Consider the following 57,327-nt stretch of genomic DNA (forward strand, 5'->3'; position numbering starts at 1 on the left):
ACTGGTTGAATTATTGTGTCCATAATCGAGTTTGTGGACACAATCGATTTGTGTCTCAACCTCAAATCATGCTGGCAGGAGTAGTCGAGGTAAAGACGGCGCTGGCTTTACGCTTACTTTAAGTCTGGCTCACAAGGTGTGGCAGCGCACAGTGGCATGCGGCGGGCGCGGTTAAGGTGGTGCCAACAGCTTGCTGCTGATCCAGTCGTTGACATGGCTCAGTCCGGCAGCGTTTAGCCGCTTCTTTTTTTCCGAAGCGAGGACAATCATGATTCGCTTACGGCATCGAGCATGGTTGAGATTATTCACTGTTAAAGGAAACCAGCATGAACGCGATTGAAAAAAATAGCTCCGATATGAACGGTAATGTCCAGGACACCCGCCAGGATTTGCACCACACCATCGATAAGGTAGCTAGCCAGGTCCAGCCCCTGGTCGACAAGGTGGCCACGCATGCCCGCGATGGCGTGGACCAGGTGGGCGAGCGCATCGAGCAGGTCAGCGACAGCATCAGCAAGACTTCCGAGCGCGTGATGGCGCGCGGCAAGCAATTGGGCGCCGCCTGCCAGCGCGCTGGCGAGACGGGGCGCGGCTATGTGCGTGAGCGCCCGGCAATGTCCCTGCTGATTGCGGCAGCGGCCGGTTATGGCCTGTCCAAACTGCTGGGTTCGCGTAAATAAGTTCTGCCCACAGCGGCAAGGTAGTTGTCGTGGGCGCTGTACCCTTCGCCGTCACGGCGGGGCGGGCCAGCGCGTGCGCGCACAAGCGCATAAGCGACTAGCAAGCAGTCAAGCACAGTGATGCTGCGCTCCGGTTTTTTGTGCTTGATCGGTATACCTGATCCCACCAATATTTTAATTGTCCTGTTCGTGCGCTGCATGAGGGCGTTGTAGCGTTGTAGCGTTTTGGCGGGGCAAACTACTGACAGGAGATGACATGGCTAGCAGCAAGAAAACGCCGTCTACGGACGATGCCGGTTCCGTCTTGAAGAGCAAGTCCGGCGCAGCCGACAGCAAGGCGCCAGACAGCCTGGGCGCGCAGCATGACATGGCGCGCGCGCTGCTGCAAAAAACGGCCGCTGGCGAGCAATTGGCTGCCGCCATGGCTGTCAATCCCAAGGAGGATGGTCAGTACGGCGAGGCGGCGCGCACGCCGATCGAAGGCGTGCATGTGGCAGCGGGCAATCCACTGGCCACGGCCAGCACCACGGGTGAAACGATAGCGTCGCCGAAGACCGGCGATGGCCAGCCGGCGCCAGGCGAGAGCGCCGTGTATGCCTCGCTGGACCGCGCCAGGTCCGATGACAGCGGCTGCGTGCTGACGACGAACCAGGGCGTGCCCGTGGGCGACAATCAGAATTCGCTGAAGGCGGGCTTGCGCGGCCCCACCCTGATGGAAGATTTCATCTTGCGTGAAAAGCTCACGCATTTCGACCATGAGCGTATCCCCGAACGGGTCGTGCATGCGCGCGGTTCGGCCGCCCATGGTTACTTTGAATGCTACAAGGAGCAAGGCAAGCATACGCGCGCGGCGCTGTTTGCCAAGGCAGGCAAGCGCACGCCCGTCTTCGTGCGCTTTTCCACCGTCGCTGGCGAACGCGGTTCGACCGACACGGCGCGCGACGTGCGCGGCTTCGCCGTGAAGTTTTATACGGACGAGGGTAACTGGGATTTGGTGGGCAATAACATGCCCGTCTTCTTCATCCAGGATGCGATGAAATTTCCCGACCTGGTCCACGCCGTCAAGCCCGAGCCGCACAATGGCATGCCGCAGGCGGCCAGCGCACACGACACTTTCTGGGACTTCGCCTCGCTATCGCCGGAAATCACGCACATGCTGATGTGGGCCATGTCGGACCGCGCCATTCCGCGCAGCTACCGCATGATGCAGGGCTTCGGCGTGCATACCTTCCGGCTCGTGAATGCCAAGGGCGAGTCCGTCTTCTGCAAATTTCACTGGTCGCCGATGGCCGGCACGCACTCGCTGGTATGGGACGAAGCCGTCAAGATCAGCGGCGCCGATTCCGATTTCCACCGGCGCGACCTGTGGGAAGCCATCGAGTGCGGCGCCTATCCCGAATACGAGCTCGCTTTCCAGATTTTTACGGAAGCGCAGGCCGCAGCGTTTCCCTTCGACGTGCTCGATCCCACCAAGCTGATACCCGAGGAGCTGGTACCGCTGGTCCCTGTCGGAAAAATGGTCTTGAACCGCAACCCCGACAATTTTTTTGCCGAGACGGAGCAGGTGGCTTTTTGCACCGCGCACATCGTGCCCGGCATCGATTTTTCGAATGACCCGCTGCTGCAGGGGCGTATCCACTCCTACATCGACACGCAGATCACGCGCCTGGGCGGCGCCAATTTCCATGAAATTGCCATCAATTCTCCGCTGGCGCCACTGCACAACAACCAGCGCGATGGCATCCATCGCCAGGCTATCAACCGTGGCCGGGTAGCCTATGAGCCCAATTCGCTGGCAGGCGGGTGTCCGTTCCAGGCAGGCGCCAAGGGATTTACCAGCTTTCCCGCGCCGGCCGAAGGTGACAAGGTGCGCGGCAAACCCGAGAAATTCGCCGAGCATTATGGCCAGGCGCGTTTGTTCTGGATTAGCCAGACGCCGGTCGAACAAGAGCATATCGTGCATGCGTTCCGTTTTGAGCTGAGCAAGGTGCAAACGCCGGTGATACGCCAGCGCATCGTCGCCATGCTGCGCAATGTCGACGAGACCTTGGCGCAGCGCCTGGCCGATGCACTGGGCCTGGCGCTGCCGCGCGCCATGCCGCGCGCCTCCGTGCAGCCGCTGCCCGCGTATCGGCCGTCGCCAGCGCTGTCGCTCTTTTTTCGCCCAGGCAAGACGGGCATCCATACCTTGCGCGTGGCCATCCTGGTGGGAGCGGGCAGCGATGGCGCGCAGGTGCGCAATATGTATGCCTCGCTGCTGGCCGACGGCGCGGCACCGCGCCTGGTAGGCAGCCATCTGGGAAAAATCGACACCAGCGTCGGTGCGCCGCTCGATGTGGAAATTTCGCTCGAAACGGGACCGTCCGTGCTGTTCGACGCCGTTGTGCTGCCCGACGGTCAGGGCGCCGTGCAGCAACTGGGCGACGATGCGAATGCGCTCGACTTCCTGCGTCTGCAGTACCGCCACTGCAAGCCGATGCTGGCCATCGGCGCGGGCCAGGGCTTGCTGGACAAGGCGGGCGTGCCGGCGGCGCTGCCCGATGGAACGCCTGATCCTGCCGTCATCGTCGTACCGTCTGGCGAGGTGCTGAAAGCCGTGGCTGCCTTTAAAAAGGCGCTGGCGGCGCACAGGGCGTTTGCGCGCGAGACGGACCCGCCGCGCGTGTAAAGGGTGGCGTCTGCGCAGAGGCAAGAGCAGGACCGCATCGCAGGTCCGGTTGCGCACCCTGTTTGCCTTCCTGCCTGCCTGCGCAACGCCACACATTAATGTAAACAATAAAAACGGCCTGCGGTGATATGCTGCGCGTGAGAACTGTTCATTTGCAACTGTTTGCTTGATGGCAGCAAGCAGCAGTAAAGAACAGCTTCAGCAAACAGGATCGTGATGACTGCATGGACAAGTACACACCTCGCACCTGGGGGCCGGGCGAACGCCCGACCTTGCCCGGGTCACCATCGATGCCCGAACATTCGACGCCCAAGCGTGTCGCGTATTTTATCGTTGGCCTGCTCGTCGCGCTGACAGGGGGATTGGGCAACGGCCTGGTGACGGCCAATTTGCTGAACCTGCAAGGTTCGCTGGCAGCCTATGCCTACCAGATGCAGTGGCTGCCGGCCGCCTACGTGATGACCATTGTTTCCATGAACCTGCTGCTGGTGAAGTTCCGCCAGCAGTTCGGCCTGCGTCTGTTCACCGAAGCGTTTTTGCTGCTGTATGCGCTGGTGACCTTCGCCCACCTGTATGCCAATACCTTGCCGTCGGCGATCGCCGTGCGCGCCGCGCATGGCATGGTGGGCGGCGCGCTCGGTGTGTTGGGCCTGTACTACACCTTGCAGGCGTTTCCCGCGCGGCACCGCTTGAAGGGCCTTGTGCTGGGCCTGGGCTTTGCCCAGCTGGCCTTGCCGCTTGCGCGCATCTTCACTTCCGAACTGCTGCAGATCGGCGAATGGCATGGCCTGTACCTGTTCGAACTGGGACTAGCCCTGCTGGCGCTGGGCTGTGTGCTGGCCCTGAAACTGCCGCCAGGCGACCGCGTGCAGACGTTCGAGCCGCTCGACTTCCTCACCTTCGTCCTGTTTGCGCCCGGCGTGGCCCTGCTGTGCGCCGTGCTGGCGCAGGGGCGCACGGCGTGGTGGATGGCGTCCGAATGGGTGGGCGTGTGCCTCGCTGGCGCCATCGTCTTGATCGCCGCCTCGCTAGCCATCGAGCATAACCGCGCCCGCCCGCTGCTCAACACGCGCTGGCTCAGCACGGGCAAGATCGCCAAGCTGTTTTTGTCGGTGCTGCTGTTTCGCATCGTGCTATCCGAATCGACGGGCGCCGTGGGCTTCCTGCAGGCGCTGGGCCTGAACACGGACCAGATGCAAAACCTGTTCATCGTCGTGCTCTTAGGTAGCGTGGCGGGCCTGCTAGTGAGCGCGCTGACGATCAATCCGGCCACCATGCACCGCTCGCTGATGTTCGCCTTGCTGCTGATCGCCGCCGGGGCGCTGATCGATGCCCATGCCACCAGCCAGACACGCCCCGTCAATATGTACCTGAGCCAGTTCCTGCTGGCCTTTGGCGGCACGTATTTCCTCGGTCCCACCATGGTGGCCGGCATGGGCGCCGTGATCGCCGAACCGCGCAACCTGGTGAGTTTTTCGGTGATGTTCACCATGACGCAAAACCTTGGTGGCTTGCTCGGTTCGGCCATCGTCGGCACCATCCAGACGGCGCGCGAAAAATACCATTCCAGCTATCTGGTCGAGCATCTGAGCATGCTCGATCCGCAGGTGGCTGCGCGCGTGCAGTCGGGAGCATCGGCCTATGCCAGTGTGCTGATGGACCCGAGCTTGCGCAGCGCCCAGGGCGTGGCGCGCCTGGGCGCCATCGCCACGCGCGAAGCCAATGTCCTCGCCTACAACGATGTCTTTTTGATGATTGCCGGCGTCGCCATCGCCACCTTGCTATGGATGCTGCTCAGCCAGTCCTGGAACCGCATCAGCACCGGCGCGCGTCGCCTGGTTGGCCCCGTGCGCGATGCGCAGACGGCCATGGCTATCGTCCCCATTACCAATTCGGAACCGAGCAATGACAGAAAATAATACCCCACCGCCAGCACCGCCAGCACCGCCATCGACACCCTCGGCCACGTCCAGCACCACGTCACAGCAGCCTGACCGGCGCCACCAGTGGCTGTCCGCGCTGGCCTTTGCCGCCGTGGCCCTGGTGGGCGTGTTGATCGTGCTGTATGCGTGGCGTTTGCCGCCGTTCACCAGTCCCATCGTGACGACGGAAAACGCCACCGTGCGGGGGCAGGTGACCATCATTGGCACGCAGTTGTCAGGCTATGTGGTGGAAGTGACGGTGCAAGATTTCATGGATGTGAAGGAGGGGCAACTGCTGGTGCGCATCGACGACCGTATCTACCAGCAGCGCTACGAGCAGGCGCAAGCCCAACTGGCGGCGCAGCAGGCGGCGCTGTCGAACTGGGCGCAGCAGAAGGCCAGCGCGCAGGCGGGTATTGCCGTCAGCGAGGCGGCGCTGGCGAACGCGCAAGCGCAGGCACACAAGGCCAGCGCAGACTTGAACCGGGTGCAGCAACTGGTGGCCGATGGCTCGTTGTCGCAGCGCGAGCATGACCAGTCGCGCGCCACGCAGGCGCAGATGGCAGCCGCGCTGGCGCAGGCCAGGGCAAATCTCGACATCGCCCAGCAAAGCGTGCATTCCGTGGTCTTCAACAAGCTCGCTTTGGCGGCGGCCGTGGCGAACGCGCAAGCGGGCGTCAAGGCAGCGAAGATCGACCTCGATAACACGCGCATCGTGGCGCCGTCCGATGGCCAACTGGGCCAGGTGAGCGTGCGCCAGGGTGCGTACCTGAACTCCGGTGCGCAGCTAATGGCGCTGGTTCCGCGCCAGATGTGGGTCATCGCCAATTTTAAGGAAACGCAGATGAATGGCGTGCAGGAAGGGCAGAGCGCCACATTCCACGTCGACGCGCTCGACGGCGCGGTGCTGACGGGCCAGGTGGAGCGTATCTCGCCGGCCACCGGTTCCGAGTTTTCCGTGCTGCCGGCCGATAACGCGACGGGCAACTACCTGAAGATCGCCCAGCGCATTCCCGTGCGCATCCGTATCGATGCGGGGCAGGCGAATGCGCGCCGGATCGTGCCGGGCATGTCGGTGGTGGTCAGCGTCGATACTTCTGCGGTGCTGAACGATTCGGCCGAGAATCCCGCGCCGGCGCCTGCACCGAAGAAGGCAGCTGCGAAGGCCAAGCCATGAAGCGCCGCCTCTTGCTGGTTGCTTGCGTGCTGGCGCTGGCCGGCTGCACCGCCAGCGCGCCACCGCAGCCCGCGTCGGCCCTGCAACTGCCGTCCGGGTGGCGCGCGCAAGGCGAGGGCGGTGCAGCGTCCTCGCATGGCGCGCAGGTGGAGCGGCTGTGGTGGCAGGCGTTCGGCGACCCCGTCTTAAGTGATCTGGTGGGCGCGGCGCTGGCGCGCAATGGCGACTCGCGCGTGGCGCGCGCCCGCGTGCAGCAATATCGGGCACGCCTGGCGCAGGCCGATGCGAACCGCGCGCCAAGCCTGTCCGTAGACGGCTCGCCCACGCGTACGCGTACCCTCGCTTACAACGGCGTGCCGTATGTGACGAACGTCTTCCAGGCGGAGCTGCAGGCCAGTTATGAAATCGATGTGTGGGGTCGGCTGGCCAGTCTGAGCGATGCAGCCGGCGAGAGTTATCGCGCCGAGCAGGCCAGCGTCGATGCGGCAGCGCTGTCGATCGCCGCCAGCGTGGCCACGGCCTACCTGAATCTGCGCGGACTCGATGCGCAGCTGGCGCTGACCCGATCGACCTTGCAGTTGCGCGAACAATCGCGCGAGCTGGCGCGCAAGCAGTTCGAGGTGGGCTACAGCTCGCGGCTGGAATGGTTGCAGGCGCAATCGGAATACCATGCGGCAGCCGAGCAGGTGCCGCAGTTGCAGCGGCAGATATTTGAACAGGAAAATGCGCTGGCCATCCTGGTCGGAGGCAATCCCGGCCCGATTGCGCGCGGCTTGCCGCTGGCCGAGCTGGTGGCGCCTGGCGTGCCGGCCGGCCTGCCTTCCGAACTGCTGCGCCGGCGGCCTGACATCGCGCGCGCGGAACACATGCTGGCGGCCGCCAATGCCAGCCTGGCCGCCACGCGGGCTCAGTTACTGCCCTCGTTCAAGCTGACGGCGGCGGGCGGCGGGCAAGCCACGACCTTGAGCGATTTCCTGCATGCGCCGACGGCCCTGTGGCGGCTGACGGCGCTGGCAGCCGGCCCCCTGTTCGATGGCGGGCGCGTGCAGGCACAAACGGATGCGGCCGGGGCGCAGCGCGACGAGCTCGCCTATACGTATGAAAACGTGGTGAGGAATGCTTTCGCCGAAACGGACAATAGCCTGGGCGCCATCTACCGTCTCAAGCAGCAAGCCGTGGAAAACGATGCGCGCCGGGCTGCTGCGGCCGACACCTTGCGCATCGCGCATAACCGCTACCGTAATGGCTATGCATCGTACCTGGAAGAACTTGATGCCCAGCGTACCCTGTACAGTGCCGATGTGGGACTGCTGCAGCTAAAGACACGCATCCTCGTCGCCTCGGTCGATCTGTACCGGGCCATGGGCGGCGGCTGGCACGCGGGTGGACAATAGCGCCTGCTTGTCGGGCGCAAGCTGTGGCATTGGCCGGTGTAATATCTGGCCTGGAAAAGCGGCGGTATGGTGCCAGCCGCAGCCATCACGAACGAACGAGGTCGCAGCATGACGATTTTTGGCATAGGCATTCACATCCTGATCGCGGTATTTTTTGCGATCCATGTGGTGCGCAACGGGCAGCAGCTGTACTGGCTGCTCATTTTATTCATGTTTCCGCTGCTGGGCAGCGTGGTGTATTTTTTCGCCATTTACCTGCCCAATTCGCGTCTGCCGCAAGGCGCGCGCAAGGTCGCTACGGTGGCCGTGCAGGTGCTTGATCCGAACCGCGAACTGCGCGAGGCAAAGGCTGCCTTCGAGTACACGCCGACGGCGCAAAACCAGATGCGCCTGGCCAGCGCGCTGCTCGAAGCGGGCAATGCGCAGGAAGCGGCAGCGACGTATGAAGCCTGCCTGCAGGGAGCATTTTCATCGGACCTGGAAATTCGCTTGGGCGCGGCACGCGCCTACCTGGAATGCGCGCGTGGTACCCAAGCCTTGACACATCTGGAATTCATCCGTCGCAGCGACATCCATTTTCGTCCCGAGATGGCGTCCCTGCTGTCAGCGCGTGCGCTGGCGCAAAGCGGACGCCAGCCGGAAGCGAAGGCGCAGTTCGACGACGCGCTGACGCGTTACAACAGCTTTGAGTGCCGCGCCGAGTATGCGATATGGGCGCTGCAGCAGGGCGACAAGGTGCTGGCCGAGCGCCTGTGCGTTGATATCGACAGTGCCATGGCCCGTTGGAGCCGGCATACGCGCGCCATGTATGCGCCGCTGCTGGCGCGCCTGGAGACAGCACGCCGATAGCTGGCTTGCGTGGGGCCAGACCCGGCGTGTCTGACCCGATTACACGCCAGGCACCTTGTTTTTTCCTTCAAGCAGTTTGTATCCCTTGCCATCGAAAACATAGCGTGCGCGGCCGTTCAGGGACGTGGCGATGCGCGGCGGGTCTTGGTCAGGCTTGAGCGTCACGCCAGGCTTGATCTTTTCGGACGCGCCCGTGAAATCGATCAACAAGTCGTCGTAGGCGCCGCCGTTGCGTGCAGGGGCGAAGCGCCACTTGCCGTCGACCATCCAGCACTCGTCCATGTCCGGCCCGCAGGCGCCCATATTGTCCGAGTACAGGTCGATGCCGCCATCGAGCGCGGTGACCCTGCCGTCGCCGATTTCAAACAGGGCCAGTTGTGTGATGGTGTAACCCTGGCCCGTATAGCCGTGGCGTATCGCCAGTCCCGGCTTGTTCGCTCCCAGCATGACCCATTGGACTTCACCGAGTTGTCCCGAGGAGCCCAGGGCGGCGATGTTTTCCAGCCGTTTCACGACTTGCCACTGGCCGTCTTCCGGCTGGCCCTTGGGCGTCAGGAAAAAGACATTCAATAGTCCCGACGAGGCGTGTGCCGATTCTGCCGTGCCTTCGATGTTGGCCGTTTCCGCATTCGCCACCAGGATGGCGCGGCCATCTGGCAGCAGCTTGTGGCTGACGGCACTGACCACATAACTGAGCTTGTCTACATGGTTGTCCGGATCGGACAGGTCGGCCAGCGCATCGTCGCTGTCACTGCGGTAGTCCTTGCCAAAGACGGCGCGCATCATGCCCGCCTCGCGCTCGCTTGCGCGCTTGCGCGCTTGCGGCGTGTTCATCGCTTCCGTCTTGGGCGCGGTGGCGGCCGGCGGCAGCACTTGTTCGGCAGATACTGTAGCGGCAGCAGCGTGGGCATCGTTTGCCACCTCAGCTGCCACGTTCGTGCTGGCCGGGGCGCTCTTGTCCGAGCAGGCGCCGAGCGGTGCGGATAGCATCAGCAGGACGAGTGGGGTACGGTAATTCATAGGCAGGGCAGAGTGCGTTCATGGACAATGGGCGCAGTATGCCAGATAGATGGAAGCGAGGGAGCGCGGTCTGCCCGCCGTTCCCTCGCTTCCTTGCCCTTGGAGGGCGATTTTAAAATCAGCCGCAGGCTTACTCTTTCAGCGCCATTTTGTCATCGCGCCGCAGCGGTACTTTATGGCTGCGCAGTTTTGCCAAGCCGCGCTTGAGCAGGTGCTCGAGGTCGTCGATGTAGGTGAACACGACCGGCACCACCAGCAGACTCAATAGGGTCGAGGTAATCAGGCCGCCAATGACGGTGATGGCCATAGGCGAACGGAAGCTGGGATCGGCGCCCCAGCCCAGTGCCAGCGGCATCATGCCGGCGCCCATGGCAATGGTCGTCATCAGGATAGGGCGGCTGCGCTTGTGGCAGGCGTCGACCAGTGCATCGAAGCGTTTCATGCCGGCTTGGCGCGCCAGGATCGCATAGTCGACCAGCAGGATCGAGTTCTTGGTGACGATTCCCATCAGCATGATCAGGCCGATCATCGACGGCATCGACAGCGCGCTGCCCGTGATCAGCAAGGCCACGAAGGCGCCGCCGATCGATAGCGGCAACGCCGCCAGGATGGTCACCGGCTGCATGAAGTCCTTGAACAGCAGTACCAGCACGCAGTAGATGCACAGCACGCCGATCAGCATGGCCAGGCCGAAGCTGGCAAACAGCGCAGCCATTTCCTGCGCGTCACCGAGTTCGGCGATCTTCACGGAAGGCGGCAGGTTCTTCATCGACGGCAGCGCCCGCGCTTCTTCATTGAGTTCGCCAAGAGTGCGCGAACCGAGTTCCACGTCGAGCGTCACGTTGCGGCTGCGGTTCAGGCGGTCGATTTGCGCCGGGCCGCTTTCCATCGTCACGCTGGCCACACTCGCCAGGCGCACGGGACCATTTTTGCCGGGCACCGTCAGGCGTTCGATGGCGGCCAGGTCGGCGCGCACGCTGTTAGGCAGCTTGACGCGGATCGGCACTTGCCGCTCGGGCAGGTTCATTTTCGTCAGGTCCGTGTCGTAGTCGCCGGCCGTGGCCACGCGCACCGTCTCGCCGATGGCTGCCGCCGTCACGCCCAGGTCGGCCGCCTTGGCGAAATCAGGGCGCACGATGATTTCCGGACGCACCAGCGAAGCGCTGGAATTGACGTTACCGATGCCTTTCAGGCCACGCAGTTCGCGCTCGACTTTTTGCGCCGCCGCCATCAGGGCCACAGGGTCTTCCGAACGCAGCACCAGCTGCATCTTGACGCCCGTGTCGGGTGGTCCCACCGTGAAGCGTGCACCGGGAATCGCATCGAGCTTGTGGCGTAACTGCGTTTCCAGGCCCGCCATCGATTCCTTGCGTTCGGTGCGGTGCACGGTGGTCAGGGTCAGCACGGCGCGGCGCGCCTCGGCCGCCGCGCCGGGGGCAAAGGCGTCACCGCTGGAGCCGCCGCCAATCGAGCTAAAGACGCCCTTGATGCCCGGCGTCTGCATGGCTGCATCGCGCGCCATGGCCGCTGCGGCCTGCGTTTCGGCCAGGGTGGAGCCGGGCGGCAGTTCCAGGTTGATCTGCGTCTGTGCACGGTCGGCGGCTGGCACGAAGCCGGTCGGCAGCAAGGGCACCAGCGCGATGGCGCCGACAAAGAACAGGGCCGCAGCGAGGGCTGTGAGGCCGCGGTGGTTCAGGCACCAGCGCATGACCGTCAGGTAGCGCGTCATCAGCCAGCCATCCTGTTCTTCCTTGTGCGCCAAGGGTTTCAGGATGTAGGCGGCCATCATCGGCGTCAGCAGGCGCGCCACCACCAGGGACGCCAGCACGGCCAGCACGGCCGTCCAGCCGAACTGCTTGAAGAACAGGCCGGGGATGCCGCTCATGAAGGCCGTCGGCAGGAATACGGCCACCAGCGCGAAGGTGGTGGCGATCACCGCCATGCCGATTTCGTCGGCCGCTTCCATGGCCGCTGCCATGGGCGACTTGCCCATGCGCAGGTGGCGCTCGATGTTTTCGATTTCCACGATAGCGTCGTCGACCAGCACGCCCACCACCAGCGCCAGCGACAGCAAGGTAACGGTATTGAGCGTGTAGCCGAACCAGTAGATGCCAAGGAACGCCGGCATCACTGACAGAGGCAGGGCGGCGGCGGCCACCAGGGTGGCGCGCCAGTCGCGCAGGAACCACCACACCACCAGCACGGCCAGCAGCGCACCTTCGTACAGCAGTTCCATCGAGCCGGCGAAATCTTCCTCGACGGGGAAGGCATTGTCGATCGACTGTTGCAGCACGACGTTGGAGTTTTCCTTCTGCAGGTCGCTGATGGCGTCGCGCGCGCCCTTGGCGACGGCCACTTCGCTGGCGCCCTTGGTACGGAATACTTCAAAGGCCACCACGCTCTTGCCATCTTGCTCGGCTAGCGCGCGCGGTTCGGCGATCGTGTCGCGCACGCTCGCTACCTGGTCCAGGCGCACATGGCGCCCGTCCGGCAGCGGCACTTCCACGCGCGACAATTCTTCGGCCGTCCTGACGGTGGCGATGGTACGCACCGATTGCTCGGCGCCGCTGACGTCGCCCCGGCCGCCTGGGGCTTCGCGCTGCACCAGGCGCAGCTGGCGCGAGACGTCGAGGGCCGATACTTTCAATGCGGCCATGCGCGCCTCGTCGAGTTCCACCTGGATCTCGCGGTAGACGCCGCCCACGCGTTTGACGGCGCCCACGCCGGGCACGGTCAGCAGGCGCTTGGCCACGGTGTTGTCGACGAACCAGGACAGGTCGGGCGCGTCGAGCGGGTTGTCCACGCCCGCTTTCGCCGTGGCGATAAAGGTCAGCACCACGCGCCCGGCCGTGGACGCCTTGGTGACGGTGGGGTCGCGCAGTTCGGCCGGCATGTCTGCCTTGATGCGGGCGACGGCGTCGCGCACATCGTTGACGGCTTCGGCGATCGGTTTTTCCAGAATGAATTCGACGGTCACCGTGGCGACGCCATCGAGCACCCTGGTGTAGATGTTCTTCACGCCTTGCAGGGTGGCGACGGCATCTTCGATCTTGCGCGCCACTTCCGTTTCCAGCTGGGCCGGCGCGGCGCCGGGCAGCACCGCGCTGACGGTGACGATGGGCAGTTCGATGTCAGGGAAGTCCTGCACCGGATTGGCCTTGTAGGCCAGCAGACCGGCCAGGGACAGCAGCGCAAACAGCATGATGGCCGGGATCGGATTCTTGATCGAGAAGGATGAAAAATTCATGGCCTCTCCTTATTTTTTTGCCGCTGGGCTGAGCGCAGGACTGGCCGGAGCAGCGGCCGGTTGTTGAACCGGGGTTGGTACATTGCGCACCAGGTCGCCGTCATTGAGGAAGCCGGCGCCGCTGACGACGATGGTGGTATCGGCCGTGATGCCGCCTACGATCTCGATGCGGTCGCTCAGGCGTCGCCCGGCCTGCACCTTGATCTGGCTGACCCGTTGGTCGGAATTGAGGCGGAAGACATAACTGAAACCATCGCGCACGGCAATCGCCTGCTGCGGCACCGTCAGCGCGCCCGAGGTACCGAGTTCAAATTCGCCGCTGGCGTACATGCCGGCCTTGAAGGGAGCGTTGTTGCCGGTACTCGCCGGCAGGTCCACGTACACGAGGGCAGAGCGGGTCTGCGGATCGACCGTGGGAGCGATCATGCGTACCTTGCCCCTCAAAATACTGCCATTGGCGGCCTTCACCTGCGCCACGGTACCCGCTTTCAGATTCAGCAGCTCGGTGGCCGTCACTTCGGCGCGCCATTCGAGGCGCCCCTGGCGGATCATGCGGAACAGCTCCGTGCCGACGCCCACGACGGAGCCGACGGTGGCCGAGCGTGAGGAGATGATGCCGCTGTCGGGCGCCACCACCTGCGTGTATTTCAGGCGCAGCTGCTGCGACGCCAGTTGCGCCTTGGCCGAGGCAATGCGCGCGTTGGCCGTCTGTTCGGCTGTCAGGTACTGGCTGATTTGCTGCGCGCTGATGGCGCCCGTGCTTTGCAGTGAGCGGGCGCGCTCGGCGTTGGCGGCCGCCTCAATCGCATTCGCTTGCGCCTCCTGTAGCGCCGCTTTTGCCTGCGCCACGTCGGCATTGACCGTGTCGTTCGAGAACACCGCCAACACCTGGCCGGCGCGCACGACATCGCCGACATTCATGCGTACGTCTGTCAGGCGCAAGCCGTTCGATTCGCTGCCGATGACGGCTTCCTGCCAGGCTGCCACGTTGCCGTTGGCGTTCAGCTTGATGGGCAGGCTGGTCGTTTGCGGCTTGGCCGTAGTGACGCTGAGGGCTGGTTTTTGCGTCGCGCTTTTATCCTGCGCCTCGCCTGCGGCAGTGGATGATGGGGAATACAGGGTAACGCCGGCGCCCAGCACTACAAAAAGGGTGGCCAGCGCGAGTGCCATCGGTTTCAAGGTTGTTTTTTTCATGTTGTCGTATCCGTCAGGGGGCGTTGTGGGCGATGGCGTTGCTGCTGTTCCAGCCGCCGCCGGCGGCGCGGTACAGCGCTACCCAGGCGGCGCTGCGTTCGCGTTCCAGGTTGAGTGCGGTGTTTTCGGCGGCCAGGCGCGTGCGGCGCGCGTCTTCCAGTTCGATCAGGCTGGCCAGGCCATTTTTGTAGCGGTCCTCGGTGGCGACGAACGATACGCGGTAGCCTTCCAGGGCGGCTTTCGCGTGGCCGCTGCGCTCGTCCGTGCTGGCCAGGTTGACCAGCGCCTCTTCCACTTCGCGCACTGCCTGGCGCACGCCGGCGCGGTATTTCAGCACGGCTTGAGCGTAGCGCGCCGTCGCGGCATCGACTTCGGCGAGGCGCCTGCCACCGTCGAAGATGGGCAGGCTGACGGCCAGCGGGCCGATGCTCCAGGTGCTGGCCGTGATGCTGCTGCCGCCAGCGCGGATATTGCCCTTGCCGATGGCGCCGGCCAGGCTCAGACGGGGATAGCGCTGCGCCTGTGCGCCGCGCACTTCGAAGCTGGCCGCCGCCACTTCGCGTTCGGCGCTGTAGATGTCGGGACGCTGGGCCAGGGTTTGTGCCGGTAGTTGCGCAATCGCCACGGGCGAGGGCGCAACAAAGGGGCTGGCCGCCAGCTTCTGGCGCAGCGTTGGTTCCGGCATGGACGACAAGGCCACCAGCGCCTTGATATTCACATCGCAGGCGGCGCGCTGTTCGATGGCGCGGCTGGCGCCGTCGGCAGCGCTGGCACGGGCCAGGGCGGCGTTGGCGGGCGGCTGGAAGCCGGCGCCGGCGCTCAGTTGCGTCAGTCGTGCCGAGTCGCGGCGCGAAACGGCATCCTGTTCGGACACCGCTTGCAACTGCTGGCAGGTGCGCAAGGCATAGTACTGGTTCGCCACTTCCGCAGCCACCGAGACGCGTGCTTCATGCCAGAGCGCGCGGGCGCTGTCGTAGCGTTCCTGCGCCGCATCGCGCGTGGCGCGCGTGGCCCCAAACACATCGATTTCCCATGACGCCTGCAAGGCCGCCTGCGAGGTGGTGCCGCTGGGCTGGGCCGATTGCTGGCTGGTGCGCAACACGCTGCCTGTGGCGTCGAGTGCGGGCGCCAGCCTGGCGCCGCTGGCGATTCTGTCTGCGCGCGCCTGCACGATGCGCGTGCCGGCGGCGGCGATGGTCGGGCTGGCCTGCTGCGCGTCGGTGATCAATTCCACCAGCAGGCTGTCGCCCTGGCCCTGCCACCAATTGGCCAGGTCCGTCAGCTTGCCATTGTGCGGCAGCGATGCCTGCCACTGCGCGGGTGCGCCCGGTGCCACCGCTGCGGGTGGGGCTTGCAGAGCGCAACCACCTAGCGCCAGCACGATGCCGGCTGCCAGTGTGCGTTGAGCGGTGCCTCGAATAGTCGTCATGGGGGTCCTTCTGCTTGTCATTGAGCGGTGGGGGGAGAGGGAGGAATGGCCAGGCGCTGGCGCTCCACGTTGGCCATGGCCAGCGCGTAGTCGGTCATGCGCGCCAGCCAGATGTCGATGGCCTGTGGCGATTCCAGCAGTTGCGGACGCAAGGTTTGCAGCACCTCAGTGCCCACCATGTGCTGCAGGGCCAGTGAAGCGATGGAAAAAGCCAGGCGATGCATGTCGTCGCTGTTGTCGGGCGCACCCAAGTGGCGCGCCAGCACACGCGTGAGCGCTTCATGCTCGGGGCGGATGTTCTGGTCGATTTCGCGTGCCCACAGACCCGTAGGTTCGAGCATTTCGCGGCACCACAGGCGCATGCAGTCGCGCGCGATTTCTCCCTGCTGCATGGGGGCGAGCAATTGCGCATAAAAGCCTTCGAGGCTTTGGCGCAGGGTGAAATGGGGCTGCTCGTACAGAGCGATATTGTCTTGCGGATTCGAAGATTGCTGGGCGAAGGCGGCGCGGTACAGGCCCGCCTTGTCGCCAAAATAGTAGCTGATGGCGGCCGCGTTCGTGCCAGCTGCCTGTGCCAGTTCGCGCGTAGAGGTCTTGGCGTAGCCCTGTTCGGCAAACAGGCGGATGGCACTGTGCAGCAGTCGCTCGCGCGATTGCTCACCATCGGAGCGAGGCTTGCGCCCGTCGTCGGCATGTGTTGCTGGGGAAGTATTTTTTTCAAGCATGCCAGAGATTTAAACACATATCTCAAGCGTTTGATATAACTAAATCGCTTGATTTAGTTAAGGAGAGAGGACGATGATGGAAAGCGCAGGCAAAAAAAAGCCCGCTGTTGCATGTGCGGGCTAAATCCAATGTTCGGAGAACAAATTGGAGGAGACAGTTCTACTATAGCGCTAAAAATGGTGCGCTGCAATACGGTAGAACTACGGTGTGGATCTATCTAGAATGTCAAAAGATTAAAATTTATGTTGCGGCGCACAGACGCTCAGGCTTTGCTGCGCAGGGCCAGCGTAAAGGTGCTGCCCGAGCCGTAGTCGCTGTTGAAAAATAGGGTCCCGCCGATGGCGTTGGCCAGGTTCTGGCACAGGTACAGACCCAGTCCTGCGCCTTCCACGTGGCGTGTGGAAGTGGAATCGAGCTGCGAGAAGGCCTGGAACAGCTTGACCTGGTCTTCCTCCTTGATGCCGGCGCCACTGTCGGCGATGCTCAGTTCCGTCACCAGCACGCCGTCATCCTCGCGCTGGGACAGGCTGATTCGCACCGTGCCGTGTTCGGTGAACTTGATGGCGTTGTTAAGCAGGTTGATGAGGATTTGCGTCAACGCGCGGCGGTCCGTGTCGATGATGACAGGCGGGCTGCCTGCTGCTCCCAGTATCATTTCCAAGGCCAGGCCTTTTTGCTGGGCCAGCGGGCGCAAGGTGTCGGATACTTCGGCCATCAGCTCCTGGCAGTGCACGGGTTCGATCGACAAGGTCAGCTTGCCAGCTTCGATCTTGGCCACGTCGAGGATGTCGTTGATCAGCGAGAGCAGATGGCGCGCGCTGGCGCGGATGGTGTTGAGCTGCTTGTCCTGGTCGGACGTCAGGGGGCCGGGCAATTTCATCAGCAGCGCGCCGGTGAACCCAATGATGGCGTTCAGGGGCGTACGCAGTTCATGCGACATATTGGCGATGAAGGCCGACTTCATGCGGCTCGCTTCGGCCAGCTCCAGGTTCTTCAGCGCGATTTCGCGGTTGATGGTTTCCAGTTCGGCCGCATGGTGCGCCAGGCGCATGTTCAGCTCGATCACCTGGCGTTCGCGCGCCTGCAGTTCGCCGTTGACCTGTACTGCCTGTTCATACGTGGAAATGAGCAAATCGAGGATTTGCTGGCGTTCTGCATTGATGAAATGCTTCTGCTCGCCCAGGTACAGGGCGATGCCGATTTCCACGTTCTGGTTCTTGCGCAGTTTCTGGTTCATCAGCATGTGGCTGATGCGGTTGAGCAGGTAGTCTTCCGCGTAGGGCTTGCGGATAAAATTGTCGGCGCCACACTCGATGCCGCGGATGATGTCCTTTGGGTCGTTGAGCGAGGTGACGAGGATGACGGGAATGTCACGCAGGGTCGGGTCGGACTTGATGGCGCGGCACAGGTCATAGCCATTCATTTCAGGCATGACAATATCGGACAGCACCAGGTGCGGCTTGCGCTCGCGGATGGCGGCCAGGGCCAGTTGCCCATTCGCCGCCACGCGCACATTGTAGTGCAGCGACTGGATCAGGCGGCGCAAGCGCTCCGCCTGGGTCGGGCTGTCCTCGACGATCAGGATCTCGATTTCGCCAGGCTTGATGTGATTGTTGGAGTCCACAGACCTCTCCTAGAATTTCAGTGTGGTGATGCTAGGCGCGGCGAGCGCGCAGTATCGACATCTTGCGACTATATCGGATTTAAGTTTGTAAAAGTAACTTCCCAGTGACTATTTTGGCCACGGGGAAGGTTGCGGCCATCTGTTAATTCTCGCCCTGGAACTGGCCAGCGCGATAGGTCAGCACGAGCGTATCGCGGTGGCCATGGTCACCGATGGGCTGGATCGGCGTCGATTCGTGGATCACGTTCGCATCGTCGAGCAGCAGCAGTGACCAAGGTTCGGTCAGGGTAAAGCGCTTGCCGTTGGGACCATGGGCTTCGAAGATGCGCGTCTCGCCGCCCTTGACCTGTGCGCGCCCGATCAGCAGCACGGCGACGAAATCGACACCGTCGCGGTGCGCGCCTTCCGGTGTTGGGCGGCCGATGCCATCGGTCGTATCGATGCGGAACTGGTGCGCCTCGATGAACCACGCTTGCTTGCCCTTGACTTGCGAGCAGGCGTCACCGAGCGCACGGATCAGCTGTTGCCAGGCTGCTTGCGCGACGATGGCCGGCTCGATTGGCTCGAACAGGCGGTGCATGCCGCCGTGCAGGGCGTTGTATTCGACTGGCTGCCAGTGCGCGCGATGCGCTGTCTGCGTCAGATGCGCGCCATCTTGCACGAAGCACGAGTGGCGCCGGCGGCGATAGCGGCCGCCATCTTTCAGGTAATTGTCCAGCGCCAGGCTGTCCCAGCTGGGCTCGAGCGCACGCAGTGCGGCCAGCGGGCAGCCTGCCAGCGCCGCCACGTCCTGCGGGCGCAGGACGGCGTAGCCGTTATCGCGCAAGGCGTCCTTGATGCAAGACGGGTCGGTAAAGATCGGTGCGGAAGTGCTCATGGCGGTGCGGGCCGGGTCGCGGCCTGTATCAGTTTATCCAGCCTGGCATTCTACGACTTCGCGGCAACTCTTGTGTTACGTCCAGCAGGAATTATGTTTGTTGAGCTAAAAATTCTTTAGCAGTGTCAGGCGCAGCGAGCGCGATTCCACCGGATGGAAGTGGATATCGTCGACTGGCTGCGCCTCGCCGGGCAGGCGCGAGGCATAGTAGTAATCGATGGCCGAGTCGCGCCGGTTAGCCAGGTTGTAGCCTTCGACTTCCACGCGCAAGGTCTTGTCGATCTGGTAGGCGATGCGCCCATTCAAGCCCACGCTGGCCCTCGAGCGCACGCTGTTATCTTCAATCAGAGGGCGCGGGCCAAAGTAGCGCAGGCGCAAAGAGCCTGACCATGGCCCGCGCGGCGTTAGCGTCATGGCCAGCTGGGCCACGCCTTCGATGGCGCCGGCAATGAAGTCGCCCGCCGGGTCGCTGCCGCGCGAGCGTGCCCGCGCATACGCCAGGTCGAGGTCCAGCGATAGCCAGCTGGCCGCCTTGTAGTAGCTGGAAAACTCGATGCCGTAGCGCCGGCTCGGGCGGCCCGCCTCGGTGGCACCGGCGTCGCCGATGAACAGCAGCTCGGAATCGAAGTCCAGGCGGTACAGCGACAGCGATGTTTGCAGGCCGGCGATGGCGTTGCTGCGCAGGCCCAGTTCCAGGGCGCGCGAGCGCACCAGTGGCGTGACCCTATCTGCCGCCTGGCCCGTCTTCGGGTCGAGCGTAATGGTCGTGCCGCGCGCGTCGTTGCTGTGAAAACCATTGCCTATGTTGATATACGCCTCCGTTTCGCGCCAGGGGCCGACGATCACGCTCAGGCTGGGACTGAACAAATGGTCGCTGGCCTGCCCCGAATTGGCGGCGCGGTCGCTGCGCACGTCGAAGCGGTAGGCATCCGCCCGCAGGCCGGCCACGCTGCGCAGCCAGGGCGACCAGCGCGTGCTGTTTTCGCCATACACGCCCAGGCTCGATTCGACGATGTGGTCTTGTCGCGTGCGCGACACGATTTGCCGCTGGCGCGTGTTGTACAAGCCATTGTGGATGTTGTCGTTCTGTAGCTGCAGACCGATGCTGGTATCGCTGCTGCCCTTGTCCGTGTGGTGGTGCCAGGTGTGGCTGGCCTCCAGGCCGGCCGTCACGCGCCGATCGGGCTGGGCGAACTGGTCGCCGTTATCCGGGTCGTCCATCGCATACGTGAAATTCGAGTACAGGGCCAGGCGGTTGGCGATCACATAGGCACTGACCTTGGACGATATATCGTCCGTCGTCTGGCGCCAGGCGCCCGACAAGCTGTAGCGCTGCGCCTTGCCGCCGTCGCTGCCATCGATGGCGTCGAAGCGACCCAGCGTGCCGTCCTGTACTGCGCGCAGCGCAATCTGGTCGGTGGCATGCCAACTGGCGTCGTAGGCCATGGCCGTGACGTTGAAGCCGTTGTTGGCATAGCCTTGGCTGTAGCGCAGCACGCCATTGCGCTTGCGGTAGCGGTCCGGCTGCGTGAATGGCCCATCGTTGTGCTGCGCTTCGAGCGCATACAGCACGCTGCCGTCGCCCGCGTCAAACGAGTCGGCCAGCAGGGCGCGGCGAAAGCCGTTTTGCCCCATCCCCATGCTGGCGATACCCTGCGTCAGTCGGTTCGCATAAATGATGGACGCCGCGCCGGCCGAGGAGAAATCGCCGTGCGCCGCCGAATACGGCCCCTTTTTGTAATCGAGGCGCATGGCCAGTTCGGGAATCAGGAAGTTCAGGTCCGTCCAGCCCTGTCCATGACCATGGCTGCGCTGGTTGACGGGCATCTCGTCGACGCTGGTGCGCAAGTCCGTGCCGTGATCGAGGTTGAAGCCGCGCAGATAGAACTGGTTGGCCTTGCCTTCGCCACTATGCTGGCTGGCGATCAGCCCCGGCACGGCTTCGAGCAATTCGCCGGGCCGATAACTGCTACGTGCTGCGAGCTGCTGTTGCGTGACGCTGCCGGCGTTGGCTGCATCGGCCACGCCGAGCTGGTTCATGCGTGAACCGTCGACCAGCACGCGCTGGAAGATGTCGTCAGCGTGGGCGGCGGGTGAAAACAGCGCCGTGAGGAGGAGGGAAAGATAGCGTGGCGTCATGGGTCTGTGGGGGCAAGGCTTAGCGGATCGGCAGTTGCGTATTCTGGCTGTCGAAAATCAGCGTCTGGATCTTGCCGCTATCTTGCACATTGAGGGTATTTCTCTGGCTGGGCAGGAAATCGATCAGCAACTGGTTGTGGATGCGCGTGGCGGGCGCCAGGCGCGTGTGCTCGATTTCCTGGAAGATCACCACGTTGTCTGCATTGACCTTCATGCCGACCCAGTTCAGGCGCAATCGCTTGCCGTCCGGCGCCAGCAGATAAAACTGTTTCTCGACATAGCGTCGCAGGGCCGCTTGGCTATCTTCCTGGCCCAGGTCGAACTGGCGCTGGTACAGTTGCGTCAGTAACGCCTCGACGTCGTGGCTCGTATAGGTGTGTACTACTTCGGTGCTGCCGCTGGCCGCGTTATAGCTGATGTCGGCGATACCCATGTGGAAATTGTGCGCGCCTGCTGCCATGCTGGCGCAGGCCAGCAGGCTTGCCGCGAACGTGCGCCAGCGCTTCACGCCTCGTCGCCTTTGTCCGCGCCGCCATGCTTGCCTTTCAGCGGCGTATTGAAATCGCGCATCAGGTTATCCTTGGGCGACTTCTCGCTCTTGAACAGTTCCAGTCGCGATGGCGTGATCTTGCGCGGCCAGGCGTTGTTGCTGGTGTCGATATCGGCCGTTTCCCAGTACGGGTCCTGCACCAGACCCACCATCGGCTCATCGGTGATGACGACCTTGGTGATCTTTTTTGGTGAGTAGCGCCACACTTCGGCCGGCACGCGCTCGACGTACTTTTTACCGCTTTTCAGTTCGATCTCGAGGATCAGCGGCATGACCATGCCGCCCAGGTTCGACAGGTCGACCAGGTACAGGTGCTTGCCCTGTTTCAGCAAGTCCTTTTCCCACGGTTCCAGGCCCGCCAGCGTTTCGGTGTAGGCATTGCGGTCCTTGTTGGTCACCGTAAAATCGTCGTGCTGGTTGTAGAAATCCTTCAGTTCAGGATGCGCGTCGACACGGCGTGGCATACCCTTGTTGGCGCGGCTCGCAACGGATTCGGGTTGCGCATCCTTCTGCGCCTTTTTCCAGGCTTTTTCCGTTTCCGGATTTTTCGAACTCACGCCATATTCGCTGATACCGTCGATGCTGATGTCGACCGGGTCGGTGGTATAAAACCAGCCGCGCCAGAACCAGTCCAGATCCGTGCCGGAAGCATCTTCCATGGTGCGGAAAAAGTCGGCCGGCGTCGGACGCTTGAATTTCCAGCGCTGCGCATACTCCTTGAAGGCGTAGTCGAACAGTTCGCGCCCGAGTATCGTCTCGCGCAGGATGTTCAGGCCAGCGGCCGGCTTGGCGTAGGCGTTGTTGCCTAACTGTAGCAAGGACTCGGAATTGGTCATGATGGGCACCTGGTCGCGGCTACGCATGTAGTCGACGATGTCGCGCGGCTCGCCGCGCGAGGCCGGATAGTTCTCTTCCCAGGCTTGCTGCGCCAGGTATTGCACGAACGTGTTGAGGCCTTCGTCCATCCACGTCCATTGGCGCTCGTCCGAGTTGATGATCATCGGGTAATAGTTGTGGCCCACCTCGTGGATGATGACGCCAATCAATCCATATTTGGTGCGCTTGGAGTAGCTCAGCTCCCCCGTTTTCTTGTCCTTGACGGGGCGTGGGCCGTTGAAGGAGATCATCGGATATTCCATGCCGCCCACGGGGCCATTGACGGAGATGGCCGTCGGGTACGGGTAGTCTATGCTGTACTTGTTGTATTGTTCGATCGTATGCACGATGGCTTGCGTGCTGTACTTTTCCCACAGCGGATTGCCTTCCTTCGGATAGTAGGACATGGCCATCAGCTTGCTGCCGCCCTTGTTGTAGCCCTGCGCATCCCAGATGAACTTGCGGCTCGAGGCCCAGGCGAAGTCGCGCACGTTCGATGCCTTGAAGTGCCAAGTCTTTTGCGCGCGGCTCACCGTTTTTTCGGCCGCTTCGGCCTCTTTTTGCGTGACGATGATGACAGGCTTGTCGCTGTTGCGGGCCTTTTCCAGGCGCTCGCGCTGTGCACCGGACAGTACATCCTGAGGATTTTGCAGCTCGCCCGTGGCGGCGATGATATGGTCGGCAGGAACCGTCAACTGCACGTCGTAGTCGCCGAATTCCAGCGTGAATTCGCCCGAGCCCAGGAACTGCTTGTGCTGCCAGCCGGCCGCGTCGTAATAGGCTGCCATGCGCGGGAACCACTGTGCCACTTCGAACAGGGCGTTCTTGTCGTCGAAGACTTCATAGCCGGCGCGTCCGCCCAGCACTTTCTGTTCATTGATGCGGTAATCCCACTCGATCTGGAAGACGAAGTCCTGGCCCGGCTTGAGCGCTTGCGGCAGGTCGATGCGCAGCATCGTGCGGTTCACTACATATTTCAATGGCTGGCCATCGGCACCCTTCAGGGCGCGGATATTGAAGCCGCCCTGGAAGTCGCCGCGCGCCAGCATGCTGCGCAAGCCGTCGAACTTCATCGTCTCGTCGCCTGCCGTTTTGGCCCACGCCTGGCGCGATGGCGCGGTGCTCATGCGGCGCGCGTCGGAATCGGGTTTGTAAATATTCTGGTCCAGTTGCAGCCACAGGTAGCCGAGGGTATCGGGCGACTGGTTGTGGTAAGTGATGCTGCCACTGCCGACGATTTCGCGCCTGGCTTCGTCCAGCGTGGCGCGCAGCGTGTAGTCGGCGCGTTGTTGCCAATAGGCGTGGCCCGGCGCTCCGGAGGCGGTGCGGTAGGTATTCGGGGTGGGCAGCATATTGTCGAGCTGGCGGAACTTGTCGTCGAATGGCTCGGCGGCGAAAGCCGAGACGCCAAAGCAGAGAGCCAACGAGGCGACGGAGCCGAAAGGTATGCGCATTTTCACCCTGATGTTGTTGTAAGGAAATAGTAGCAACTATTCTATACGCAGGGTGAGGCCATCCTTGTATCGATTTGTAATAAAGGAAGGCAGCTTTCGCGCCAGCTTTTGCCTACCGCTGTCAGCGCGATGCTTTACCTTATTTTGATCGGTAGATTGGCGTCTTTACTCACTTTTCATCAAACTATCGCGCAACTGGTTTAGTTGTTGCTTCATGTCCACAACTTGTTCCAGGCTGCAGTGGCTGGCCGTCAGGATGGCTTCGGGCAGCAGGGCCGCTGCGTGGCGCAACTGGTCGCCCTGCTGCGTGAGGGAAATGATGACCTGGCGCTCGTCGCTGGCTGCCCGCGCACGCGTCAACAGGCCAGCTTGCTCCATGCGTTTGAGTAGAGGCGTCAGGGTGGCCGAGTCGAGGAACAGGCGCTCGCCCACTTCCGACACCGTCAAGCCGTTGCGTTCCCATAGCACCATCATGACCAGGTATTGCGAATAGGTCAGGCCAAGTTTGCGCAGCAGCTTGCGGTACAGCTTGTTCATGGCGAGCGAGGTCGAGTACAGCGCAAAGCATAGCTGGCTGTCCAGGCGCGGCACCTGGTGCAGCGGGTTGGGGGCGGTGGTGGTATCCATGCGCACAGTATATATAGTGCGCTATTTAATTGCAATGTACGGCACCGTACCTGGCGATACGGCGCCGTACCGCGTCTATTTACCTAGCCGGCATATCGCGCGCGCAGCAGATGGAGCATGGCGACGTTCTGTTCCCAGGCGTCGGCCACCGGCTGCTGCGTGTAGGGCAGCGTTTGCAGGTATGGCGCGGGGCCGAATTCCGGCGTAAACGTCATATGTTCGGCGCCGGCCGCACGGCGCATGGCGACGATGGCATCCCACCATGCCAGATGGGCGTCGAGCGCACCCTTTGCTTCCGGCGCGCGGAAGTCGGCCACCTGCGGCCCTTGTGCGTGGCCCACGCGCGCGTGCACATGGCGCACCAGCGGCAGCACCTGCGCCAGGGTCTGTGGCTGGTCTTCCAGCAGCGATTCGCAGGCGCAGCACCAGTGCGACAGGTCGGCCGTCAATGCCAGGTGCGGGTACTGCTGCAGATACGGCAGCAGCAGCATGGGATGGCCGCTGAAGCGGCTGCGGTGGATTTCATGCACGATGGGCACGCCGTGCTTTGCCGCGATGGCAGCGGCTAGGTCGAGCAGTTGCGCGTTCTGCGCCTGGCTGTAATAGTCTTTGCCCGTGTGCGTGTTGACCAGCACGGGGCGCGCCAGGCAGGCGTTTTCCAGCAGTTCGGCCAGGGCGGCGCGGTGCAGGTCGAAATCGCTGTGGAACACGGTTTCCCACTGTGCGGCGATCAGTTTCAGGCCTGCCTTGGCGATACGCTGCGTCCATTCCTCGCGCAGAGCTGCGTCCAGCGGCAGCGACATTTCGATGCCGTCGAAGCCTGCCGTCAGCACCTTGTCGATGAAGACCTCGGGAGGCAGGTCGTTATTGCCCCAGTGGGCGGCGTAGATGTCGATGCGCATCAGACGAAGCCCCGCACGGGGAACGCTGCGTCGCGCTGTATCCAGTTATGTTTTGCGTACTCGGTCTGGCCATCGGTGGCGTGCAAGGTATACGCGTGGCGCGAGACGGGCGAGCGGTTTGGCGCGCTGTAATGGGGCAGCAAGCCATGGAAGCAGACCAGTGCGCCGGCCTTCACTTCCAGTGGCACTGCCGTGCTGTCGTCGGGCCAGGGCATGGCATCGAGTTTTTCCACGCGCACGGCGTCGCCGTTGCGGATGAAGCGCTCGCGCAGGGGGCCGCGGTGGCCGCCCGGTTCCGCCCACAGGCAGCCGTTGTCCAGGGTCGCGTCTTCCAGCGCGAACCAGAAGGTGGTCACGCTGATGGGGGTGGTTTCAAAGTAGGTGGCATCCTGGTGCCAGCGCACTTCGCCGCCGATGCCGGGCTGCTTGAAAATATACATCGATTGCCATACCTGGGCGTCTGCCAGGCCCAGGTCGCGCGCCACTTCGGCCAGTTTCGGATCGGCCGAAAAGGCGCGGAAGACGGGGTCGAGGTCATGCATGGCGTGGCCGATCTTGTTGATCGACAGGGACTTGGCCTGTTTCAGCTGACCGTCCGGACCGAAGGCTTCTTCCTCGAAGAAGCAGCGGATGGTGTTGTCGGAAGCGAGGAAATAGTCGTTGGTGTTCTTCGCCTGGTCGCGCGTGGTGAAGATGGACTGGCTGACGCTGGGATCGAATTCGTTGACAATCTGCTCTGCGCGCGCGCGCAAGGCGGCGATTTCGTGCGCATTCTTGAAGTCGGGCAGGATAATGTAGCCGTCGCGTTGGTATTGTTCTTGTTGTGATGTAGTCAGCATGGCGTCTCCAGGTTCCGCCTGACATAAGCTACTGCGCCCGCGATTTGCGGCTTGCGAGGCTCACTGTGATAGAGCACAGCTCCGCTTCTCAGCCACAACTCACTTCCGCTCGCTACGCTTCTGTCAGGCGTTGTTACAAAAAGAAAGATGCCATTGTAGGTGGTGGAGTGGGGGCAAACAATTGGTAGTCGGTTGACAGATTGTCTCAAAAACGAAGACAATTCTTGGCATGGATCAACTAAAAGCGATGGAAATCTTTGTCGAGGTGGCGCGCCAGCGCAGCTTCACCATGGCCGGGCAGCGCCTGGGCCTGACGCGCGCCATGGTCAGCAAGACCATCATGCAGCTGGAGCAGCGCCTGAATGCGCGCCTGCTGCACCGTTCCACGCGCGAAGTGAGCCTGACGGACGCGGGGCGCGCCTACCTGGCGCCCTGCATGGCTACCGTCAGCCAGGCGCAGGAAGCGGCGCGCATGGTGGCGCACGTGGCGCAGGCGGGTGCCGGGGCGGAGCTCGCCGGGCCGCTGCGCATCCAGGCACCATCGAGTTTCGGCAGCGTCTGGCTAGCCGATGCCGTCGCCCGTTTCAGCCTGCTGCACCCGCAGGTGCAGGCCGAGTTATTTGTCGACGACGCCTTGCTCGACCCGATACGCTACGGTTTTGACTTGACTATCCGCGTCGGCGGCATCCCGGACAGCAGCGTGCTGGCCATGCGCCGGCTGGCGCCGTGTCGCGCCGTGCTGTGCGCCAGTCCCGCCTATCTGGCGCAATGGGGCATGCCGCAGGTGCCGCAAGACTTGTTGCAGCATCAGTGTTTGCATTTCAGCCACCTGACCGATGGCACAAATTGGCAGTTCCAGCGTGGAGCAGGAGCGCAGCGCGAAGAGGTGAGCGTGCGCGTGCAGGCAGGTTTTACGGCGAATAACGGGCTGGTGCTGCACCAGGCGGCGCTGCGCGGCCTGGGCATTGTCTATAGCACCACCTTTCTCGCCTGGCGCAAGCTGCTCGATGGCAGCCTGCTACCCGTACTGTCGGGCTGGGAGCTGCCGTTGAATTACTTGAGCGCCCTGTATCCGGCCAGCCGCCAGCCATCGCCCAAGGTGCGCGCGCTGATCGATTTCCTGGTGGCCCAATACCAGCCCTTGCCGCCGTGGGACCGCGAACTGGAAGCGGCTGGATTTTTCAGCTGAGGCTCAGTTGAAAGCGACGGCTTCCACCGTCCACGCGCCATCGGCGTACACGCGTTCGTCGTCGAGGTAGACGGCCTCGGTGACGGCGAAGATATCGACGTGGTAGCGCGCATCCTTGCGCTTGAACTGGGGCTTGGTGTAGACGCCGTGCTTGGCGCCCAGCGACAAATGGATGCCGCACATGCGTTCGTAGGTGCCGATGTCGTTTACCAGCTGCTCGCGCGAAAAGGCGCGGTTCATGCCGAAGCCCAGTTCGCGTACCCACACTTCGCCCTCATGCGCACGGATGATCTCCAGCATGGCGGTAAATTCCGGCGTGGCCTGCTCGGTGCCCGTCACGCGACCCTTTTCGATGATCAGGGTAATTGGCGTGTCGGGGCGGTTGACCATGAAGTGCGTGTCGCCAAAGACGAAGATGCGCACGCGCCCATTTACCGCTTCCAGGTCTTGCGCTTCCGTAAACACTTCGCCCAGGGGGAACTGGCCGCCAATATTGTTCATGCCGCTGTAGTCGCCGATGTTGAGCTTGGCCGCTTCGAACGGCGAGGCGAACACCAGTTGCTCGCCGCCGCTGTCGAGCATGCCATGGCGGGCGCGGTCGATGCGCGCCTTCAGCGCATGGCCCACGCCGCGATAGTAGGCCGGGTCGTAGGCCAGCGAAGCGATGTAGTGCAGCCCCTGCACGCCGGGCATGCGTGATAAATGCACGTGTTCGATCACTTTCAGGCCCCGCTTGAACAGTTCGATGCGGATGCGGAACGCTTCCAGGCGGAAGCTGGTCGACTGTATCAGCACGACGAGGCTGCCGGCGGGCAGTTCGGCGAACGCGGCCAGCACGGCGTCGGGCGTGACGTCGTCGAAATCGATGAGAGTCGCGTCCGGCAAGGCTAGGTGATACGCTTGCGTCAACACGACATTGAGCCAGCTGCGCTTGTCGCAGACGATCAACGCCGGTTCATCCGGGCGGTGACAGATTGCCATGGCCAGCAGGTCGGCCACGTTTTGCGCGGCCACTTCGGTGGCGGCGGTGCTGATGGCATCGAGCCGGCTGGTGTCATTGTCGGGAAGCGTCATGGTGCGGAGGTGTCCGGCGTAAAGTAAGGGCTGTATTATAAAGTGATTGCGGCAGGCTACACGATTGCCCATCCGGTGTAGGGCCTGTGGCTGCGGTGTTCCTGATTATCTTGTATAGTGCTTTATCGCAATGTATTATTTAATACACAGCTTGAAAGTGAGCAGTCGCAGCGGCAAAGGTACGCCTGTGCCGGCCGCGCTTTCAGTAATGCAGGGACAATAAGCCTACAGACGATGACTAAGAGTGTGAAGTGATGAGTATAATCGGACAAGATATTCCCATGGAGCGGCCCGATACGGATGGGCGCGCTGCCGTGTTCGTTCCCGTCACTGGCGTCAAGGAAGATGTCCTGCTGACCATACGCAAGAGTGCGGCGATCGTTGGCTTTGCCAATCACGACCGCACCGTCACGGTGTATTTTGAAAGCAACCGCTTCGACGACCCGCTGCTGGCCAAGTGGGAGCAAAAGGCGCGCAAGGCTTACGACCGCCTGGTCGAGAACGCGCCCACCGTCTCCAAGCTGACCACCAGCCCCGCCAATTTCGAGCAGATCGGCTACATCAATGGCAAGGGCATTACCATCCGTCGTATGGAAAGCCTGCAACGCTGGCTCGCCTATTCGGACGCGATGGATACTTGCCCGGCAACCGATATCATTGCGCGCACGGTGATTGCAAAAGTTGATCCCGTCAAGGCCTAAGAGCGGCTGACAAAATGCTGAGGGCGTTGCTCGCTGGCGCTGAACATTTGCTCTGTCGTTTTCGGCGACTCGCCGCAAGCGACGACAATATCGGCTCTGTCCCCCTATTGACGGGAGACAGAGCCATTTTTTTGATCGGTATCCTTGCCTTGGAACTCCCTGCGGGTGTGTCGTTGCGGTGCGCGCGTAAGGTAATATTGCGGCAGAACGCAGTGGAATGACTCTAGGAAAAGGTTGTAATGTGCTTCAAACAGTGAATGATGTTTGCATTAACGCCGCTTGCGGTGGCACCTTGCTGCTGCGCGTGGCGTATTGTCCGTTTTGCGGCGCGCGCCAGGTGGCGCAAGTGCCAGTTCTGGAGCAAGCTGCGGCGCCGCCACTGCCGCGCGTGCCGCCGCCGGTACCCGTCGCTGCGCCTGTCCCTGCTGCTACTCCTGCGCCTATCCCTGCACCTGTCCCCGCAGCTATTGCTGCGCCCAAGCCTGCCTTTGTGCCCAAGCCCGCCCCGCCAGCACCGCCTGCTGCGCCAGCCAAGGCGCCGCCCGCGAAACCGGTCGCCCGGGCTTCTGTGCCGCCGCCGCGCCCGCCCGTGCGCTTGCGCACGTGGATCGCTGCTGCCGTGGTGCTGATTGGTATCTGGTTCTTCAACAAGCCCGCCGACCCACCGGCCAGCGTGGCGCAGCAGGTGGAGGCCGCCACTGCGCTGGCGCTGCAGTGCGACCTTGACGGGGCGCGTAGTGCGCTTGCCGTTCTGAAAAGCGCCAAGGCACCGGCCGCGCATATCAAGCGTTTGCAGGCGAGCATCACCAAGTCTGCTGCCGCCTGCGACAGGCAACAGCAGCGGGCGCAGGCATGGCCGGCGTTGCAGGACAGCGTCAAGCAGGCGCTCGGTGCGGGCAAGGCCGATTTGGCCGCCACGCGCCTGGCCGTCTATGTGAAACGTTGGGGCGACGATCCCGACACCTTGGAACTCGATGCCAAGGTGAAAGTGGCGCAAGCGAGCACCCGGCTCGATGCGGCCGACGCTTGCCTTGCCAAGGGCGACCGGATCTGCCTGGAAACTAGCCTGATCGCTGCCGAACGCTACAAGCGGCCGGAACTGGCGGCGCGCACGCAGGCGCTGCGCACGGCGCTGTCGCAACTGCTCGAGCGTTCGCTGCTGGACGCGGTCCCGGTCGCGGTCCCGGTTCCGGCCCCGGCCCCCGCCCAGTAGTGCAAAGCAAGGCGCTTGTCCTGCCGGCTCGGCGCGAAAAGCAGCTTGAAAATGCAAGATACCATTGCTTACAACTACGCCATAAAGGCCTGTTTTTATGTGCGTTAGCGTACGCTAGATAATCTTAGGCAGGTGTATATTGCGCATTGATCTGTGTCTTTTGATAACAATGAAAGGGAATATCATGCAAGCAAGCAAAAAATGGATGAGCGTATGCGCCGCCGCGATGATGGTTGTGTCTCTGGCTGCCTGCCAGAAGCAAAGCGATGTCGCCGCAGGTCCTGCGCAACAAGCTGGCCAGAAGATCGATGCGGCCGCTGCCAAGGCTGAAGCCGACATCAAGGCTGCCGCTAGCAAGGCCGACGCTGCCGTGAGTCAGGCGACTGCCGATACGGGTGCCAAGATGGATCAGATCGCCGCTGACGCCGACAAGAAAATGAGCGAAGCGGCTGATGCCGTGGGCAAGAAAGTGGAAAAAGCCGGCGAAAAGATGCAGGACGCCGCGCACAAGTAATCTGCGTAATCACTGCGCCCGGGCTGGCTGCTGCCGGCCCGGCTCGCGTTCTACCGTCCAGTGATGGCTGGTGCGGCGACGCCGTCGCTGGCGCTAGCCTGCCTGCCATGCGCCGCCGTCGCTGTATCGGCAGCGTCCATGCCGTCGGTACTGCCCAGTACCACGCTCAAATCCACAAAGCCGTCGCGCCACGCGCGCTCCAGGTCTTGCTCCACCGCTTCCAGCGTCGTTTTTTCCACCTGCTGGAAGGCGCGCAAGCCGTAGGCCCGGTTGCGCCCGTGCGCCTTGGCCAGGTATAGCGCCATATCGATCAGGTTGACGCTGCGTTCCCACGTCAGTTGCCGCCCGAGCGGTGCCAGCGGATAGGGGGCAAAGCCGACGGACACGTGTACCGTGATGGCTTGTCCCTGGTAATGGATCACTTGCGCAGCCATGCCGTTGAGGATACGCCGTGCAATATCGTCGAGTCCGTCGCGCGCGACGGCAGGCAGGAAGGCGAGGAATTCCTCGCCGCCCCAGCGCACGATCATGTCTGTTTCGCGCAACACCTCGTGCAAGGTTTCGGCGATCGTCGTCAGCACCATGTCGCCTGCCGCATGGCCGTAGCGGTCATTGATGTGCTTGAAATGGTCCACATCGAGCAGGAACAGCGCACCCACGACATCGGTGCCGCCGTAGCCCTGCTGCGCCTTGCCCGCATGGCTGCGCATGAATTCCTGGAAATGGCGGCGGTTGTACAGGGCCGTCAGCGGGTCACGCGAGCTTTGGCGCTTGAGTTCCTGGTTCTTGACTTTCAGCTGCACATTCGCATGGTGCACTTTGCGGTACAGCAAGCCGACGATGACGGACGCCATGGCCAGCACCAGTGCCAGCAACCACCACACGCGCTGCTGCAGGCGGCGATTGTCGATTTCGGTGCTCTTGAGCTGATTTTCGCGGCTCAGCAGCTCGATCTGGCGCTGCTTCTTCTCCGCTTCATATTTTTCTTGTAATTCATACACGGCCTTTTGCCGCTGCTTCTCGAACAGCTGGTTGGAAATGCCCCGCTCGCGGTGGTACGCCGTGACGGCGCCACGCAGGTCGCCGGCCTTTTCCAGCGCCATGCCGTATTCCAGCAGCACGGCCTGCATGTCTGGCTGATTAGCCGTGCGTTCGTAGTAGGCCAGGCCCGTGGCCACGCTTTGCTTGCCTTCCTGTAAGCGTCCCTGGCCGATCAGCGCCTGGCCGATATTGAGGCGCGCCGTCGCTTCCACTTGTTCATCGTTGACCAGGCGACCCGCGTCGATGGCTTCATTCGCATAACGCAGAGTGCGCGCGTAGTCGCCTTCCTTCAGATAGCTGTCCGACAGATTGACGAGGGTAACGGCCGCCATGGCGCGGGCGCCCAGCTGGCGTTCCAGCGCCAGGGCTGCCAGCAGGGCGCGCTGGCCCCGTTGCGGCTGTTGCGCCGACAGTGCCAGCCCGTATTCCGTGTTCTTCGCCTGCGCCATGCGGCCCGGAGATTCCAGGGTGGCGGAGACGGCCAGCAGCTCGTCGAGCACTTCGAAGCCCTTGTCGTACTCGCGCAGCTGCGTGTATAGCACCGTGAGGGCATTTAGGGCGGCGGCCAGGCTGTAGGGGGAATTGCTCTGGCGCGCCAGGTCGACGGCCGCCTGCAGCTTGGTCAGCGCGAACGGGAAATTGCCTTCCTCGGCCCACGACTGGCCCGCGCTGATGGTCGCTTGCACGCGCACGGGCAGGTCGTCCGTACGGTTGGCGATCTTTTCCGCCTCGAACGCCAGCAGATGCGAGGCGTTGCGTTCGTTCCGGGCAAACGTGATGTACGCCTTGCAAAGTAGGCCTTTCGCCAGCGCCACGTCGTTCTTGTTCTGGCGGGCATAGGCGATCAGCTCCTCGGCCACCTGCATCGCAACCTTGTTTTGCCCCAGTCGCATGTGCACGGTACTGAGTTGGGTAAGGAATTCCGCGCGCACTGGCAGGGGAGCGCTGCGCGCCTGTGTTTCTATCTCTTGCAGGTGCTGCAGGGCGCGCGCAGGAACGAAGCGGCCATCTTCACGCACGGCGGCGATATGCTGCTCAAGGTTGCCGACCTGAGTTTGAGCCGGAGCTTGAGCCGGAGCTTGAGCCTGAGCAGCAGGCGTCAGCAGGCAGGCCAGTGCTAACAGCCAATGCGCCTTGCGCCACGATGCCCCTTTCTGTCTGTCTGCCAAAGCCCCGCCCCCACAATAAGTTGCTTTTTACAACAGATTATAATCTGTTGCAATCAAGAAATATCATGTGGGATACAGAAATTTATAAAAATGCACACTTTAGTTGCAAGTTAACGCGGGGGCAGGGTGGCCGAGGTCCGCGCGCTGCGCTTCAGGCGGAAGATGGCGACGGCCTCAATCAGGTCGGCGTTCTGTTGCCTGATATTGTCCATCTGCGTGAGCGCCTGGCTGACCTTGCCGATCCCCGCGCATTGCTCGTGACTGGCGCTGGTGATCTCGTGCATGATGGCAGCCACCTGCTGCATCGATTCCACCAGCAGCGCCATGCTGCGCCGCACCGTCGCCGTCAGCGTTGCCGTCGAATTTGCTGTTTCTTCCAGGGTACTGACTTGCGCTTCAGTACGCGCCCACAGTTTGGCCTTGCCCAGCGCGATTTTGTCGGTGGCGCTCACCCGCTCCAGGCTGCGCTCGACGTCGCGCTAGGCGAGGGCTAGGCACCTCCTCTTACACCGCCAACTGCTGCAGCAGATACAGGCGCTGGTACAAGCCGCCCTCGATCTGCATCAGTTCCTCGTGCGCTCCCGCTTCCGTGATGCGGCCATGGTTGAGCACGATGATCCGCTCGGCCTCGCGGATGGTCGACAGGCGGTGGGCGATGGCGATGATGGTCACCTTGCCGCGCAATTCATTCAGGGCCAGCTGCACGATTTGCTCCGTCTGGCTATCGATGCGCGACGTGGCTTCATCGAGCAGCAGGATGCGCGGCTGGCCGGCCAGCGCGCGGGCAATCGCGATCAGCTGTTTCTGCCCGGACGACAGGCGCGAGCCGCCTTCGCCCAGCGGCGTGTCGTAGCCGTGTTCCAGCGCGGCGATGAAGTCGTGCGCATGCGCGGCGCGCGCCGCCGTCTCGATCTGCTGCTGCGTGTAGCCGCGGCCCATGTCGATGTTTTCGCGCGCCGAAGCGGCCAGCAGGAAGGGGTCTTGCGGCACCAGGCCGACATCGGCGCGGAAATGCGCGTTGGCTATGCTGTCGATGGCGCTGCCGTTGATGGCGATGCTGCCCTGCGTGACGGGGTAAAAGCGCAGCAGCAAGGACAGCAAAGTCGATTTGCCGCTGCCCGTGTGGCCGACGATGCCAAAAAACGCACCCTGGGGTATGCTCAGCGACAGGTCGTGCAGCACGGGCTGGTTTTGCACGTAGGCGAAGCTCAGGTGGGCGATGTCCACGGCGGGCGTGTCGCCGTCATGTGCGCCGTGGCGCGCCGCCGGGTGTGCGTCACTGTTGGCCTTGCCCGGTGCGTGTTCCAGCGCCTGCGCTTCGTCCAGCAGGGCCGAGACGCGGGCCGTCGCCACCACCGACTGCTGCAACTGGCTAAATTGCATGGTGATCTGGATCAAGGGTTCAATCACGCGCGCGATATAGCTGATGAACGCATACAGCACGCCCACTTCCACGGCGTCCATTTCGCGCTGGCCGAAGCTGAAGATGACGACGGACAGCAGCACGATGTTGAGCATGTCGAGCGCGGGACGCAGCAGCCAGGCGTTGGCGCGCAATTCCTGCATGCGCGCCGTGTAATGGTCCTGGTTGATGCCAGTGAAGCGCGCGCCGAAGCGGCGCTGCGCGTTATTCGCCTGCAGCACGCTCATGCCGCCGATCGATTCGGCGATCTGCCCGTTGATTTCGCTGCGCAGGGCGCGCGCACGCGTGACGGCTGGCGCGCTCCAGCGCTGGTACAGGAAGACGATCACCAGCACGGCCGGCAGCAGGGCCAGCACGATCAGCATCAAACGCCAGTCGAGGAAAGCCATGGCGGCCATGGTGCCGAGCAGGACGATTGAGCTGTCGAGGATGACGAACAGTACCTGCACGTACAGCGATTTGACGGCCTCCGTGTCATTCGTGACGCGGCTGACCAATTGCCCCGTAATGGCGCGGTCGAAGAAGGCCATCGGCAGACGCAGCACGTGCTGGTAGACGCCTTCACGCAGGCGCTGCACCGAACGCATGGCCAGGCCGGACAGGCGCACCAGTTGCAGGTAGCGCAGGCCGGAGGCGATCCAGCCCGTCAGCAGGCAGCCGCCCAGCAGCAGCGACATGCGGGTCCAGTCCAGGTTGCGCGGCAGCAAGTGCTGGTCGATCAGGGCTTTGCCCAGGATGGGGCCCGTCACTTCCAGCGCGGCGGCGAGGATCAGCCAGAATGTGGCCCAATATAAATGGCGCAGGTCGGGCGCGGCGGCGCGGCGCAGCAGGCCGATCGCTTGCGCGGCTTGGCGGCGCACGGACTGCGTGGTGCTGCTGGCTTGGTCGGTCTTAGATGGCATTGAGGCTGGCCTCCAGTTGTTGATAACGCCACTGGCTGGCGTACCAGCCGTCGCGCTGCATCAGCGCGTCGTGCTTGCCCGTTTCCGTGATGTGGCCATCGCGCAGCACCAGGATCAGGTCGGCATTCACGACGGCGCTCAGGCGGTGGCTGGCGATGATAGCGCTGCGTTCGGGACGGCGCCGGCGCAGTTCTTCCAGGTGCTGCAGGATGCGCGTTTCCGTGCCCGTGTCGACGGCTGACAGGGCATCGTCGAGCAGCAGCAAGCCATTGTCGGCCAGCAAGGCCCGGGCAATCGCCACGCGCTGGCGCTGGCCGCCGGACAGGGTGATGCCCTTTTCTCCCACATGCGTCAGATAGCCTTCGGGAAATTGCAGGATGTCATCGTGGATATCGGCCAGCTGCGCCGCCCGTTCCACTTCCCCGCGCGTGGCGTCGGGACGCGCCAGGGCAATATTGTCGGCGATGCTGGCCGAGAACAGGAAGGACTCCTGCGGCACCCAGCTGATGGCCGCGCGCAACGCATGCAAGGCATACGCATCGAGCGGCTGGTCATTCCAGGTAGCCGTGCCTGACTGTGGCGTGACTTGGCGCAGCAGCACGCGCAGCAGGGTCGACTTGCCGCTGCCGGTGGGCCCGACCAGGCCCAGGGTCTGGCCTGGCTGCAATAGCAGCGAGATGCCGGACAGCGCCGGCGTCGTCTGGCCCGCGTAGGCGTAGCCGATGTCCGTCAGTTGCAGCGGGCCGGGCGTCAGCGTGGCGATGCTGCCATGATCGTCGATCGCCAGCGGCGCGTCCAGCATCGGCTGCAGCCGTTGCCAGGCGGCGCGGCCCCGTTCGATCAGCGACAGTACCCAGCCGGCGGCAAACATGGGCCAGATCAGCTGTCCCAGATACATGGAAAAGCTCGTCAGCGCGCCTATGGTCAATTGATCGTGCCACACCAGGTAGCCGCCCAGCCCCAGGGTCAGCGCCGTCGCCGTCGTCAGGGTCAGGCCGACCGCCGGTTCATACGCCGCTTCCCAGCGCTGCGCCGTCAGGCTGGCGTTCGCCGCGTGGCCGGCCAGGGTGGAAAATTGCTTGCTGCTGCGCTCTTCCAGGCCTAGCGCGCGCAAGGTGCGCACGCCCGACAGCGACTCCTGCACATGTTCGTTCAGCGCTGAAAAGCGTGTTAATGAATCGGTGGATGCCGTGTGAATATGGCTGGAGATACGCCAGAAGGCCAGTCCCATCAGCGGGAAGGGCAGCAGGGCGATGCAGGCCAGGCGCCAGTCCACGCCCAGCAGCATGATGCCCAGCACCATCAGCAAGGTCAAGCTGCCGTCGAAGCCTGCCAGCATGGCTTCGCCGGCCGCCATTTCGATGGCGTCGATGTCGTTCGTCGCCAGCGCCATCAGGTCACCCGTGCGCTGGTTCTGGTAAAACGCGGCGCCTTGCTGCGACATGCGCGTGTAGAAGCGCGTGCGCAGCATCACGCCCAGCTGGTAGGCGGCCTTGAACAGGGTAATGCGCCAGCCTACGCGCAGGAAGTAGATGACGACGCCCAAGGCGAGCAGGGTCAGCAGCTCAAGCCACAGTTCGTTCGTCGTCATGCGGTGTGCGGCCAGTGCGTCGATGATGGCGCCCACGCGGCGGGGGATCCAGACGGTCAGTGCGGCGACGCCGGCCAGCATGGCGGCGGCGGCGGCATACGCCGCACTGTGCTGACGCACGAAGCCGGCGATGAGCCTCGATAAACTCATGGTTACCTTTTGTTTTTTGTGATGGGATGTCGCGGGGCGGAAGAACGGGCCCGCAGACTGAAAGTACGCGTAGGATACAACAAGGCGGAAAAGCGCGCTGTGGACGGGCACGCAAGAAAAAACGGGCCGTGGCCCGTTGTAGTGCGCGCTGTGGCGCTGCTGCTGCCGCTTTAAGCTGCGGCCTTGCTTGCGGCCTTGCTTGCGGCCTTACTTGTGGCCTTGCTTGCGGCCGCTGCCTTTGCTGCCACCCAGCATGTCGAGCTGTTTCGATGGCGTGCCCTTGGGCGCAACTTTGGCTGCTGGTTTCACGGTAATCTTGGCCACGCTCTTGCCAGCGGCGCTGGCTGGCTTGGCGGCTGGTTTGCTCGAAGGAAATGGCTTGTCGGCGGGCTTGATCGCTGGCTTGGCCACGACTGCTTGCACGGCGGGCTTGTCGGCCGCTTTCTCGGCAACTTTCTCGGTAACTTTGGCAGGCGCTGCCGCTGGCTTGGCTGCTGGCGTAGCAACAGCGACGAGGGCGGGAGCGGGCGCTACCTTTGCGGCAGGCTTGGCCGCTACGGCAGGTTTGGCGACATCGGCAGGCGTGGCCACTACGGCAGGTTTGGCCACATCGACAGGCTTGGCCACTACGGCAGGCTTGACCACCACGGCAGTTTTGGCCACATCGACAGGCTTGGCTGGCGCAACTTGGGCGGCATGGGCCGGCGCGCTTGTCGCAGGTGCCGGTGCGGCGGCCGGTTCAGTAGTAGGAGCGGCGACGGCCAGCGTCGGCTGGCTCATTGACGTGACGCTAGCAGGGGCGGCGGCATCGAGGCGGGCCTTGGCCGAGGCCAGCAATTGCGCCTGGGTGCTCGAGGCGATGCCGAATAGCTGACGGCTGTACGCCAGCACGCTTTCGATGTTCGGCTGCGCCTGGCTGGTGCTGTAGCGAAAGAAGTCGCGCGGGTCCTGTGTTGCCAGCAGGTGCTGCGCCGTTTCTGCCGTGTGCGACAGGGCAGCCTTGCCTGCGTTCAGGTTCAGGGCGATGATTTTCTCGGCGCTTTCGAAGACTTTGCCGGTCAGGGTGTTAAAAATTTGCAACTGGCTTTCCAGTTGCGATTTGGCGGCGCTGGAAAGGTGTTCAGGAAGCGGAAACATATTTACTCCTTTGTACGGATTAAAATGCTGGCAAAACGCTCTGCAAAATCCCGAAAACCAGAGTGGGCCGCGTTTTGTAAAGTAGTTAGCGTGCTAAATAGCTGATGATGGATTAATTATGATGCAATGCAATATGCATAGTCTAGCGGTGATTCGAGTTAGTTGAAAGTTATTTTATGCAGGCCGCGTGGCGTATGCTTGCCCTATTTGTGGGCCTGCTAGCGTTGGTGGGAAGTTTGCGCATGCGCAAGGTGTTGTCGGCCAATGTATGGCGATGCTTTTGTGAGTGGCCGCCTTCTTGCACTGCAGCATCCCACGAAAAACGCCTGCAATGGCAATGTAGCTCAAGCACCAGGCAGCGTAATCAACTCAAGGAGTGTTCGCATGGACTTAGTCATCCGCAATGCCAGCTTGCCCGATGGGCGCCGCGCCATCGATATCGCCATCGACGACGGCCGCATCGCCGCCGTCGGCCCTGCCTTGCCCGTGCAGGGTGCGCAAGAGATCGACGCCGCAGGTGATCTGGTCACGCCGCCGTTTGTCGATGCGCACTTCCACATGGACGCCACGCTCAGCTATGGCTTGCCGCGCGTGAACGCTTCCGGCACCCTGCTTGAAGGCATCGCCTTGTGGGGCGAACTGAAGCCGCAGCTGACGCAGGATGCACTGGTGGAGCGCGCCCTGCAGTATTGTGACTGGGCCGTGGCGCGCGGCTTGCTTGCCATCCGCTCGCACGTCGATATCTGCGACCCGCGCTTGCTGGCCGTGGAAGCCCTGCTCGACGTCAAGCGGCAAGTGGCGCCGTATCTCGACTTGCAACTGGTGGCCTTTCCTCAGGATGGCATCCTGCGCAGCCCCGGCGCCTTCGATCAATTGAAGCGCGCCATTGCCATGGGCGTCGACGTGGTGGGTGGCATCCCGCATTTTGAGCGCAGCATGGCCGACGGCGCCGAATCGGTGCGCCTGCTGTGCGAATTTGCCTGCGAGCGGGGCCTGATGGTGGACATGCATTGCGACGAGTCGGACGACCCGCTGTCGCGCCACATTGAAACCCTGGCCTTCCACAGCCATCGCTTGGGGATGCAGGGCAGGGTGACGGGTTCGCACCTGACGTCCATGCATTCGATGGACAATTATTACGTCAGCAAACTATTACCGCTGATCCGCGAGGCAGGTGTGGCAGCCATCGCCAACCCTCTCATCAACATCACCCTGCAGGCGCGCCACGATACGTATCCGAAGCGGCGCGGCATGACGCGCGTGCCCGAGATGCTGGCCGCCGGCATCGCTGTCGCCTTCGGCCACGATTGCGTGATGGACCCGTGGTACAGCCTCGGCTCGGGCGATATGCTGGAAGTGGCGCACATGGGGCTGCACGTGGCGCAGATGACGGGCCAGCAAGCCATGCACGAGTGCTTTTTGGCGGTGACGCAAACGCCAGCGCGCATCCTGGGCCTCGATGGCTATGGCATTGCACCTGGCTGCCATGCGGACTTGCTGATCCTCGATTGCAGCTCTACGGTGGAAGCGCTGCGCCTGCGCGCCGCGCGGCGCCTGGTACTACGCCGTGGCAAGGTCGTCAGCGAAGCGCCGCGTGCCAGTGCGCGCCTGCATCTGGAGGGACGCCCTGTGAGCGTGAATTTTCGCCTGGGGCGCTGAAATGGCGATGCGTATGCCACTGGACGACCCGGCGCAAATCCCCGACAATCTGCGCATACTTTAGCTACCGGAGGCGCACCTTGAAAGAAATTGACATCCGTCTTGCCCAGGAATCGGACTTCGAGGCCATGTGGTCGATTTTCCAGACCTTGGTGGCCGGCGGCGACACCTGCGCCTTTCCCGCCGCTACCTCGCGCGAAGACTGCCACGCCTACTGGTTCGGCCCTGGCGTGCAAAGCTATGTCGCCGTGATGGGCAGCGAGCGCCTGCTGGGTATGTACAGGTTGCTAGCGAACCAGCCGGGGCATGGCGCGCACGTGGCCAATGCCTTGTTCATGGTCGATCCGGCCGCGCAGGGTGTGGGGGTGGGCCGCCTGATGGGCGTGCACTGCATGCAAGAAGCGCGCCGTGCCGGCTTCCTGGCGATGCAGTTCAACTTCGTCGTCAGCACCAACCTGGCCGCCGTCACCCTGTGGAAAAAGCTGGGTTTTAGCATCATCGGCACCCTGCCGCTGGCCTACCGCCACGCGCAGCTGGGCTATGTCGACGCCTACGTGATGTATCAGCTGTTGACCGATCCGATGCAGTGGCCAGCATGAGTGGTGCTGTGGGTAAGATTGCTGGCCTGCCCATGCTGCGCGCCCGGCAATATGGTTACTCAGTCAATATTTCCTTGTAATTTGTTGTTTCTATGCTGAAAGTTTTTCTCTAGCGAAAGTGCCGCTTGGTTTTTTACGGCATGCGCTGCATGATTTGCCTATTTGGTGAGAATTAGATGTTTTTGGCAGCAATTTTGTTGCCAGCCTGTTTTTGCCGCCGGGAGAAACACATGCAATTAGCGAATCTGAAAATCTCCGTCCGCCTGGGTCTGTTGGGCGCTTTCTTTTTTATTGCGCTGGTGTTCGTCGGCGTGCGTGGCTGGAGCGCGCTCGACGCGGCCAGCACGCGCAGTGCCGATGCCATGCAGCGCTCAGTGGCCTTGACGGAAGCGGTTGACGCGGCGCGCAGCGCGCAGGTGGAATTCAAGATCCAGGTGCAGGAATGGAAAAACATCCTGCTGCGCGGCGGCGATGCGGCCGCCTTCCAGCGCTACCGCGAAGCGTTTGTCGCCAGCGGCGCGCAAACGCGCAAGGAATTGGCCGGCCTGCAGTCATTGATGACGGCCTTGAAACTCGATACGGCACCCGTGGCGAAAGCCATGCAGGCGCACGATGCGCTGGGCTTGAGCTATCTGGCGGCGCTGAAGCAGTACGACGGCGCGCGCGCCGAAAGTGCCCAGACGGTCGATGCGCTGGTGAAAGGCATGGACCGCGAACCGACGCGCCAGATCGACGCCATCGTCGCTGGCATCGGCAAACAGTCGCACGCCTTGATGGCGCAGATGAAGGAGCAGGACGCCGCCGCGAACCGCAGCGCCAGTATCGTCATGCTGGCCACCGTGCTGCTGATCCTGGTCGTCGGTAGCGCCACGGTGTGGTGGCTGGTGCGCAGCATCACGGTGCCGCTGGGTGCGGCCGTCGGCATCGCCCAGCAAGTGGCGGCCGGCGACTTGCGCGCCGTGGTGGCCGACAGCAGCCGCGATGAAATCGGCGATCTGCTGCGTGCCTTGAAGGCCATGAGTGGTAACCTGGCCGATATCGTGGGACGCGTGCGGGTCGGCACGGATGCCATCGCCACGGCGTCGACCGAAATTGCCAGAGGTAATATGGATCTGTCTTCGCGCACCGAGGAACAGGCCAGTTCCTTGGAAGAAACGGCCGCCTCGATGATCGAGTTGACCACCACCGTGCGGCAGAATAACGACAACGCGGACCAGGCGCGTCAGCTGGCCAGCGGTGCCTCCGACGTGGCGCAGCGCGGCGGCGAGGCCGTGGCGCAAGTGGTGCAGACCATGAACCATATCAATGACTCGTCCAAGCGCATCGTCGACATCATCGCCGTCATCGACGGCATCGCCTTCCAGACGAATATCCTGGCCCTGAATGCGGCCGTGGAAGCGGCGCGTGCGGGTGAGCAGGGACGCGGCTTTGCCGTCGTCGCCTCGGAAGTGCGCAGCCTGGCGCACAGGTCGGCGGCGGCCGCCTTGGAAATCAAGCAGCTGATCGGCGAATCCGTGCGCACGGTGGAAGAGGGCAGTGTGCTGGCCGGCCAGGCAGGACGCACGATGAATGACGTGGTCAGCAGCGTGCAGCGCGTGAACGCTATCATCGGCGAGATCGCCGTGGCGAGCGTGGAGCAGAGCGATGGCATCGAGCAGATCAGCATCGCCATCAGCCAGATGGATGGCGTGACGCAGCAAAATGCGGCGCTGGTGGAGCAGGCCGCGGCCGCCGCAGACGCCTTGCAGCAGCAGGCAGCCAGCCTGGCAGATGCCGTCAGCATCTTCAAACTGCATGCCACTGCCGGTCTCGCTGCGCCGGCCCGCAGGCTGTCGCTGACCTGACGCAGGCTTGTCCCGCACCGCTTGATGCCAGTCAAGCGGTGTCCGATCAGGCAAATATCGCGCCTAAATTCTTATACTATTTCCTTTCAGCATGTATCTGCGCCCGCTCGCATGGCGCGTGTTGCAAAGGAAAAGCATGTCCTTCACTTTCCGCCTGACGGGTGATGCATGACGGCGCTGCTGCTGCTGGCACTGTGCCTATGCCTATGCATGGCTGTGATGCTGAGCGTGCTGCTGGCCTGCCAGTGGCGTGCGGCGCGCGCCTGGGGGCGGCGCCATGCTGCCGCAGTCATGCTGCAGGCGGGGCAGCGCCAGCGCATGGCCGATGCGCTGGCGCTGCTGCACGCGCTGCCCGCGGCCGTCATCGGCACCGACCACGATGGCGTGGTGCAGTACTTGAATCCCCGCGCCTGCGCCATGGGTGGGCTGCTGGGCGACGATGGCCTGGGCCAGCCCGTGACGCAGCTGCTGCCGCTGTTCCATGACGGCAGCCCCATCGATGCGGCGCGTCAGGTGCGCGAGTGCGTGGCGCAGCAGGAAGTGCTGGAAGTGGCGCGCGGCGCCGTGCTGCTGCGCCATCTCGATGGCAAGCGTATCGACGTCCAGTACAGCTGCGCGCCGCTGGCGCAGGGTGGCGCCGTACTGCTGTTGCACGATGTGTCGGCGCGGCGGCGCGCCGAGCAGCAGCTGGAATTCATCGCCCACCACGACGGCTTGACGGGCTTGCCGAACCGCCTGCATTTCCAGATCCGCTTCGAGCACGGCATCGCCTACGCGCGCCGCCACCAGGGCTTGCTGGCCGTGCTGTTCGTCGACATCGACCGCTTCAAATCCATCAACGACAGCCTGGGGCATGACGTCGGGGACCAGGTGCTGACGGAGTTCGCGCGCCGGGTGCAGCAGTGCGTGCGCAAGGTCGACACGGTGGCGCGCCAGGGCGGCGATGAATTCATCATCTTGCTGACGGAGCTGCACACGGCGCATGATGCCGAGCGGGTGGCCGAAAAAATCGTCGCCGCCATCGCCGCTCCCTTCGTCATCGGCGAATACAGCCTGGCGGTGGCGGCCAGCGTGGGCCTGGCCCTGTACCCGGACGATGACGACGACGTCAATGCACTGATCGAAAAGGCCGACCTGGCCATGTACGCTGCCAAGCGCCACGCGCCTGGCACCTGTTTGCGTTACGCCGCGCGCATGCAGGCGCAGTCGTATTCGCGCACCATCCTCGAGACGGCTCTGCGCCATGCACTCGAACGCAAGGAATTCACGCTGTTTTACCAGCCGCGCATGGACCTGAAGACGCGCAGGATCACGGGAGTGAAGGCGCTGCTGCGCTGGAAGCACCCGGAACTGGGACTGATGATGCCGCTCGATTTTTTGCCGGTGCTGGAAGAAAGTGCCTTGATCTTGCCGGTGGGCGCCTGGGTGTTGGCCACTGCGGTGGAACAGGCGGGCAGGTGGATTGCGCAGGGGCAGTTGCTGACAGTGTCCGTCAGCCTGTCGGCGCGCCAGTTCTACCAGCGCGATATTGCGCGCAATTTCGCCGCCGTGCTGGAAGCGGCCGGTGTGCCCGGGCATTGCATCGAACTGGAAATCGCCGCCGGCATTTTGATCGACCGCAACCAGAACTGCGAACTGATATTGCATCAGTTCCGTCAGCTGGGCATGGCGATTGCAATCAGTGATTTCGGCACGGGCGACGCGTCGCTCAATTATCTGAAACGCTTTCCCACGGACGCCGTGAAGATCGAAAAGTGCTTCGTCGACGACCTGGGCAATCCGGGCGGCGACAGCGCCATGGTGCGCGCCATCGTGGCGATGGCACGCACGCTCGGGCTGCGCAGCATCGCCGGCGGGGTGGAAAGCAGCGCGCAGCTGGAACTGCTGGCCGAGATGGGCTGCGACGAGGCGTTTGGTTATGTCCTCGGCCGCGCCATGGCGCCCGAGGATGTCGAGGTGCTGCTCAAGACGCCTAGCCCGGCGTAATGGAGAGCGCCGCCAGCAGCACGGCCGCCAGCACGGCTGCGCCGCCGATCAGGCGCGCCAGGCGCATCGCCAGGTGCGGCGCGTAAGGCAGCAGCCAGATCAGCAGCAAGCCGCAGCCCGTCAGGCTGCCGATCCAGTACACCAAGCCATAGCCGCCGCCGGCGATATGCATGGCCCAGGCCAGGCCGGCGGCCAGCGTCAGCGACCCCGTCCACTGCAAGCGGCGGCGCAGCGGCGCGGGCGGTTCTGCGCCGCGTCCGTGCAGGTCGGCGTAGTGGCGGTCCATCGCCAGGCACAGCGATGACAAGCCCGCATAGCACAGGGCAAAGACCAGGAAATTGGACAGCAGCTCCATCACGCGGCCTCCATCGTCGTTGCCGGCTTGGCGGCGGGGGTGGTTTTGGCCGCCTTCACGGGCAGCGGTTTCAACTTGAACGCCGCATACGCCAGGCCCAGGCCCAGCACCAGCACCACCAGGTCGAAGGCGGCCACCGCCACGGGGCCGCGGCCCAGGAACAGGGTCATGCCCAGGTGCGACTCGGTGGTGAAAACGTTCAGTACGGGCAGGGATGCCAGCAGGAAGGCGCCCACGGCCAGCTGCATGCGCCACATGGCGCGCGAGGGGCGCAGCTGGGCAATGATGGCGGCCATGGCCCATGCGCCAAAGAAGCAGGCGATTTCCTCTTGCGGGCGTTCTTCCATGCCGACCGGCAGCAGGCGGTTAGCCCAGAAGTAGGCACCGAAGGCGATCGGGATACCGGCGATGGCACCGATATTGAGTGCTTCGACCAGGCGCAGGCCGAAGCTGGCGCGCTTGCCGGCGGCCAGCGCCTTGGCCTGCTTCTGGCGCGTCTTGACGGCCCACAGCAGGGCGCCTGTGGCGACCATGGCGCAGCCGGCCAGGCCGGACAGGAAGAACAGCGCGCGCAGCAGCGGTCCGCCGAAGTGGGCGATGTGCAGGCCGACCATGACGCCGTGTGTGGCGGCTGCGCCAGGCAGCGCCTCGCCATTGGTCGACAGTAACTTGCCGGAAACGCCATCGAATTCCATCGACGGCTGCTTCGACGACATGCTGCGTCCGGCTGCGCGCGACAGCGTTACGCTGGCGTTGGCGTCGCCCGGGTGATTCACGGAGATGCGCTCGACCTTGTCGCCCCACTGCAGCTCTGCCTGGCGCACGAGCGGCGCCAGCGATGTCAGCGGCGCGGCCACGCCGGCCGGCTTGCTGTCGCCAGCGCGGCCCGGAAACGCTTCGGCGAAGAAGGCATCCTGGTCGCCCTTGTAGGCGGCCGTGGCGCCGGACGGCATGTACAGGAACATCAACGTCACCAGGCCCGTGTAGGTGATCATGATGTGGTAAGGCAGTGCCAGCACGGCGGTCACATTGTGCGCGTCCAGCCACGAGCGCTGGCCTTTTTTCGGCCGGAAGGTAAACAAATCCTTGAAGATGCGCTTATGCGTGACGATGCCACTGATGATGGAGACGAACATGAACATGGTGCAAAAACCCACGATCCAGCGGCCCCAGATGGCAGACATGTAGTGCAGGTTGAAATGCAGGCGATAGAGGAACTCGCCACCGCGCGTGTCGCGCGGCTTCGATAGCACTTCGCCCGTGGCGGGGTCGGTTTTTTCTCGGTGGAAGTTGCCGCGCCGTCCGCGCGTCTTTTCGCCCGGTTGCGACGGCTTGCTCCAGCCCAGCTGGGTAGCGCGATTGCGCTCGTCGGGCAGGCTGATAAGCCAGCGCGTGGCGCCCGTGGCCCTCTCCTGCAAGGCCTGCTGCGCGACCTTGGTCGCTTCCTCGGTGCTTACCTGGCTGGCGGCGGCGCCATGCAGCTCGGGCTGCATCCACACGGTGATTTCATGGCGGTAATAGCTGGCCGTGCCGGTGCAAAACACCAGCAGCAAAATCCAGCAGACGAGCAGTCCGGACCAGGTGTGTAGCCATGCCATCGACTGGCGGAAACCTTCTTTCATGCGAGACTCCAGGATAGTGCATCGAGCAATTGCAAGATGGCGGCGATGACGGCGGCGGGAATCAACAGGCCCAGCCAGGCGCGCAGGGCGCTGCGCGTGGCGAAGACCCACATCACGGCGCAGGTGTAGACGGCAAACGACAGCACGGTGGCCGTCATGACGGCTTCGGCACGGGCCATGGGCAGGCTTACCGACAGCAGCATGGTAAGCAGTGCGGTCAGCATATAGCCGCCAACGATGGCCGCCAGGCTGCGTGAGGCCACGCCAAGGCGGTATATCGCCCCGGCGCAGAGCCGCAGGCGTGGCATTTTTTCAGCCGCGTCAGTCGATTCGGTATGGGCAGGCGCTTGCATGATCAGTCGTGATCCTTGCTCGGTGGCAAGGCAAGGCCGGCCAGCAAAGTGCTGGCGAGAGCGCCGCAGAGCGCAATGGAGATGATGTGCATGGTGTATCCCTTGTACTTTTTATGTGCAATGAAAAAGACGGCCGTAGTGCTGCAAATGGCGTGTTCGAGATGGAGACTTGCTTGGCGGTGATGCCTGGCTGGCGCAGCGTGCCACCCGGCCGCGCATCTTCAGGCGACTGCGCGCAGAGTCCGGGGGAGGGCTTAAATCGTAATGAGAACTATTACTATTATAGTGTGGAGTTGTGAGACGTGCAAGAGTGTGGTGTTGACTGCGACAGGGGCGCCTGATTGCGGGCGGTGGCCTGCTCGCAGGTCACGGCGTCCGATGTTCGATGTTCGATGTTCGATGTTCGAGTTTGCGGCCAGGAATGCCAAGGATGAGCATGATTTTAACTATTGCATGTGCGGCGAATACGGCACTCAGCGGCTTGGCGCACCGTAGAAGCCGTACATCGCTTTGTCGCTTGCCCGGCATGCGTTATCATCAGAAGTTAATAGGGAGGCAATATGTCTATTCAAATCATCAATACGGCGCCGATTGCTGGCCAGCGGCCCGGCACATCGGGTCTGCGCAAGAAGGTGACGCTCTTCAGCGCAGCGCAATACCTGGAAAACTTCGTGCAGAGCGTTTTTGACACGCTTGGCGACTGTCGCGGCCAGACCTTGGTGCTGGGGGGCGATGGCCGCTATTACAACCGCGCGGCGATCCAGACGGTGCTGCGCATGGCGGCCGCGCATGGCTATGCGCGCGTGCTGCTGGGGCAAGGCGGCATCCTGTCGACGCCGGCCGTCAGTTGCGTCATTCGCAAGCATGGCGCCAGCGGCGGCATCATCCTGTCGGCCAGCCATAATCCCGGTGGCCCCGATGGTGATTTCGGCATCAAGTACAACATCGCCAATGGCGGCCCGGCGCCCGAGAAGGTCACCGAGGCCATCTATGCGCGCACGCAAACCATCAGCCAATACCGCATCAGCGACGCGGCCGACATCGACCTCGATGTGCGGGGATTGGCGCGCATCGAACAGATGGTGGTTGAGGTGATCGACCCGGTTCTTGATTACGCGGAACTGATGCAGCAGCTGTTCGACTTCGACGCTATCCGCGCCCTGTTCGCGGGCGGGACGCGCATCTGCTTTGACGGCATGCACGCCGTTTCCGGCCCGTATGCGACAGCTATCCTGGAAGGCATGCTGTGCGCACCCAAGGGCAGCGTCATCAACGGCCTGCCGCTGGAAGACTTTGGCGGCGGCCATCCCGACCCCAATCCCGTCAACGCGCAAGAGTTGATCGCCATCATGGCGGCTGGAGACGGTGAGAATGCGGCGCCCGACTTTGGCGCCGCCTCGGACGGCGATGGCGACCGCAACATGATCGTTGGCCGCAACTTTGACGTCACGCCATCTGACAGCCTGGCGATTTTGGCCGCCAACGCCAGCGTGGCACCCGGCTACCGCGCCGGCTTGAAGGGCATCGCCCGCTCGATGCCGACCTCGGGCGCGGCCGACCGGGTTGCCAGCGTGCTGGGCATCCCTTGCTACGAGACGCCGACGGGCTGGAAATTCTTTGGCACCCTGCTCGACGCCGGCATGGTGACCTTATGCGGCGAGGAAAGCTACGGCACGGGCTCGGACCACGTGCGTGAAAAGGATGGCTTGTGGGCCGTGCTGTTCTGGCTCAACCTGCTGGCAGAGAAAAAACAATCGGTGGAAGAGATCGTGCGCGCGCACTGGGCCACGTATGGCCGCAATTACTATTCGCGCCACGATTATGAAGACATCGACAGCGCTGGCGCGACGCAGTTGATGCAGGCCGTGCGCGACCAGTTGGCCGCCTTGCCGGGCCAGGTGTTCGGTGGCTACACGGTGGCGCTGGCCGACGATTTCAGCTACACCGACCCGGTCGACGGCTGCGTGGCGACGCAGCAGGGCATCCGCATCATCATGACCGATGGCGCGCGCATCGTGTTGCGCCTGTCCGGCACCGGCACCGAAGGCGCCACCTTGCGCCTGTACCTGGAGCGCTATGAAGCCGATCCGGCGCAGCATGACATCGCGACCCAGCAAGCGCTGGCGGGGCTGATCGCGGTGGCGCAGCAGCTGGCGCAGATCCGCGAGCGCACGGGGCGCGACGCGCCGACGGTGACGACCTGACGAGGACAGGCAAAGCGCCCACGATGTGTTGCGTGGGCGCTCTTGCTCAGCTTACTGTTGGATCATGCCTTGCCCGGCACTGCGGCCTGGCGGTAGTTGTCGACCATTTTGTAGCGCCTTGCATACAGGCCGAAGGCCAGCATGGCGACGGCGGCAAAGGCGGCGAAGAAGAACATCTGGAAAGCCGTCACGCTGATGCCGCTTTCGGCAATCTTGCCGATCACACCCTCGTTCATGACGCTGCGGTTGACGATCAGCACCCACAGGTTGCCCACCGTGGTCGACAAATTCCAGAAGCTCATGATGGCGCCCTTCATCGACACTGGCGCCTGGCTGTAGGCAAACTCCAGGCCCGTGGCCGAGACCAGCACTTCACCGAACGTCAGCAAGGCATACGGCAGGATTTGCCACATGATGGAGACGGCATTGCCGCTGTCGAGCGCCAACTGCAGCAAGCCGATGACGATCCAGGCCAGCGAGGAAAAGCCGATACCGGCCGTCATGCGGCGCAGGGCCGTCGCTTCCAGGCCGAAGCGGTTCAGCATCGGGTACAGCACCAGGTTGTTGAACGGGATCAGCAGCATCACCAGCATCGGGTTCAGCGCCTGCATCTGCGCCGGCAGGAACCAGCTTGGTTTTTCCATGGTGTTCGCTTGCACGATCCAGGTCGAAGCCTTCTGGTCGAACAGCGAGAAGAAGGGCGTCACGAGGGCGAAGATGACGAGGATGCGCAGCACGGCGCGCACGCCTTCGACGGCTTCGTCAGGATGGATGCCGCGCGCGCGTTCCAGTTGCATGGCCGTGCCGATGCTGCCGAAGGCCAGCAGCAAGACCAGCGCCGTACACGCTGAAATCACGAAACCCCATTCTGGAATGCTGTAGAACGCATACAGGGCGCCGATCACGCCGACATAGGCCACGTACAGGCCAGGGCGCGAACCGCCATCGACGCGCGCCATCAAGGCTGTGCGGGCGACGCGGGTGAACGAATCGGGATTCGGCGGCGCCGGCGGCACGTGCACGTATTTCTTGGCGCCCATCCAGAAGACGATGGTGGCGGCCAGCATCATCAGGCCGGGAATGCCGAAGGCGATCGACGGGCCGTAGTCGCGCAGAAACATCGGCATCAGCAGCGAGGCGAAGAAGGAGCCGAAGTTGATGATCCAGTAAAACAGGTCGAATACCAGCTTGGCCTTGTGCTTGTTGGTCTGGTCGAACTGGTCGCCGACAAACGAGGCCACCAGCGGCTTGATGCCGCCCGAGCCGAAGGCGATCAGGAACAGGCCGAAATAGAAACCGTTGACGCTGTTTTCAAACAGGGCCAGGCAGGCATGGCCGGCGCAATACACGAGGCTGAGCCAGAAGATGGTGTTGTACTTGCCAAAAAAGCGGTCGGCCAGCCAGCCGCCGAGCAGCGGGAAGAAATACACGCCGATGACGAAGGTGTGGAAGACGTGCTTGGCTTCACCCGTACGCTGGTCGATCGGGATCATCAGCAGCAAGGTGCTGATGAGGAATGGCGTCAGGATGTTGCGCATGCCATAAAAGCTGAAGCGTTCGCAGCCTTCGTTGGCAATGATGTACGGTATTTGCCGCGGCATCTTGCCCGTGGCGGTTTGTGTCTCGGCCGATGACATTGGCTCTCCCCAAGTTTTTTTTGTAAGCCGCGATGCTAAGGCCTGCCGCGTTTGCTTGCAACAGAAAAAACGGCCTGTCCGCTATTTCGCAGGGATTTGTAAGGTATTGATTTTCATAAAGACATTACTTTCGGCACTTGCGCTCGTACTTGCACGGGCACTTGCAAGAGCGGGGCGGGGCAGCAATAGCTGCAGTGGCAGCATGCCTTTCGCAGCGGGGCCGTTTGCCAGGGTAAAGCCGCAGCTCAGGTAGAGGCTCAACGCCGCGTGGTTATCCTGCGCCACGGCCAGGCGCACGCAGCCCAGTTCGGGAATGGCGCAGGCGTGTGCGATGGCTGCCTGCGTCAGTTGCCGTCCCGCGCCGCGTCCACGCGCCTGCGGTGCCACATACACGCCCCACAAGCTGGCCTTGTCATGTACGACGGCAATCGGTTCGCGGCGCAGGCCGGCAATGGCGATCAATTGTTCTTCGTTAAACGCGCCAAATATTATTTGGTGCGAGGTGGCGCGCAAGCGCTGTGCCATCTGTGCCAGCGGCAAGCCGCTTTCCGCGGCGTGCGTGGTGCAGAAAGCGGCGGGCAGTTCGGCGATGCCGGTCAGGCGCAGGGCGCGATAGGTGCTGGCGTCGTCTGGCGTGAGCGGGCGGACAGTGGTGGCGGGCATGTGGCCGAGTATCGGGCTTCGATGCCAGAAAGTAAACCTTGTGTTGTGCTATTTTTCAACATAAGATATATCTTATTGCGATATATCTTAAGGAATCAGCATGCTCCATCTTTTACGCGGGGCGTACCCCGTACGCGCGGCGGCCCACGCTCAGGGAGAGGCGGCGGCCCCGCTTGGCAACCCTGTTGCGCGCGGGCCGAAAATGTTTGATGCAGGCACCTTGCGCTACCTGGTGCTGCAATTGATCGCCGACAAGCCGCGCCACGGCTACGACATCATCAAGTCCATCGCGCAACGCGCCGGTGGCGCGTATGCGCCCAGTCCCGGCGCCATCTATCCGCTCATGCATGGCTTGGTGGGGCACGGTTACGTGGCTGTCAGCCTCGATGGCAACAAGAAACTGCACAGCATCACGCCGGAAGGACTGGCTTTCCTGGCAGCGAACCGCGCCTACGTCAACGCGATTGCCGCCAGGGTCGATGCGCCGGCCGGCGCGGACGACGATCTGCGTCAGTTGATGCACGAACTGAAGGTAGCGGTACTGGCGCGCGGGCGCACCGCCGAGCCCGATGCCCGCCGCCTCGATGCCGTGCGCGCCATCCTGCGCCAGGCCCGTAGCGATATCGAGGCGCTGGCATGATGGCCGCAGCGGTGCCCGCACCCGCACCCGTGCCCCTGCTGACGCCGGGGCGCGAACGCGCGATGTTGTGGCTGCTTGCCCTGACGCAATTTACCGTCATCATGGATTTCATGGTGATGATGCCGCTGGCGCCGCAACTGATGCAGGCGTTCAATATCGGCCCGGCAGCCGTCTCGGGCGCTGTCTCTGCCTATGCGTGGTGCGCGGGCCTGTCCGGCTTGCTGGCGGCCACGTATATCGACCGTTTCGACCGCAAGAAGCTGCTGTTGACCATGTTTCTCCTGTTTACCGTGTCTAACCTGGCCTGCGCACTGGCGCCGAACTTCCATGTGCTGCTGTGGTCGCGTGCGTTTGCCGGGCTGACGGGCGGCGTGCTGGGCGCCATCGTCATGGCCATCATCGGTGACGTGATTCCCGCCGAGCGGCGTGGCGCGGCGACGGGCATCGTCATGACCGCATTTGCCATGGCGGCCGTGGGCGGCGTGCCCATCGGCGTGGTGCTGGCCGCCCATTTTGGCTGGGCTTCGCCATTCTTCCTGCTGGTCGTGCTGTCGCTGCTGATCTGGTTGGGCGCGGCGCGCGTGCTGCCATCGCTGACGGCGCACGTGGGCGCGGCCCCCACGCCGCTGCGCCAGGTACTGCCGAATTTGCTGGCGCTGCTGCGGGAGCGGCGTCACCTGCAAGCGTTTGCCTTGTCGATTGTCAATATGACGGCCGGCATGCTGGTCATTCCCTTCATTTCGCCTGTGCTGGTGGGCAATATGGGACTGGCGCCGGTCGACGTCACCTGGGTCTACCTGACGGGCGGCTGCGCCACCATCTTCACGGCGCGCCTGATCGGGCGCTGGGCGGACCGGGCCGGCAAGCAGCAGGTGTATCGCTGGGTCTCCCTGCTGTCGATCGCGCCGCTGCTGTTCATCACGCACCTGCCGCAGTTGTCGTTGCTGGCGCTGATGTTGCTGTTTCCATTTTTTATGGCCCTGGTATCGGGCCGCACCATCCCGCTGCAGGCGCTGCTGACCAGCATCCCGCAGCCGCAGCAGCGCGGCGCCTTCCTCAGCGCTAATTCGGCCCTGCAAAGTTTGGGTAGCGGTCTGGGCGCCTGGTTGGGCGGCTTGAGCTTGCACACGGACACGGCCGGCCATATCAGCGGTTATGGCTGGAATGGCTGGCTGGCGGCGGCGTTGTCACTGTGGACGGTGTGGTGGGTGGCGCGCGTGCGCGGCGCGGCGCCACAGGGCGCGCCGGCGTAGGAGCGTTTATTGGGTGGCGGTGCGCTGCATGGGAGCGCTGTCCTTGCGCCATTGTTCCAGGCTCAGCAGCTCACCTGTGACGCTGTCGTCGACGAGGATGCGCTTGCCATCGGGCGTGACGACAAAGCTTTCCCAGCGGTGGGCCGCTTCCGGCGTGCTTTCGAAAAAGCTCAGCTGGTAGCAAACGACGCCATCGACCAGGCGTGTCTCGGGCGACGTTTCCATCACCGCACCGTGCGCGCGTCCGCCCGAGGCTTTTTCGATATGCGCCGACCAGGCCTTGATTTCCGGCAGCGCCATCAGCGCATCGACGGCGCGCGCGTTCTGCTCTTGCGCCGCCGATTGGCTGCTCGCGGCAGGTGGATTGCCGTCGTGCTGTGCGGACCGCTGGTGCAGATAAAAAGCGCCTAGCCCGGCGGCCAGCAAGCCGGCCAGGATGCCGGCGATGATGGTGGTTTTGGAAGAGGAGGCGCGTGGCGGCATGGTGGTGAGCATGAGAAAGAGGGACGATGGCGGCCATGCTAAAGCAAAACACGCAGGCCGGCAATCGCCTGGCGAGCCTAAGGGGCTTGTCTAAGCAATCGACGAAAAAAAATCGACGAAAAAAAAGCTACCTTCCGTAGAAGATAGCTTTCGGGGCTGCCGGGCAGGCGCAAACAGCTTTTGGCCTGTCTGTCCTGGCCCGGCATAGGCATCCCCGCGCGCCGTCGCCTGCGGGCGGGGACGCCGGGCTTACATCATGCCGTCCATACCGCCCATGCCGCCCATACCACCCATGCCGCCGCCCATGCCGCCGCCTGCTTTGTCGTCAGCGATTTCGCAGACCATGCAGTCGGTTGTCAGCATCAGGGAAGCGATCGAAGCGGCGTTTTGCAGCGCCGAACGGGTCACTTTGGCTGGGTCCAGAACGCCCATTTCCACCATGTCGCCATACGTGCCGTTGGCAGCGTTGTAGCCGTAGTTGCCCGTGCCAGCCAGTACGGCTGCCACGACGACCGAAGCTTCTTCGCCAGCGTTTTGCACGATCATGCGCAGTGGCTCTTCCATTGCGCGCAAGACGATCTTGATACCAGCATCTTGATCAGGATTGTCGCCCTTGACCGTGATGTTGGCGCGTGCGCGCAGCAGGGCTACGCCGCCGCCTGGCACGATGCCTTCTTCCACGGCAGCGCGGGTAGCGTGCAGTGCATCTTCAACGCGGGCTTTCTTTTCTTTCATTTCGACTTCGGTGGCTGCGCCAACCTTGATCACGGCAACGCCGCCAGCCAGTTTGGCTACGCGCTCTTGCAGTTTTTCACGGTCGTAGTCCGAGGTCGCTTCTTCGATCTGTACACGCACTTGTTTCACGCGTGCTTCGATCGAGGCAGCTTCGCCGGCGCCATCGATGACGATGGTGTTTTCCTTGCCCACTTCGATGCGTTTCGCTTGGCCCAGTTCGGCCAGGGTCACTTTTTCCAGGGTCAGGCCGACTTCTTCAGCGATCACTTGGCCGCCGGTCAGGACAGCGATGTCTTCCAGCATGGCTTTGCGACGGTCGCCGAAGCCAGGTGCTTTCACTGCGCAGGTCTTCAGGATGCCGCGGATGTTGTTCACAACCAGGGTCGCCAGCGCTTCGCCTTCGATGTCTTCTGCGATGATCAGCAGTGGACGGCCAGCTTTAGCGACTTGTTCCAGTACCGGCAGCAGGTCACGGATGTTCGAGATTTTCTTGTCGCACAGCAGGACGAATGGGCTGTCCAGTACGGCAACTTGTTTCTCTGGGTTGTTGATGAAGTATGGCGACAGGTAGCCGCGGTCGAACTGCATGCCTTCAACGATGTCCAGCTCGTCGTTGAGCGACTTGCCGTCTTCAACCGTGATGACACCTTCTTTACCGACTTTTTCCATCGCTTCAGCGATACGCTCGCCGATCGAGTAGTCCGAGTTCGCCGAGATCGCGCCAACTTGGGCGATTTCTTTGGTGGTGGTGCAAGGACGGGCGATTTTCGCCAGTTCTTCGACCGTCGCGGCAACCGCTTTGTCGATACCGCGCTTCAGGTCCATCGGGTTCATGCCGGCGGCAACGAACTTCATGCCTTCGCGCACGATGGCCTGGGCCAGTACGGTAGCGGTGGTGGTGCCGTCGCCGGCGTTGTCGCTGGTGCGGGAAGCAACTTCCTTGACCATTTGCGCGCCCATGTTCATGAGCTTGTCTTTGAGTTCAACTTCTTTCGCTACCGACACACCATCTTTGGTGACGGTAGGGGCGCCGAACGAGCGCTCCAGGACCACGTTGCGGCCTTTCGGGCCCAGCGTTACTTTGACTGCGTTGGCGAGGATATTGACGCCTTCGACCATCTTGGCGCGCGCTGCGTCGCCGAATACTACTTCTTTAGCTGCCATGTTCAATTCTCCTGAGTTTCGGGATGTATCTGTCTACAACGTGGAAACAATTACTTGACGACGATCGCCATGATGTCTTCTTCGCGCATGACCAGCAGCTCATCGCCGTCAACTTTGACGGTTTGGCCGGCGTACTTGCCGAACAGGACGCGGTCGCCTACTTTGACATCCAGAGGACGCACTTTGCCGTCGTCGAGAATCTTGCCATTGCCTACGGCAAGGACTTCGCCTTGATCCGGTTTTTCAGCAGCTGCATCAGGAATGATGAGGCCGGACGCAGTTTTGGTTTCCTGGTCGAGGCGTTTGACGATGACGCGATCGTTCAATGGGCGCAGATTCATACAAAACTCCTTAAAGTTCAATGGATAAGTGTTGCTAAATGAATACATGACTGGCACAGCGCCAGACGTGCTTTCAGTGACCGCCGTTGAAAGCAGCCCGCAACGGTCAAGCAAACCCCATGTCATGCTGTTCTTGCCTTTATCCGGCAGTAGTGCATCGCGGCGTCGCCCGCCGCGTAGCGTTCCCTGCAGTGGTCTGGCAAGCACCATCATGTCCTGAGGATTGCTACGAAAGAGTTTGTTAGCACTCTCTACTAACGAGTGCTAATTATAGGGACGGTAGGGGGCTTATTCAAGGGCTTATTCACCGGAAAGATATGCTTGGACGTTCTGCGCAGCCTGCATTTACACAGGGTTTGCGCTGGCGCAAGCCAACTTGCCGGGCGTCAGCAACAGGCGCGACTCTAGCATGCTCGGCAGACGAGGGGCGTTCCTGTACGCGCAGGAAACAGAGTTTGACTATGGAATTTAATAAGATGATTGCAATTGCATATCAATATCAGCATTTAGGCCAGAAAGAACCGCATGCCACTGCCGATTTCCCATCCCGTCTTGCACCTGTTGAACGCCACCGTCATCGGCCTCGCCTGCCTGGGCAATGCCGCCGCGCAAACGCCTAGCATCGTCGACGAGATCAGCGTGGCGACGCTGACGCCGCAGGAAAAGGAAATGTTGCTGGGCGACTTGTTCAACGCCTTGAACAAGGCTGACGACGAGCAGGCCGCGCAGGTGTGGAGCAACGGCGGCAATAGTGGCGGGCTGGTAAAAGTCACGTTTAGCTTCAGCAACTCCGGCATGACGGAGTTCAGCCTGAAGGCGCACGTCTGCCGCGATCTGAAATTCGTCGTCACGGCGGGTGAGAAGTCGCAGGATTTGAGCCGGCGTACCTGTTCGCACAACAGCGGCAAGTGGGATGTGCAGGGCAAGGATGCAGCCCCCGTCGTGTATCGGCCTTTCTTGTCGGACGTGACGGTGGCCAAGCTCAATGCCAAGGAGCAGCAAGCGCTGCTGACGGCCGCCGTGCGCACTTTGAAAGATGAAGAGGATGGCAAGACGCGCCAGTGGAGCAACAAGGGCTTGGGCAATGCGGCGCCGCTGGCAGTGCGCCTGACGCCCTCGCGCACGGATGCCAAACCTGGCAGCTACCGCCGTACTTGCCGCGACTTGACGATGCTGCTTGACGGCAAGGGCGGACAACAGACGCTGACGCGCCGCTCTTGCGAAAACCGCTATGGCGGACTCGATATCGAAGCCGATTACGTCGACGAGTAAAACGCTGCCTTCGCGGCGCTGGAAGATGCGCGCACTTGACGAAAAGCGCCGGAAAAATCGTGTAATGTCCGCCAACTGCCCTGCATTGATGTAAATATGTGTGACAGCGACCTGATTCGATTGACGCCCGGGGAGCGTCCGCCCTATAGTGGCGGGATGATTTCCGAATTCAATGAATTATCCGACAAAATCGGCCTGCTGGCCGAAATGACCCACGCG

At 62.8% G+C, this 57,327-nt stretch carries 46 protein-coding genes (1 of these 46 only partly in view); 19 read left to right on the forward strand and 27 right to left on the reverse strand.

Features of this window, described 5'->3' with window-relative positions:
• The first annotated feature begins 326 nt into the window (after positions 1-326).
• The 6 genes from ACQ4V8_RS00005 to ACQ4V8_RS00030 all read left to right on the forward strand — a co-directional run bounded on the left by ACQ4V8_RS00005 (position 327) and on the right by ACQ4V8_RS00030 (position 8,690).
• Complete coding sequence (locus ACQ4V8_RS00005) at positions 327-680, forward strand: ElaB/YgaM/YqjD family protein (RefSeq protein WP_010401050.1); 354 nt, start codon at positions 327-329, stop codon at positions 678-680.
• Positions 681-936: 256 nt separating this feature from the next.
• Entirely contained in the window at positions 937-3,348 is a 2,412-nt protein-coding gene (locus ACQ4V8_RS00010; RefSeq protein WP_436570697.1) for a catalase, read from the forward strand.
• 224 nt (positions 3,349-3,572) lie between these two features.
• On the forward strand, positions 3,573-5,267 hold the full coding sequence (locus tag ACQ4V8_RS00015; RefSeq protein WP_043462664.1) for an MFS transporter: 1,695 nt from the start codon (positions 3,573-3,575) through the stop codon (positions 5,265-5,267).
• Complete coding sequence (locus tag ACQ4V8_RS00020) at positions 5,254-6,447, forward strand: HlyD family secretion protein (RefSeq protein ID WP_436570698.1); 1,194 nt, start codon at positions 5,254-5,256, stop codon at positions 6,445-6,447. Before ACQ4V8_RS00015 ends, ACQ4V8_RS00020 begins: the two co-directional genes overlap by 14 nt.
• The gene (locus ACQ4V8_RS00025; RefSeq protein ID WP_436570699.1) at positions 6,444-7,841 is read left to right on the forward strand and encodes an efflux transporter outer membrane subunit; all 1,398 of its coding nucleotides are present in this window, start codon (positions 6,444-6,446) and stop codon (positions 7,839-7,841) included. The genes ACQ4V8_RS00020 and ACQ4V8_RS00025 overlap by 4 nt, the downstream gene beginning before the upstream one ends.
• A gap of 108 nt (positions 7,842-7,949) precedes the next feature.
• On the forward strand, positions 7,950-8,690 hold the full coding sequence (locus ACQ4V8_RS00030; protein ID WP_043462687.1) for a tetratricopeptide repeat protein: 741 nt from the start codon (positions 7,950-7,952) through the stop codon (positions 8,688-8,690).
• Between the two features lie 39 nt (positions 8,691-8,729).
• Here the strand turns inward: ACQ4V8_RS00030 and ACQ4V8_RS00035 are convergent, their stop codons facing one another.
• The 13 genes from ACQ4V8_RS00035 to ACQ4V8_RS00095 all read right to left on the reverse strand — a co-directional run bounded on the left by ACQ4V8_RS00035 (position 8,730) and on the right by ACQ4V8_RS00095 (position 26,194).
• Positions 8,730-9,710 carry a hypothetical protein gene (locus ACQ4V8_RS00035; protein ID WP_010401042.1) on the reverse strand — a complete coding sequence of 327 codons (981 nt, stop codon included), beginning with the start codon at positions 9,708-9,710 and terminating at the stop codon, positions 8,730-8,732.
• A gap of 130 nt (positions 9,711-9,840) precedes the next feature.
• Positions 9,841-12,957 carry an efflux RND transporter permease subunit gene (locus ACQ4V8_RS00040; protein ID WP_010401040.1) on the reverse strand — a complete coding sequence of 1,039 codons (3,117 nt, stop codon included), beginning with the start codon at positions 12,955-12,957 and terminating at the stop codon, positions 9,841-9,843.
• Between the two features lie 9 nt (positions 12,958-12,966).
• Positions 12,967-14,151 (reverse strand): efflux RND transporter periplasmic adaptor subunit, encoded by a 1,185-nt coding sequence (locus tag ACQ4V8_RS00045; RefSeq protein WP_436570700.1) that lies wholly within the window; start codon positions 14,149-14,151, stop codon positions 12,967-12,969.
• Positions 14,152-14,164: 13 nt separating this feature from the next.
• On the reverse strand, positions 14,165-15,580 hold the full coding sequence (locus ACQ4V8_RS00050) for an efflux transporter outer membrane subunit (protein ID WP_043462661.1): 1,416 nt from the start codon (positions 15,578-15,580) through the stop codon (positions 14,165-14,167).
• A gap of 17 nt (positions 15,581-15,597) precedes the next feature.
• Positions 15,598-16,305 (reverse strand): CerR family C-terminal domain-containing protein, encoded by a 708-nt coding sequence (locus ACQ4V8_RS00055; protein ID WP_010401035.1) that lies wholly within the window; start codon positions 16,303-16,305, stop codon positions 15,598-15,600.
• 263 nt (positions 16,306-16,568) lie between these two features.
• On the reverse strand, positions 16,569-17,930 hold the full coding sequence (locus tag ACQ4V8_RS00060; RefSeq protein ID WP_010401034.1) for a hybrid sensor histidine kinase/response regulator: 1,362 nt from the start codon (positions 17,928-17,930) through the stop codon (positions 16,569-16,571).
• A 142-nt stretch (positions 17,931-18,072) separates the two neighbouring features.
• Positions 18,073-18,807 carry a 2OG-Fe dioxygenase family protein gene (locus ACQ4V8_RS00065; RefSeq protein WP_010401032.1) on the reverse strand — a complete coding sequence of 245 codons (735 nt, stop codon included), beginning with the start codon at positions 18,805-18,807 and terminating at the stop codon, positions 18,073-18,075.
• A 105-nt stretch (positions 18,808-18,912) separates the two neighbouring features.
• Positions 18,913-20,946, reverse strand: coding sequence for a TonB-dependent receptor (locus ACQ4V8_RS00070; protein ID WP_436570701.1), 2,034 nt, complete (start codon positions 20,944-20,946; stop codon positions 18,913-18,915).
• A gap of 19 nt (positions 20,947-20,965) precedes the next feature.
• Complete coding sequence (locus ACQ4V8_RS00075) at positions 20,966-21,454, reverse strand: DUF6702 family protein (RefSeq protein ID WP_010401030.1); 489 nt, start codon at positions 21,452-21,454, stop codon at positions 20,966-20,968.
• On the reverse strand, positions 21,451-23,826 hold the full coding sequence (locus ACQ4V8_RS00080; protein WP_070346362.1) for a M1 family metallopeptidase: 2,376 nt from the start codon (positions 23,824-23,826) through the stop codon (positions 21,451-21,453). The genes ACQ4V8_RS00075 and ACQ4V8_RS00080 overlap by 4 nt, the downstream gene beginning before the upstream one ends.
• A 165-nt stretch (positions 23,827-23,991) precedes the next feature.
• On the reverse strand, positions 23,992-24,453 hold the full coding sequence (locus ACQ4V8_RS00085) for a MarR family winged helix-turn-helix transcriptional regulator (RefSeq protein WP_070346363.1): 462 nt from the start codon (positions 24,451-24,453) through the stop codon (positions 23,992-23,994).
• 83 nt (positions 24,454-24,536) lie between these two features.
• Complete coding sequence (locus ACQ4V8_RS00090; protein ID WP_436570702.1) at positions 24,537-25,355, reverse strand: sugar phosphate isomerase/epimerase family protein; 819 nt, start codon at positions 25,353-25,355, stop codon at positions 24,537-24,539.
• On the reverse strand, positions 25,355-26,194 hold the full coding sequence (locus ACQ4V8_RS00095; protein ID WP_010401024.1) for a phytanoyl-CoA dioxygenase family protein: 840 nt from the start codon (positions 26,192-26,194) through the stop codon (positions 25,355-25,357). Before ACQ4V8_RS00095 ends, ACQ4V8_RS00090 begins: the two co-directional genes overlap by 1 nt.
• A gap of 229 nt (positions 26,195-26,423) precedes the next feature.
• On the opposite strand from ACQ4V8_RS00095, the gene ACQ4V8_RS00100 reads away from it, so the two are divergent.
• Entirely contained in the window at positions 26,424-27,383 is a 960-nt protein-coding gene (locus ACQ4V8_RS00100) for a LysR family transcriptional regulator (RefSeq protein ID WP_043462657.1), read from the forward strand.
• A gap of 3 nt (positions 27,384-27,386) precedes the next feature.
• Here the strand turns inward: ACQ4V8_RS00100 and ACQ4V8_RS00105 are convergent, their stop codons facing one another.
• Entirely contained in the window at positions 27,387-28,457 is a 1,071-nt protein-coding gene (locus tag ACQ4V8_RS00105; protein ID WP_070346365.1) for a M29 family metallopeptidase, read from the reverse strand.
• 281 nt (positions 28,458-28,738) lie between these two features.
• Here ACQ4V8_RS00105 and ACQ4V8_RS00110 point away from each other — a divergent pair, with 281 nt between their 5' ends.
• The 3 genes from ACQ4V8_RS00110 (at position 28,739) to ACQ4V8_RS00120 (ending at position 30,885) form a co-directional block, all read left to right on the forward strand.
• Positions 28,739-29,158, forward strand: coding sequence for a hypothetical protein (locus ACQ4V8_RS00110; RefSeq protein WP_010401018.1), 420 nt, complete (start codon positions 28,739-28,741; stop codon positions 29,156-29,158).
• A 241-nt stretch (positions 29,159-29,399) separates the two neighbouring features.
• Positions 29,400-30,371 (forward strand): hypothetical protein, encoded by a 972-nt coding sequence (locus tag ACQ4V8_RS00115; RefSeq protein ID WP_436570703.1) that lies wholly within the window; start codon positions 29,400-29,402, stop codon positions 30,369-30,371.
• A gap of 184 nt (positions 30,372-30,555) precedes the next feature.
• Positions 30,556-30,885 (forward strand): hypothetical protein, encoded by a 330-nt coding sequence (locus ACQ4V8_RS00120; RefSeq protein ID WP_029496624.1) that lies wholly within the window; start codon positions 30,556-30,558, stop codon positions 30,883-30,885.
• Between the two features lie 50 nt (positions 30,886-30,935).
• On the opposite strand, the gene ACQ4V8_RS00125 is transcribed toward ACQ4V8_RS00120, so the two are convergent.
• From ACQ4V8_RS00125 to ACQ4V8_RS00145, 5 genes are all read right to left on the reverse strand, one after another.
• Positions 30,936-32,945 carry a sensor domain-containing diguanylate cyclase gene (locus ACQ4V8_RS00125; RefSeq protein ID WP_436570704.1) on the reverse strand — a complete coding sequence of 670 codons (2,010 nt, stop codon included), beginning with the start codon at positions 32,943-32,945 and terminating at the stop codon, positions 30,936-30,938.
• Positions 32,946-33,205: 260 nt separating this feature from the next.
• Positions 33,206-33,547 carry a methyl-accepting chemotaxis protein gene (locus tag ACQ4V8_RS00130; protein ID WP_010401012.1) on the reverse strand — a complete coding sequence of 114 codons (342 nt, stop codon included), beginning with the start codon at positions 33,545-33,547 and terminating at the stop codon, positions 33,206-33,208.
• Positions 33,548-33,599: 52 nt separating this feature from the next.
• Entirely contained in the window at positions 33,600-35,420 is a 1,821-nt protein-coding gene (locus ACQ4V8_RS00135) for an ABC transporter ATP-binding protein (protein WP_436570705.1), read from the reverse strand.
• Positions 35,410-37,161 (reverse strand): ABC transporter transmembrane domain-containing protein, encoded by a 1,752-nt coding sequence (locus tag ACQ4V8_RS00140; protein ID WP_010401009.1) that lies wholly within the window; start codon positions 37,159-37,161, stop codon positions 35,410-35,412. The genes ACQ4V8_RS00135 and ACQ4V8_RS00140 overlap by 11 nt, the downstream gene beginning before the upstream one ends.
• A 207-nt stretch (positions 37,162-37,368) precedes the next feature.
• Positions 37,369-38,298: a phasin family protein gene (locus ACQ4V8_RS00145; RefSeq protein ID WP_436570706.1), complete on the reverse strand. Its 930-nt coding sequence runs from the start codon at positions 38,296-38,298 to the stop codon at positions 37,369-37,371.
• A gap of 384 nt (positions 38,299-38,682) precedes the next feature.
• Here ACQ4V8_RS00145 and ACQ4V8_RS00150 point away from each other — a divergent pair, with 384 nt between their 5' ends.
• The 4 genes from ACQ4V8_RS00150 to ACQ4V8_RS00165 all read left to right on the forward strand — a co-directional run bounded on the left by ACQ4V8_RS00150 (position 38,683) and on the right by ACQ4V8_RS00165 (position 44,386).
• Positions 38,683-39,957: an amidohydrolase family protein gene (locus ACQ4V8_RS00150; protein ID WP_010401005.1), complete on the forward strand. Its 1,275-nt coding sequence runs from the start codon at positions 38,683-38,685 to the stop codon at positions 39,955-39,957.
• An 80-nt stretch (positions 39,958-40,037) separates the two neighbouring features.
• Positions 40,038-40,556, forward strand: coding sequence for a GNAT family N-acetyltransferase (locus ACQ4V8_RS00155; RefSeq protein WP_010401004.1), 519 nt, complete (start codon positions 40,038-40,040; stop codon positions 40,554-40,556).
• Between the two features lie 230 nt (positions 40,557-40,786).
• A complete protein-coding gene (locus ACQ4V8_RS00160) occupies positions 40,787-42,400 on the forward strand; it encodes a methyl-accepting chemotaxis protein (RefSeq protein ID WP_010401003.1) in 1,614 nt (537 codons plus the stop codon).
• 168 nt (positions 42,401-42,568) lie between these two features.
• Positions 42,569-44,386: a putative bifunctional diguanylate cyclase/phosphodiesterase gene (locus ACQ4V8_RS00165; RefSeq protein WP_436570707.1), complete on the forward strand. Its 1,818-nt coding sequence runs from the start codon at positions 42,569-42,571 to the stop codon at positions 44,384-44,386.
• Here the strand turns inward: ACQ4V8_RS00165 and ACQ4V8_RS00170 are convergent.
• Genes ACQ4V8_RS00170 through ACQ4V8_RS00180 form a run of 3 tightly spaced genes read right to left on the reverse strand, consistent with a single transcriptional unit; the run spans position 44,373 to position 46,716 of the window.
• Positions 44,373-44,741, reverse strand: coding sequence for a DUF3325 domain-containing protein (locus ACQ4V8_RS00170; RefSeq protein WP_010400993.1), 369 nt, complete (start codon positions 44,739-44,741; stop codon positions 44,373-44,375). The two genes, ACQ4V8_RS00165 and ACQ4V8_RS00170, sit on opposite strands and share 14 nt — an antisense overlap.
• On the reverse strand, positions 44,741-46,363 hold the full coding sequence (locus ACQ4V8_RS00175; RefSeq protein WP_010400992.1) for a PepSY-associated TM helix domain-containing protein: 1,623 nt from the start codon (positions 46,361-46,363) through the stop codon (positions 44,741-44,743). Before ACQ4V8_RS00175 ends, ACQ4V8_RS00170 begins: the two co-directional genes overlap by 1 nt.
• Positions 46,360-46,716, reverse strand: coding sequence for a DUF3649 domain-containing protein (locus ACQ4V8_RS00180; protein WP_010400991.1), 357 nt, complete (start codon positions 46,714-46,716; stop codon positions 46,360-46,362). The genes ACQ4V8_RS00175 and ACQ4V8_RS00180 overlap by 4 nt, the downstream gene beginning before the upstream one ends.
• A gap of 560 nt (positions 46,717-47,276) precedes the next feature.
• Between ACQ4V8_RS00180 and ACQ4V8_RS00185 the strand changes: the two genes are divergently transcribed.
• A complete protein-coding gene (locus ACQ4V8_RS00185; protein ID WP_436570708.1) occupies positions 47,277-48,920 on the forward strand; it encodes an alpha-D-glucose phosphate-specific phosphoglucomutase in 1,644 nt (547 codons plus the stop codon).
• Positions 48,921-48,982: 62 nt separating this feature from the next.
• Here the strand turns inward: ACQ4V8_RS00185 and ACQ4V8_RS00190 are convergent, their stop codons facing one another.
• Both ACQ4V8_RS00190 and ACQ4V8_RS00195 read right to left on the reverse strand, forming a co-directional pair.
• Positions 48,983-50,557 carry a POT-type proton-dependent oligopeptide transporter gene (locus ACQ4V8_RS00190; protein ID WP_436570709.1) on the reverse strand — a complete coding sequence of 525 codons (1,575 nt, stop codon included), beginning with the start codon at positions 50,555-50,557 and terminating at the stop codon, positions 48,983-48,985.
• A gap of 81 nt (positions 50,558-50,638) precedes the next feature.
• Complete coding sequence (locus ACQ4V8_RS00195) at positions 50,639-51,220, reverse strand: GNAT family N-acetyltransferase (protein ID WP_070346374.1); 582 nt, start codon at positions 51,218-51,220, stop codon at positions 50,639-50,641.
• A 100-nt stretch (positions 51,221-51,320) separates the two neighbouring features.
• Here ACQ4V8_RS00195 and ACQ4V8_RS00200 point away from each other — a divergent pair, with 100 nt between their 5' ends.
• Positions 51,321-51,860: a PadR family transcriptional regulator gene (locus ACQ4V8_RS00200; RefSeq protein WP_436570710.1), complete on the forward strand. Its 540-nt coding sequence runs from the start codon at positions 51,321-51,323 to the stop codon at positions 51,858-51,860.
• Complete coding sequence (locus tag ACQ4V8_RS00205) at positions 51,857-53,113, forward strand: MFS transporter (protein ID WP_436570711.1); 1,257 nt, start codon at positions 51,857-51,859, stop codon at positions 53,111-53,113. The genes ACQ4V8_RS00200 and ACQ4V8_RS00205 overlap by 4 nt, the downstream gene beginning before the upstream one ends.
• A gap of 6 nt (positions 53,114-53,119) precedes the next feature.
• Here ACQ4V8_RS00205 and ACQ4V8_RS00210 read toward each other — a convergent pair whose 3' ends face one another.
• The 3 genes from ACQ4V8_RS00210 to groES form a co-directional block, all read right to left on the reverse strand.
• Positions 53,120-53,596: a hypothetical protein gene (locus tag ACQ4V8_RS00210; protein ID WP_010400982.1), complete on the reverse strand. Its 477-nt coding sequence runs from the start codon at positions 53,594-53,596 to the stop codon at positions 53,120-53,122.
• Positions 53,597-53,845: 249 nt separating this feature from the next.
• Complete coding sequence (groL, locus tag ACQ4V8_RS00215; RefSeq protein WP_010400981.1) at positions 53,846-55,495, reverse strand: chaperonin GroEL; 1,650 nt, start codon at positions 55,493-55,495, stop codon at positions 53,846-53,848.
• 50 nt (positions 55,496-55,545) lie between these two features.
• Positions 55,546-55,836, reverse strand: a complete 291-nt coding sequence (gene groES / locus ACQ4V8_RS00220) for a co-chaperone GroES (protein ID WP_010400979.1) — start codon at positions 55,834-55,836, stop codon at positions 55,546-55,548.
• Between the two features lie 525 nt (positions 55,837-56,361).
• On the opposite strand from groES, the gene ACQ4V8_RS00225 reads away from it, so the two are divergent.
• Positions 56,362-57,108 (forward strand): hypothetical protein, encoded by a 747-nt coding sequence (locus ACQ4V8_RS00225; RefSeq protein ID WP_436570712.1) that lies wholly within the window; start codon positions 56,362-56,364, stop codon positions 57,106-57,108.
• Between the two features lie 96 nt (positions 57,109-57,204).
• A protein-coding gene (locus ACQ4V8_RS00230) for a DUF904 domain-containing protein (protein ID WP_343029440.1) crosses the window boundary here: on the forward strand, positions 57,205-57,327 show its 5' portion. It continues 201 nt past the right edge of the window; the window shows 123 of its 324 coding nt (coding positions 1-123); it begins with the start codon at positions 57,205-57,207; the stop codon falls past the right edge of the window.

This window comes from Janthinobacterium paucivorans (assembly GCF_051380805.1).
Taxonomy (GTDB): domain Bacteria; phylum Pseudomonadota; class Gammaproteobacteria; order Burkholderiales; family Burkholderiaceae_D; genus Janthinobacterium; species Janthinobacterium lividum_D.

Excerpts from the sequence above, each read along its gene's own strand:
- ACQ4V8_RS00150 (WP_010401005.1), top strand. The coding sequence starts at position 38,683 with ATGGACTTAGTCATCCGCAATGCCAGCTTGCCCGATGGGCGCCGCGCC.
- ACQ4V8_RS00145 (WP_436570706.1), bottom strand. The coding sequence starts at position 38,298 with ATGTTTCCGCTTCCTGAACACCTTTCCAGCGCCGCCAAATCGCAACTG.
- ACQ4V8_RS00135 (WP_436570705.1), bottom strand. The coding sequence starts at position 35,420 with ATGCCATCTAAGACCGACCAAGCCAGCAGCACCACGCAGTCCGTGCGC.
- ACQ4V8_RS00065 (WP_010401032.1), bottom strand. The coding sequence starts at position 18,807 with ATGAGCACTTCCGCACCGATCTTTACCGACCCGTCTTGCATCAAGGAC.
- ACQ4V8_RS00165 (WP_436570707.1), top strand. The coding sequence starts at position 42,569 with ATGACGGCGCTGCTGCTGCTGGCACTGTGCCTATGCCTATGCATGGCT.
- ACQ4V8_RS00225 (WP_436570712.1), top strand. The coding sequence starts at position 56,362 with ATGCCACTGCCGATTTCCCATCCCGTCTTGCACCTGTTGAACGCCACC.
- ACQ4V8_RS00020 (WP_436570698.1), top strand. The coding sequence starts at position 5,254 with ATGACAGAAAATAATACCCCACCGCCAGCACCGCCAGCACCGCCATCG.
- groL (WP_010400981.1), bottom strand. The coding sequence starts at position 55,495 with ATGGCAGCTAAAGAAGTAGTATTCGGCGACGCAGCGCGCGCCAAGATG.
- ACQ4V8_RS00195 (WP_070346374.1), bottom strand. The coding sequence starts at position 51,220 with ATGCCCGCCACCACTGTCCGCCCGCTCACGCCAGACGACGCCAGCACC.
- ACQ4V8_RS00200 (WP_436570710.1), top strand. The coding sequence starts at position 51,321 with ATGCTCCATCTTTTACGCGGGGCGTACCCCGTACGCGCGGCGGCCCAC.
- ACQ4V8_RS00010 (WP_436570697.1), top strand. The coding sequence starts at position 937 with ATGGCTAGCAGCAAGAAAACGCCGTCTACGGACGATGCCGGTTCCGTC.
- ACQ4V8_RS00100 (WP_043462657.1), top strand. The coding sequence starts at position 26,424 with ATGGATCAACTAAAAGCGATGGAAATCTTTGTCGAGGTGGCGCGCCAG.
- ACQ4V8_RS00040 (WP_010401040.1), bottom strand. The coding sequence starts at position 12,957 with ATGAATTTTTCATCCTTCTCGATCAAGAATCCGATCCCGGCCATCATG.
- ACQ4V8_RS00030 (WP_043462687.1), top strand. The coding sequence starts at position 7,950 with ATGACGATTTTTGGCATAGGCATTCACATCCTGATCGCGGTATTTTTT.
- ACQ4V8_RS00180 (WP_010400991.1), bottom strand. The coding sequence starts at position 46,716 with ATGCAAGCGCCTGCCCATACCGAATCGACTGACGCGGCTGAAAAAATG.
- ACQ4V8_RS00005 (WP_010401050.1), top strand. The coding sequence starts at position 327 with ATGAACGCGATTGAAAAAAATAGCTCCGATATGAACGGTAATGTCCAG.
- ACQ4V8_RS00170 (WP_010400993.1), bottom strand. The coding sequence starts at position 44,741 with ATGGAGCTGCTGTCCAATTTCCTGGTCTTTGCCCTGTGCTATGCGGGC.
- ACQ4V8_RS00190 (WP_436570709.1), bottom strand. The coding sequence starts at position 50,557 with ATGTCATCGGCCGAGACACAAACCGCCACGGGCAAGATGCCGCGGCAA.
- ACQ4V8_RS00095 (WP_010401024.1), bottom strand. The coding sequence starts at position 26,194 with ATGCTGACTACATCACAACAAGAACAATACCAACGCGACGGCTACATT.
- ACQ4V8_RS00140 (WP_010401009.1), bottom strand. The coding sequence starts at position 37,161 with ATGAGTTTATCGAGGCTCATCGCCGGCTTCGTGCGTCAGCACAGTGCG.
- ACQ4V8_RS00070 (WP_436570701.1), bottom strand. The coding sequence starts at position 20,946 with ATGACGCCACGCTATCTTTCCCTCCTCCTCACGGCGCTGTTTTCACCC.
- ACQ4V8_RS00210 (WP_010400982.1), bottom strand. The coding sequence starts at position 53,596 with ATGCCGCCACGCGCCTCCTCTTCCAAAACCACCATCATCGCCGGCATC.
- ACQ4V8_RS00120 (WP_029496624.1), top strand. The coding sequence starts at position 30,556 with ATGCAAGCAAGCAAAAAATGGATGAGCGTATGCGCCGCCGCGATGATG.
- ACQ4V8_RS00185 (WP_436570708.1), top strand. The coding sequence starts at position 47,277 with ATGTCTATTCAAATCATCAATACGGCGCCGATTGCTGGCCAGCGGCCC.
- ACQ4V8_RS00085 (WP_070346363.1), bottom strand. The coding sequence starts at position 24,453 with ATGGATACCACCACCGCCCCCAACCCGCTGCACCAGGTGCCGCGCCTG.
- ACQ4V8_RS00105 (WP_070346365.1), bottom strand. The coding sequence starts at position 28,457 with ATGACGCTTCCCGACAATGACACCAGCCGGCTCGATGCCATCAGCACC.
- groES (WP_010400979.1), bottom strand. The coding sequence starts at position 55,836 with ATGAATCTGCGCCCATTGAACGATCGCGTCATCGTCAAACGCCTCGAC.
- ACQ4V8_RS00015 (WP_043462664.1), top strand. The coding sequence starts at position 3,573 with ATGGACAAGTACACACCTCGCACCTGGGGGCCGGGCGAACGCCCGACC.
- ACQ4V8_RS00205 (WP_436570711.1), top strand. The coding sequence starts at position 51,857 with ATGATGGCCGCAGCGGTGCCCGCACCCGCACCCGTGCCCCTGCTGACG.
- ACQ4V8_RS00080 (WP_070346362.1), bottom strand. The coding sequence starts at position 23,826 with ATGCGCATACCTTTCGGCTCCGTCGCCTCGTTGGCTCTCTGCTTTGGC.
- ACQ4V8_RS00175 (WP_010400992.1), bottom strand. The coding sequence starts at position 46,363 with ATGAAAGAAGGTTTCCGCCAGTCGATGGCATGGCTACACACCTGGTCC.
- ACQ4V8_RS00160 (WP_010401003.1), top strand. The coding sequence starts at position 40,787 with ATGCAATTAGCGAATCTGAAAATCTCCGTCCGCCTGGGTCTGTTGGGC.
- ACQ4V8_RS00090 (WP_436570702.1), bottom strand. The coding sequence starts at position 25,355 with ATGCGCATCGACATCTACGCCGCCCACTGGGGCAATAACGACCTGCCT.
- ACQ4V8_RS00045 (WP_436570700.1), bottom strand. The coding sequence starts at position 14,151 with ATGAAAAAAACAACCTTGAAACCGATGGCACTCGCGCTGGCCACCCTT.
- ACQ4V8_RS00050 (WP_043462661.1), bottom strand. The coding sequence starts at position 15,580 with ATGACGACTATTCGAGGCACCGCTCAACGCACACTGGCAGCCGGCATC.
- ACQ4V8_RS00055 (WP_010401035.1), bottom strand. The coding sequence starts at position 16,305 with ATGCTTGAAAAAAATACTTCCCCAGCAACACATGCCGACGACGGGCGC.
- ACQ4V8_RS00035 (WP_010401042.1), bottom strand. The coding sequence starts at position 9,710 with ATGAATTACCGTACCCCACTCGTCCTGCTGATGCTATCCGCACCGCTC.
- ACQ4V8_RS00110 (WP_010401018.1), top strand. The coding sequence starts at position 28,739 with ATGGAGCGGCCCGATACGGATGGGCGCGCTGCCGTGTTCGTTCCCGTC.
- ACQ4V8_RS00025 (WP_436570699.1), top strand. The coding sequence starts at position 6,444 with ATGAAGCGCCGCCTCTTGCTGGTTGCTTGCGTGCTGGCGCTGGCCGGC.